The sequence below is a fragment of the Shewanella sp. KT0246 genome, assembly GCF_019654955.1.
GTDB lineage: Bacteria > Pseudomonadota > Gammaproteobacteria > Enterobacterales > Shewanellaceae > Shewanella > Shewanella goraebulensis.
The window spans coordinates 1-57,671 of record NZ_BPEV01000008.1 but is presented as its reverse complement, the minus strand read 5'-3'; the positions used below and the strand labels follow the sequence as shown (position 1 = coordinate 57,671).

Below are 57,671 nucleotides of genomic sequence, written 5' to 3'. Positions count from 1 at the left end.
CTTAAGCCCAACAGATCCTAATGGCGACATTTTATCGAGTGATTTTGACAAGATTTTCTCAGATGAAAACATTGCCAATGACAATCTAGATTTAGAACTTAAAGATGCTTCAACAGACACTGAAGATTACATTGCGGCAGAAATGATTGATGCTGGCTTTGTGAATCTTGATATCGACTTTGACGATGTATGGCGCTTTGTTGCTGGGGTGCGTTATGAAGATTTTCGCCGTGTAACCTTGCCGCTAACGCCAGATGGTGAAGTGTCTGATGAAGGTGGTCGTTATGATATGGAAGATTACGCTATTGCTGAAGATGGCTGGTTCCCGTCAATGTCGTTAACGTGGAAATCATCAGATCAAAGTCAATGGCGATTAGGAGCAAGTAAAACACTGGTTCGCCCTGACTTACGTGAAGTGGCGCCGGTACGTTTCCAAGACCCAATTACTGGTTTTGATTTCTTCGGTAATCCAGAGCTTGAAAGCTCAGATATATATAACCTAGATTTACGCTGGGAATACTACTCAGATGACGGTGCTAACTTAAGTGTCGGTGGCTTCTATAAAGATGTCGATGCACCGATTGAAGCGATTCAACGTATTTCGGAAGCAGGTCGCCAGCTTAAGTTTTATAACGCTGAATCAGGTGTGATTTACGGCGTCGAAACTGAGTTTTTACATGACCTTGGCTTTATTGGCAGTGAAGGCGGTTTTTGGGAAGACTTCTTTGTTGCGGGTAACTTAACCTTGAGTGACTCAGAAATTGAAATCGCTGGCAACGGTGAGATTGACCCAACTAACAATAAACGCCGTATGACAGGTCATTCAGAATGGGTAGCTAACATGCAGTTTAGCTATGACTCAGCCGATGAATCTCATAGTGCCACACTGGTATATAACGTCTTTGGTGAACGTATTGCTTATGGTGGACGTGGTGGTTTAGATGACGTTTACGAGCAACCATTCCACAGTTTAGATTTCACCTATAGCTTTTTACCAACAGAAAGCTTTGGCGTGAAGTTTAAAGTGAAGAATATCCTTGGTGAAACGACTGAATACGACCAACAAGATGTGGTGGTATACGCAAAAGAGCCAGGTACAGAATTCACTCTGCAGTTCGATTACCAATACTAAAAATAGTAGCAGGGTTGTCACTGTATTGCGGCTATATGATAACCCTTTGGTTTTCTTGAGTGTAACAAGGTACTGATTTTTAACATTATTACTTCATCCTTTTAATGCTAAAAGTTTAGGGCCTGTTAATCTTTCAAGGTTGTTTTTACAGCGGGTTGTTGGCTATTTATACAAGGCAGAGACTTTGTGGTGTAGTTATTCTACATAAAATGTCGATAACGTAGTAAAAATGGTCAACAAATGCTGCCCGAAGGGTTCGGCTAAAAACGTTTTACTCTTTGTTGGATGAAGAGTTGCTTAGGTGACTAGGCATCAATCCATCCGCCTCAATTAAAACGTTTTTAACTCGAACAAAATTCAACCAGCAAAGATCAACAAGCCCTAGTGTACAGTGATGTTTTAATTTGAGGTCTGGAACATTTCTCTTTAGACATCACACGCTTCTTTATTAATGAAACGTTATTTAAGACAGGCGTTTTAACAAAGAAGTTAGTCGTAAAAATAGCAAGATCAGTGTTCTATTTAGCGATATTACTTCATCCTTTTATTGCTAAAAAATAACACTAGGCCACTTTCTTCTGGAACAAGAAAGTGGCCGTTTTGTTTCTGGGATTTAGTCGTTTTTTTAATGAATACAGAGTCTTTAAACAAAGACTAGGCCAGCTAAATTAAAGCGTTTGGAACAAGAAAGTGGCCGTTTATGTTTTAGCTATTAATTGGTAAAACTACCAATAATAGCGTCAGCGGTTGCTTAAAAATAATAACCGAAATTCACATTAATTCGTTTATCCCAGTCATTACCGAATTCTGGTAAGCCTATATGGTCATTATTAGCTGTTGCGAAAGTCATGTTTTTACCAAGAATGAAGTCAACCATAGTGTAGGTGGCTCCAGCTGATATGGCACAACCCGTCACATTTTGCATACTGTTGTCGTAGCTATCGTCAGCAACATCTGGGGTCATTAAACCAAAGTCGTTGTAACATTTAACACTACCAAAATCAGTGGCAAATGTTTTAGCGATGTTTGCACTGTACGCTTGGCCTTTTGAGGCTATTTCGTACTGCCAGCTAACCACTGCAATACCAATTTTATTGTCGTCTGCAGAATCTGCTGCATCGTACTCATATTGCATCGCTTGTAGCTGGAGGTTCCATCCTTTGTAAGTGCTGTCTAAATGCAGTGCTACAGCATAACGGTCGCCCATATTGCCTGTATCACTGTTATAGATCTGACCGTACTGGGCTGAACCACCAAATGTTGTCGAGCCACCTTCATACTCAGCTGTATAGGTTTGTCTGAAGTTAAAGCCGTTGGTTTCTTCGTTGTGGTATTCAGTACCATTGATTTCGCCACTGTATAATGCCGCTGAGTAACGTTTGTTTTCAGTAGCGCTATAAACCGGATTTTTGTAGAACGCGATATCAGTATTCCAGCCATTATTATCATAAGAAGCTTTAATACCCACATCGTGGCTATCTTCAAAACCTAGGTAATAAGGAAGACCGAACCAAAAGCTGTTTGAAATGAAACCAGGATTACCAAATGGCACTTTATTGATACCAAGTTGAAGCTGCCATTCAGGATTAATATCGTAGAAGCCATAACCGTATTTTATGTAGTTGCTATCTGAGGTAAAACGGTAATCTGAAGCAATCCCCCAATCACCTACTTTTCCGTCAAATGTGATTGAAGCTATATCAAAATCAAATTCACCTAATTTATCTTTATTAGACTCATCGTAGTCTCTGTATGCGTAATTAACGCGCACAGCGCCTCCGATATTTATGCCATCTTCTTGTTCTTCAGCCATTACACTCACTGAAGGTATTGCAATTGCTGTAGCCACCATCGACAACATAAACTTGGCGGTTTTTTTCATCATTTTTCCCTTTCTATTTGTAGATTTTATATTTTTAAGCGCTTTACTGAATTTATCGGCACCCATTACGCTGACAGCCCCTAAATAACTTTTTTCTGGTGGAATTCATAATCGTTGAGCGTGTTAACTTTGATTAATCAGCCAATTAAATCAGTTGTTAATCTAGAGGTTGATGCAGGCAAGTGCTTTACAATAATGTGGTGAGTATTTAGCTTTCATCGTTGAATAAGACAACCTAGAAGAGCAAATCATTGCCTTGATAACGGGTTTTTGATGACTAATTAGGCAGCTAATTTACTAAGAATAATGTAGGTAAGTAGATAGGCGTATTTTGATGCTAGCCTATCGACAAATATTCAAGTGTGCTGCGGAATTAACCTTCCTTCTGAAATCTAATGTTCTATTTGAATTAAATAGATATAGACTAGTTGTGCGCTATTTTGCATTTTGGTTTAGTGCCATAATTTTGATTAACTTTGGATTGGGTCAAGGTTAAAAGGCGACTGCTAAGTATTGACTAATATTGAAGGCACATCAGAAGTGCGCGAGAGTAAAGGTTTTATTGGTTGAGATACAGGTTGTTTTGCCAGTAATGAGATCTGGGAAACGATAATTTGTTATTTGGGTGACAAAAGAAACTCTTGAACATCAAAAGCGACGTTCAAGAGAAACATATATTCGTCATGATATATTTGTATTATCCGTTTCAAATAAGCTAGCGATTTTCGTATTATCTGTTGTATTTTATTTCAGATATTTAGGCCTTGCTTATCACCTAACTTGTTAATTTTATTGGACTTGACTTGTAGAGTATTTAAGTTTGACTTCATCGATAAGTGCTTGCCATTGCGGGTATTTAGCAAAGCTTTGTTGTAAGTCGCCCCAAGGCGATAACGTATCTTCTAGTACTTCTCCAGAAACATCGATACCTTGGGTTGCTAGGTATAAATAATAAAAGGCTGAAGCTCGGTAATTAGCTGCGCAGTGCACTAGGATTGATTTATCATTGTGCTGCTCCATAACGGCAAAAAATTGTTCAACATCTTCAATTTTAGGTTGTTGCCAGTTCACTTCAATATTTTCATATTGCATTCCTGCATCAGATACCAATTTAGGTTCTTCAGTTAAGAAATTGGGATTATCGGTTGGGATCAAATTGATCACCACTTCAACTCCAGCTTGTTGTAAAGTCTGAAACTCAGCGCTGGTAGGCAAGCCTGCTGTAATCACTTGGCTGTTATTAATTTTGATCGCTTTAATGTCATTTAAATGCGCAGGGTTGATTTCAGCTGCAGCAGGGTTAATCGCTCCCACAGATAAAGCTGTCATCATCACTGTCATTGATAGTATTCCTTTAGCGCGCTGTTTTATCTGTTGAGAGGTTTTTAATATTGAGTTCATTTTAATATTCATGAAAAGTCCTATTCCTTTAGGATGTTGTTAATAGCCGCTAATTCTTGCTCGCTAAAATCGAGTTTATCAAGGGCATTTACTGAGTCGATAATTTGGGCTGAGCGGCTAGCACCGATCAAGCAGGTAGTGACCGCATCATTATTTAATGTCCATGCAATAGCCATTTGCGCTAAAGACTGCCCACGCTGCTTGGCAATGTTATTTAGGGCTTGAACTTTAGCGAGTCTTGCTGGGGTAATATCTTTACTTGCAAGGTAGATTTGATGTTGCTGCGCAGCCCGAGAATCATCGGGGATGCCATTAAGATATTTGTCGGTTAATACCCCTTGAGCTAGAGGTGAAAACACAATAGACCCAACCCCTTCGGCGTTAAGCACATCAGTGAGCCCATCTTCAATCCAACGATCAAACATATTGTAGCGAGGCTGGTGGATTAGTAATGGTGTGCCTAACTGACGCAAAATAGCGATAGCTTGTTGAGTCTGCTTTGGTTGGTAGTTTGAAATCCCTACATACAAGGCGCGCCCCGAACGGACAATATAATCCAGCGCCTGCATGGTTTCTTCAAGTGGGGTGTCTGGATCCATACAGTGATGATAAAAAATATCGAAATATTCGAGCCCTGTGCGTTTAAGGCTTTGATCGCAACTTGCGACTAAATATTTACGAGAACCTCCCATACCATATGGCCCTGGCCACATGTCATAACCTGCCTTACTGGAAATAATTAACTCATCACGGTATGGCGTAAAATCTTGCTGATAGATAGAGCCAAAAGTAGATTCTGCAGCGCCATAATGAGGACCATAATTGTTGGCTAAATCAAAATGAGTGATGCCACTATCAAAAGCTGTTTGCAGCATGCTACGCGCATTGGAACGAGGATCATCTGCGCCAAAGTTTTGCCATAAACCTAATGATAATTGGGGCAAACGAATACCGCTGCGGCCACAACGTTCATAAGCCATATTTTTATATCTTTTAGGGTTGGCAACATAATGAGAAGTGGGTTCGTGAGTAATCATTTATCATCCTAAAAATGAAGAGTATAAATATGAGTTAGTGCTAATTGGTTGGTATTAACTTAAGGGCATACATATGCATTAGCAATAAAAGTCACCGAGGTGGCAAAGGCTTTAGGTTTGTATAAAAAAATCGTATTAGCGCCTAAGCTGCTGGCCTCGTTGCGCAACTGGTTAATCGCACCTTGGGTTAGGTCTTTATTGGAGATAAACAAGTAATCATACCAATGACCTTGCGAGCCAATAAGGGTGCCTTTTAGCTCGCAAACATCCATATCACCTTGCTCTGACCATAGTACTTCAATCTCTTGTGTTTGCGGTGCGGCTAAGGTGATACAACCACTTAAGCTCGTAATGATTGCTAACACCAAGCTGAATGTTAAAAGTCTCTGTTTACTCTGCTGCATAATTTCCTTATTTAAACTTAATCAGGTCATTTTTAACTAGTTCAATGGCTGTTCAGCTTGCGCTGTCTATACTTGTATTAGTTATAGCGAAGATGGTGTTTGATTCAGCAAGCTAAATATGACAAAGATATGCTATTCATTAGTGCTGTGGCTAATACAATCGCTATGATTTAATACAGCTTAACGTATGTTCAGTCGTAATTGAGAATAAATTAAGAATGGTGCCAAAGACATAATAAGGAAATATCCATGAGCACGATAGATTTTGGTCATGAGACAGTGATTAAATCCACTTTTGCAACAGCGCAAAATGGGGCTTTTAGTGGTGATGGCAAATTATCATTAACAGAAAGTCGCTTATGCTTTGAAGCCTCAAATAAGATTTTTGAAATGGGCCCATATGAAATTGCCCTTAATGAAATTGAAAAGGTCGAAAAGTGCTGGGGAACTGGTGGTGGGGTATTACCTGTAACAGCAGATGCGATTAAAGTTGAGCTGAGTAATCATAAAAGCTATAAGTTTATGGTTGCTGACTCAGAAGCTTGGATTGAGTTACTGACACATTCATAGTTAATTCTCACGAGAAACAAACGAGCTATAACTGAATACAAAAAAGCTGAATCAAATGATTCAGCTTTTTAGTACTAGCGAGTAAAATCGTTAAAAAAAGCTAACGTTTTAATCAATAGAAGAGTCGCTTAGGCGAACACGTCTTGTAATGCAGGCACAACTTGTTTCTTACGGCTTAATACGCCATCTAACCACACTCGACCATCAACTGTTGCTTTACCGTATGCTTGTTCAGTTAAGTCAGCATTGTCTGAAACTACTAGCATTTCAGAACCTTCTTTCATGATATCGGTAAGCAGTAATAATACGCTGTGACGATTACCTTCCGCTTTAAGTGCGGCAATATCAGCTTCCAAATCCGCTTTAATATCATCAAACACAGATAGGTCGATAACTTCTAGCTGGCCAATGCCTACAAGGTTACCGTTCATGTTGAAGTCTTTAAAATCACGCATCACAAGATCACGAGCTGGAGTGCCCTCAACTGCTGATTTTACTTTGAACATTTCCATGCCCACTTCTTTAAAGTCTTCAATACCAGCAATTTCAGCTAACGCTTCAACACAACGGATATCAGCAGTAGTGCAAGTAGGTGACTTAAAGATAACAGTGTCACTTAAGATTGCACACATCATGATACCTGCGATGTTTGCTGGAATTTCTACTTGGTAGAAATCGTACATCATTTTAATCACAGTGTTCGAGCAACCCACTGGGCGGATCCAACACTCAAGCGGTGTTGAAGTGGTTAAGTCACCTAGTTTGTGGTGATCAACAATACCAACAATTGTCGCTTCAGCAATATCATCAGGCGCTTGCGTTAGCTCTGAATGATCGACGATGTAAACTTCTTCACCAGCGTAGCTTTCTTTGAATTCTGGGGCTTCAAAACCGAATCTATCTAGGATGTAGGCTGTTTCAGGTGAAAGTTCACCTAAACGCGCTGCGATAGCAGGCTCATCGATTTGATTTTTTAAGTAAGCTAGTGCGATTGCACCGCAGATTGAATCTGAATCTGGGATCTTGTGACCCACTACATACATTGCCATTTGAAACGCTCCTATAAATTTGCAGCGATTTTAACAAGAAATAAGCAAGTGACCAATAACTAAAAAGCACCATGCATGAAGCTTTTTACTTATAGGCTGTTGAATCTGACTATTTGGCAAGGTTATTAGCTGTGAAATTCTTCTATTGAAATGGACATCGATGTTATGGCACATAGTTCACTCCCGAATTTTATTTAAAGAAGATAAAGGGAAGGTAAAATATAACTAAACAACTTGAGCTATATTCGCTCAGCAAATTACTTAGCTTTAGTCATCTTTAATTCAAACAATTATCTGAGCTGCTTAGACGTTTTAAGACAACCTGAATCAATCTAGTTTGGGTCATCTTGAAGTGTAATTTAAATCCGGTTCTCCTATGTTGTGAATCTAGTTTTATTAACTCAGCTCAACTCAATTCAGCTAAATAACAAATGCTGAGAATCACTTCTGAAAGGTGTACTTAATTTTCAGTGCAAAGCAAGTTTCACAGAAGGCTAAAACCCTGTACCGACATTGATATACCATGCGGTATCTTCGGGGCCTTTTGCTACATCAATTCCCATATGCAGGCCATATCGACGGGCGATGGTGTAACGAAAACCAGCGCCATAGGCGGTTTGCTCGTCGCTGTCCCACATATCACTATTACTGTCGCCAGCAAGGCCGCTACCCACAAACGACAGTACCATCCAGCGTGGAGTTATTCGCCACATAAGCTCAACTTCACCTGTTGAGACAGCTTCACCTTGATAGCGGTTTCGCGGGATGCCTCGCATTTCAATGTAGGGATAGGTAAAGACGGGCAGGCGAGTATCACTACTGATGGTTTGGTAGTTCAGTTTTACCCCAAGGGTGACGGATTGTGTCATTGGCCAGTAATTAATCCCAGTGGCCTTGATGGTTTGGTAATCATAGTCGCTGCCTATTGCAGTATTAAACCAGTCGTATTCGATGGTGTAGTCATAGCCTTTGGTGGGCATAAAAAAGTTGTTTAAGCTGTCGTATTGCAACACGGCGCCGAGGGATGAAACTGCGGGCGATGGGTCAAGTATGTCGGTGAGCCTGTCAACTAACTCAGGTGGCAGTAGTGATAGTTCTTTGTTGCTTGCTAAATCCACCTTGGCGTATTTTTGGGTGACACCTAAAAATAATGGGCTGTCGAATAATCTAAACTGCAGTTTTTGCATGAGACCATAGCCTTGCATATTCAAGTCTAAGGCTATGTCTTGAGCAAAGTCTGATTGGCTGTAAAAGTTCATATTCACATCACCGTAGCCGCCACCGATAAGGTAGCGAATATGATCTTGTTGCCATGTTTCTCTATGGCCTAAAAATCCGAACTTTGAGCCATTATCAGTCGCGCCAATGCCTGCTGCTGAAATACCTGGGGTTAGCAATTGGGCGCCGCCATCAACCGAGTCTTTGGCTACTTGCTGACGCTTGGCAGTTTGCTCAGGACTTTCATGCAGGAAAATGCCCATAAGTAAGAGCCCTGTGCCAACTGAGGGTTCAGTAATGATGCTAGGTACAGGAAGAAAACCATAAGCATTTTCAGCAAGGTATTCGCCAGCATCAAAATAGCCGTCAATGGGGTCAATAAAACTGGTGCTGGCCAATGCGGTATGTCCAAGTAACAGCGAGCTTGTAATAGCAAGGCGAAACGTCGATTTCATCGTAGTGATTTCCCTATAACGCAACGATAGTCATAACAGTGTTATGGTTCAAGTATTTGGATAATTAGTCTGGTTGATAGCTGATACGATAAATGGCATCGGCCGCATCATCTGACACCAATAATGCACCATCAGGCATTGTAAGCACGGCAACAGGTCGCCCCCAACTTTGTTCGCCTTGCAGCCAGCCGGTGGCAAACGGCAGGTAATCTTTAACTTTGTTACCATCAAGCACCACCTGCATTACACGGTAACCTACTTTACTGCTGCGGTTCCAAGAGCCGTGCTGGGCGATAAAAATACTGCCTTGATATTTTGCTGGAAACTGATTACCAAGATAAAACTCCATACCCAATGCGGCAACGTGAGCGCCAAGGTTAAGCTCAGGCGGTGTATTGAGTTTGGCTTTTTCTGCATCATAAAATTCAGGGTCTTTAATATCAGCGTTATGAACGTAAGGGAAACCAAAATGCTGACCTTCTTGGTTAACACGGTTTAACTCGTCGTCAGGTAAGTCATCACCCATCATGTCGCGGCCATTATCAGTAAACCATAGCTCCCCCGTCTTGGGGTGAAAATCAAACCCGACACTGTTGCGCACGCCTTGGGCAATTGTAGTGGTTTGTTTGGTTTCTATATCGAGGGCTAAAATTGACGAGTAGGGCAGCGGATCATCACACACATTACAAGGTGCGCCGATAGGGATATAAAGCTTACCGTCGGGGCCGAATTTGATGTTCTTCCAGCCGTGATGGGCTTTATTTGGCAATTTATCGTAAACAAGTTCTGGCTTTGGGATAGTGGGTAAACTGGTTTCGATATCGTTATAGCGCCAAATTTTATCGACTTCGGCGACATATAAGTCACCATCATGGAAGGCTAGTCCTGATGGTAAGAATAAGTCTTTAGCAAGGGTGATTTGCTGGTCGGCTCGGTTATCTTTATTGCTATCAATAAGTGCATAAACATTACCAGCGCGGCGACTGCCCACAAATAAGGTGCCATTGTCGCCTAAAGCCATTTGGCGGGCGTTTTTAACATTATCGGCATAGAGTTCAATGCTAAAGCCATCAGGCAATTGAATTTTTTCTAACGGTAGGGCGTAGGCTGTAACTGACATGCTCAGGTTAAGCCCTAAGCCGCATATTAGTGATTTAACCAAAACGGATATATTGTTCATGTTATTCATCCCTGTACTGAAAAAGCCAACTCAATCTATTTAATCCAATCCAAGCTATTTAAGCCAAACTATTCAATTCAATCATAGTGGCGTTATTATCAAGACTATGCTTATAAAATGATTGAAAAACAAACTCCATATTAGCGGATCTCGTTAGATAAGGAAGTGAAATAAGGGGGCTTTTTTGTCTCTGTAAAACTCAGCGTTTAAGGATTGCATCTATTAAGAAAACCGCTTTTCAGGCACAATAGCGCCCAATTATCCGCAATCGACTTTTTAGGAACCCTAAATGACGCAAATCACTATTACTACGCCTGACGATTGGCACTTACATTTCCGTGATGGAGACATGTTAGAAGAAACGGTTCCGGCGACTGCTCGCTTATTTAAACGTGCGATTGTGATGCCAAATCTAGTGCCACCAGTAACCGATGCGACAATGGTTTCTGCTTACCGTGAGCGTATTTTAGCGGCGCGTCCTGCTGGCAGTTCATTTGAACCTCTAATGACGTTATTTTTAACCAATAACACCACAGCCCAAGACATCATTGATGCCAAAGCTGCGGGTGTTGTTGCTGCTAAGTTGTACCCTGCGGGTGCAACCACCAACTCTGATGCAGCAGTGAAAGCATTAGATGCGTTATTCCCAATTTTCGAAGTGATGGCTGAGCAAGGTATGTTATTGCTGGTTCATGGTGAAGTGACCGAGTCGCACATTGATATCTTCGATCGCGAAAAGGTATTTATCGATCGCTACATGGCGCGCATTGTTGCGGCGATGCCAAACCTTAAAGTGGTATTCGAGCACATCACCACTAAAGATGCGGCTGAGTTTGTGGCTGATGCACCAAACAACATTGCAGCAACGATTACACCGCAGCATTTATTGTTAAACCGTAACGACCTATTAGTTGGCGGCGTGCGCCCACATAACTTCTGCTTACCAGTGCTTAAGCGCAATATTCACCAGCAAGCATTGCAAGCTGCAGTGGCAACTGGCTCAAGCAAGTTCTTCTTAGGTACCGACTCTGCGCCACACGAAAAGCACCGCAAAGAATCAGCGTGTGGTTGTGCAGGTTGTTACAGCGCATGGAGTGCACTAGAGCTATACGCTCAAGTGTTTGATGACTTAGGTGCACTAGATCAATTAGAAGGCTTTGCCAGCTTACACGGAGCTGATTTTTATGGCCTGCAGCGTAACACAGGCACAGTGACATTAGTGAAAGAAGAGTGGACTGTGCCAGAGCAAATCATCTTGCCAAACGGAAATCCAATCGTGCCATTCTTTGCGGGCGAAACGGTTAACTGGAAAGTTAAAACGGCTTAAGATCTGTTGCTTATTCAATAAAAGCCAGCAGAGATGCTGGCTTTTTTGTGACTGTATTTCAATGTTATGAATTAACGATTATTTACTGTCCGACCGCAATACCAGCTCGACGCGACGATTTTGTGTTTTACCAGCATCATTCATGTTGCTAGCTACTGGGGCATATTCGCCAAGACCCGTTGATTCAACTTGAGTTGGCTTAATATTAAAGTCATTTATGAGTGCACTTCTAACCGCTTTGGCGCGTTTTTCTGACAGCACCTTATTATAACTTTGCCCGCCTTGATCGTCTGTGTGCCCTACAACATAGAATTGTTGCTTTGGATGGCTTTTAAGATACTCAGCAACTACTTTTACTACATCCATTGCCTCAGGCATCAGTTTATCGCTGTCGAATTCAAACAATAAACCGTCAAGCGCGACATGGCCAGTTTGGGCAATTTTGTCAGTCAATCCATCTAAATCAATAGTTAAGCGGTTAGTGTTTAAGGCGTTTTCTTCAATGATCCTTAATTCACTCGAAAGGCCATTAATGTAACCAATCACGTATGTCATCGCATATACATTACCTGTTGGTTTTTGCAGTAAATAGAAACGATAGAATTGGCTCTCTGTGGAGCCATTGGTGGCGAGAGCATTGAAGTTTCTTTGGAATTTAGTGTGGGTTCCACATTCTTTTGCAATACAGCTAAAAGTCTCGATAAAGCCAAGTTTTTTCAGTGCTGCTTGATAGTTTGCATCGACTTCGTATTCTGAATAGCTGCGGGGTAACTTATAAGCAATATCGGTAATCTTTCCTTCAACAACTTCAGTGGTGAAGTTTTTACCCGTTTTGCTCGATACAACTCTGGATTGGCCAAATTGGAATGTTTTATATTCTTGAATATAAGCGCCAGGAATGCGCGTTAGCATGGGATGGTCACTAGCGCCTCTTTCATCCTTGTTACTGTTATCTTTTACGGTAATCTCACTGACTTCAGCTTGTAGATAGTCTTTATTAATAGCAATAATATCTAGCGGTTCCTCAATCACTTCAATTGTATCGAGTTGAATATTAGTCGCTTTTTTCCAGCTGGAAATATAAATCGAGGTGAATAATTCACGGTTATCAAGAGTGATTTTTGCAGTAACAAGGGCTGGGTTGTCGTTTCCGTTGTTATCAATAGGCTTTAAGAAATTTTTTAGATTTGAGCTTTTGCCACACTCATTATCACGGCAGTTGAAAATGATTTCTCCGCCTAATGAGTTTATTTGATTAAGATAATTATTGATTAAATTGTGTGATGTGAACTTGGGATCTAAGCGATAATTAACTCTTGTCAATCTGCCTTTGATTTCTGTTGTGTGAATTGATTTATCAACTTGATTAATGAGCTGATAAGGCGAGTAATTTCTTATCACTGAGTTGCTTTTTCTTACTTCAACAGGTGACTCAAATAGTGGAGGTTTAGTTGCTGCAAATAAGCTTGAACTCAGTATTAAAAGTCCTATGCAAAAAAGCGATAATATACGGAATAGCTTCATTAACATTTTCCTATTTAACAGGTGTTAATTGAGATACCTACTTTAATGTAGTTGCATCATCAGGGGAGGTAGGTGAGAGTTGTATTTAATAACAATCAAAATATGGAAAGGGTTAAGCAATTGCTTAACCCTTGTTCGCTAAATTTACTGTTTGTAATATTTACTACTAATTAAGCCTTTTACAACGGATTGTAACTTGTTCAATGGAATCGCCACAGGTGACCTTTGAGCTGTTTCCGCCGTTTGTGCTAGAGAGCTTGGGGAAGTTACCCATTCATTGATTTCGGTAAAAACTAAAGCTCCATCAACATCTTTTTCAACTTTTGCCACGTGCCACCATTCACTTATTCCATCAGTCGGTGGGGTAAATAAGTGTTGCTGGTTGTCAAAGATAAATTCAACTCTTGTCATGACAGGATTTATATCAGGTGCGCCAGAATAATTATGAACATAATAATCATATCTGCCTTCAATTGGAAAATCAGGGATTGAAATGACTTCAGGGCCGAAACTACTTGTATCATCTACATCTAAGTAAATAACAGTTTCGCCGATAGTGACACTTGGGTCAGCAAAGTAAACGTGTTCTTGGTCACCATTGACATCAGTGATATATAAATGTGAGTCCAAATCAGAAGGGGTTTCGCCCCAGTTTAGCGTTACTTTTGTAAGTGCTTCAGATAAGACCAAACAAGTCGACAATGAGTAGTCTGTATTACCAGTATTAATGATTGATGTACGACTTTGAAAGCCTATTGTTGCGCCAAGTAAAATCGTGGAGTTGATTCTTACAGGTAAGCTAAAAGTACCGTCCTCAATCGAGAAGCTAACTGAACGTCCCAGATAATCGCGGCCATCAGCAATAATTCGTGCATTATTAATTAAATTACCTTCTCCATCTTCAACACAACCGTTAACTAACACGGTTTCGTAAATTTTGTCTGCATTCCAAGTGGTAAAGTGACTTACATTTCCCACATAAAACATTTTTCCGTTATCAGTGATTAAATCTGCTTCTCCTTCTTCAATCCAAAGTCCAGTGACTTCATCAAAATAATAGAGTGGAATGTTTGCAGGTAAATTACTTCCTACTGCAGGAATTTGAATCTCGGCGGTTTTCCCTTCAGCAAGTTGTAACGGGTTGCCTAGTTCATCTTCAAAGCTAACAGTGATTGCACCAAATGACTCAATAGGTACAAGCTCGCCATTTTCGTCAGTGGTGAGCATATCTCCTGGCATCATCTCGATATCAATCGCAGGATTGATAATGGTTAATTCTGCGACGACAGCTGTTGCAGCTAAATCTCCATTTGAGTCAACAAGGCTGTTTTCTGGAAGGTTAACAAGTAGAGTATCTTCAACACTTAATTCATGAGCTTGTGTCGCATCAAAGCTTACGGTTTGATGAACTGGTTGTAATAATAAATTTTGATGTTGAGTTAATTCCTCATTGGAAATACTCATTGCAGCTTCAGCATACCCTGTTGCATCAGCAGTAAGGGTTAAGCGATCTGTTATTTCAATATCTTGAACTTGCCCAGTAAATATTCCATCGTCAGTTGAAGTCATTGTTTGAATGATTTCAGAACCATTCGAAATATTAATTTGGCTTCCTAAAATGGCTTCACCATTAAAGTAATTAATAGTTTGACCATTGATGGTGATAAAAAATTGCTCTTCAAGAGTAAAATCAACCATCACTGGTTCCGCAGCGTCTTCTTCTCCATCCGATACCTTGATTGAAATATCCGTTTTGGTTGTTTCTTCAACAGAAGATGAATAAGTAATTAACCCAGATGCAGAAATAGTTAAACTTGCAGGACCTTCAACTAACTCAAAATTAATATCATTTTCAATATCTAGATCATCAACATCAGAAACAAGCAATTGATAAGTAAAAGTAGAGCCTGACTCAACGGTTTGTTCTGCTACAGGAGTAACGGTTGGTGCATCATTAATTGGCGTCACAATGACTTCAAAACTTTGCCCTGATGCGACTGCGCTATCTTCGCCGCCATCTGTCACTATTACAGACATCAGCCCAGAAGTTAACATTCCTTCTATAGGTATCCAGGTGATAAGCCCAGTGTCAGAAATACTCATACCTTCAGGAGCATTGGTTAGTGAAAAGCTCAAATCAGTACCATTGTTGGCATCATCAGGATCTGTAACTGCAACTTGATAGCTATATTCAATATCTTCTGTAGCTGTTATCAGGGCACTTGAGGAAATTAAAGGGGCAATATTTTTCAGTGCTTCTTTTTCTGAATCAGAAGAACCACCGCAACCGACTAATGCTAATGATAGCGCAGCAGCAATTAATGACGGGCGCCATTGTTGACTAAAATCCATTTTAAAACTCCATATCCGTATGTTTGCCGCCTTGCTAGCGGCATTTTATTCACTATCTATTCGACTGTTAATTTATTAATTTAAACCAACAGGTTGCTATATAACCTTAATATGTAAATACAGGATTCTGGGCTAAATCAGTAATGATGACAATTATTACAAAGGATGTTTTTTGGTTTGAGGTAATACTTATAGGCGTTATCTTTGTATGTTATTTGCTCGTTTAGAAGGTGCGCATTGGAATCTAAGAGCGTAAGCCATTAATGTAATGCCGTACCACTTGGCTTTAGGGTTATCAATCATGTTGTGCTACGGCCTTTATCGGTTGTTTATAGTGTTGCAAACATAAGATGAATCTATCAAAAACCGAAAACTAAAATGGATTTTAGAATGAAATATATAAAACGCACTTTATTGTTGGCTGCACTAACAGCAACAAGTTTTGCATCCCTAGCAGGGAACCAAGCCGCCATAGCCTCGTTTGATGCTAAAACATTACCGATAACGGAACGTAGCCAAGTTATAACCGATAAACAGCTGGCGCTTATGGAAGAGTTTAATCGAATGACAGAGGCGCAGACCAGCGCCATTGGTATGTTTAAAAGCGGCAAAGTGCAAGAGTTACAACAACTCGGTGAGCAAACATTGGTTGAGGCCAATAAATTTGTTGATGAATATCAGATTTTTTTAAGCCAACTTCCTGAAACATCAACCTGTTATGTCCCTGAAAATGTCACCGAATATCAACGCATGATAGCTGAGATTACAGAGGCAAATTCAGGTTTAAGTACATTAGCATCATCCGTTGGCGATAATGATGAAATGGGCGCGACTATGGCGATGTTAAACGTGCAAATGCATGCCGGCCGAATCAGCTCGTTAGTGCAAATGTTTCAGATGGTTAAAATGTGCTATATGACAGATGCTATGGGGATGACTAAAGCAGATGTGGAGCGCAGAAGGGCGCAGCAAAACAACTAATAAACCTCAGTTTCTCGATATGGATAATTGGATTTTTAAAGATAAAACTAAAGGAATAGTAATGAAAATAAGATGTGTGTTTTTGAGTTTGATGTTAAGTCTAGGCTTGAGTTTTCCAGCAAGTGCGTTAGAGCGCTTTGCAGGAATTGAAGACGGCTCTGATGAAAATTTAAAAGCAGTCTGCAAAAACTATATGCTCAATAGTTATCTGAAAAATGATCCGGATCTATTTTTTCACTTACTACCTAAATCAATGAAAAAACGTGAAGAAAGGCTTGAAAAAAAGTGGTATGAAAATCATTTGAGCCGCTTTGGTAGTGAGCCGTTAACAGAATATGACCTTTTTGAGTTGGATGACTCGGTCATAAAGTCTTCACATAAAGGGCATTCGATAAAGCGTTTCAAAGTCAAATTTAAGGCCGGCACTATGGAGCGCTATCGCAGAAGTGCTTGCTCTTTTAAGCAAAGTGATGACCAACGATGGTATTTTAGTCAAAAACCTTAACTGATGTAATAAAAAGCCCTGTTAATTCTTAATGGGGCTTTGTTTTTAAATGGCTAAAAAATATTAAAGGGATGTAATGAGTTATAAAATTTGTAAGCAGACTGACGACCGTATTGTGCTACAAGATACTGGTGGCTTTATCGATTTCATTTTTGGAATAGTATTGGTCGTGTTAGGTTCAGGGGTTATATATTTAGGTTGGTTTGGTTATCAAGATACTGGCGAGCTACTCATGCCACTTATTATTGCCCTTGTTGGTTGTTGTTTTTTCTTCCCCGTATTTAAAGTTAACCGATTAATTATTGATGCTGTAAATAAAGAAATCATTAAAACCAAGTCTTGGTTTGGTATTACCACCAATAAAGAAGTTATAACTAACCGCAGTTTATCTTTACTGGAAATGTCAGGTTTCACCAGCGGTGAGGTAGAGGCGTTTTTTGATAGTAATGAGCGGGCTAATCATCACTACAGTCTTAAATTCTACAGCTACCCTGAATGGAATCTTTCGATGAGAAGTTTTCCAGCTATGCTCGATATAGCGCTGTTTATTGAGCAGCATTTTGATACTGATTTAGCTTTGGTCGTTCAGCATAAAAGGCATAAGTTTACTGCCAAAGGGCTATTGAAAAATCATCAAATAACACCATTACCTAATGACTCAACCGTTAAAGAAGTTGGCTTTCAAGAAATAAGAGTTGCCTCTACACGAGGTGGAATCATTAGACAGTGGGCTGTGCCTGTTAGCCTTAGTATGTGGGCCATTATGACTAGCGGCTTTTTATTATATTTATCTGCGTTAGAAGGTTTTACATATATCCCTGTTGCATTGCAGTACTTATTAGCTTTCATTTTTTCATTCGGCATTAGCTTCCTTATTATTAAAAATTATGTACCAAATCACTTGAAGATTGACCATGGTAATTTGATTGTTAAAACAAGCCTATTTGGTGCGAGGAAATACCCATTATCTGAAGTGATAGGTGTGGTTAATGTGGCTAAAATAACTTATTTGATAACACGCAAAGGCTCAGAGCAACTCGCTTATAAAATACCGACTAAATACAGTTATGCGATTCATAGTTGGTTATTGTCATTTTTAAACAAGTAGCAAACTGAAAAGTCGGCAATATCATTATTGTGCTAGCTCTTTCATATATCGCTTGGGTGATTTCGACAGTGCTTTTTTGAACATGGTGATAAAAGCACTTACTGATTCGTAACCGAGCTTTTCTGATATATGTTGCACTGATTTGGTGTTGAGGAAATGCCTTCAGTGCGACAATTTATAAGTAAATTTGTGCACCACATTCTATCGCTAATCCCCACTTCCTTTTTTACCAAACCCGCTAATGTAGGTTTACTCACTGCATATTGTTTTGGTCATTGCCCCTGCGTTGGTGGGATATGCATTTTCGTTATTAGGTAATTGTACGACCGCATTATGGCTTTATGGAGTGGGATGTATCATCGCTGCTATGTTCGGCTTAGGCTGTGGCCGTAACACGACACTTCAAACTAGGACGACATTACTAACTAGCTTAAAGCATGGCTAATTTAGCTAGTGTTATTTTTTTAATTGAATTATGTTTGTTATGGGTAATCAATCGTGTTGTAAGGGAAAACAATATGGCTTTTAAGCTAAACAAGAATAATGGTTCTACGTCTTTTATTAAGGTGACGACGCCTCTGTTAGTGACTGTAGTGTTATCTTTTTTGTCATACAGCGCAGCGGCAGTCAATATTGAATCTAAGACTGGTGCAGCACCTGAATCTTCACAAAAGTCATTACCTACTGTCAGCCAAGGGACATTACAACGTCTTGATGAAAAATACATTGAATTTACCCTTATAAAACCACGCCCTATTGATGTGTGGTTACCTGAAGATTACCCCGCTAACGCACCTTATGCCGTGGTGTATATGCATGACGGCAAGGTGCTGTTTGATGCATCTAAGTCATGGAACGGTACGGCATGGGAAGTGGATGAAACTGCAGCAACTTTGAATAAAATTGAGGACATAAAACCATTTATTGTGGTGGGCATTCATAATGCCGAGCAGTCTCGTCATAGTGAGTATTTTCCGCAAAAGCCGTTTGAGTCTTTAAGTGAAGATAAGCAAACCAGTTTGTATCAAACCCAGCGCAATGAAACTGAAAAGCTATTAGCGCAGGCGGTGTATTCTGATAAGTATGCTGAGTTTATCGTTACTGAGCTAAAACCCTATATCGATACTCACTTCAAGGTCGCAACAGATAAGCAAAATACCTTTATTATGGGCTCAAGTATGGGAGGGTTAATCTCTTGGTATACGGCGTTAGAGTATCCACAAGTCTTTGGTGGTGCTGCGTGTTTATCGACCCATTGGCCAGGATCATTTGCTCAAGACAATAACCCGATCCCACAGGTGTTTAATCAATATTTAGCTAAGCAGATTGCCACTAAGCCTCAAGTGAAATTGTATTTTGATTATGGCGATCAAACCCTTGATGCTATGTATCCGCCGCTTCAAGCTGATGTGGATAAACTGTTTGAGGCTGCTGAGTATGATAAAGAGCTATGGCAAAGCCACTTTTTTAAAGGTAAAGCCCATAACGAGAACGACTGGGCTGAAAGGTTAAGTATTCCAATGACATTTTTACTAACCAAATAATGCAGTAATAACTTGTTAAAAAACAGGGCGTCGGTATTGCTACTGACGCCCTGTTTATATCTGCTTTAAATCGTGACTAACGAGCTCGGTTAGGCTTGCGACCACCACTTGGTTTACCTTTGCTGCCTTTGCCTGCGCCTTTAGCTTGCTGACCTTTAGTTTGGCCTTTGCCGCCACCTTTGGCTTGGCCTTTATGCTTGGTGCTGCGGTTATGCTGCATAAAGTGCTCTGGGCCTTCAATTTTGCTGCGCTCTGAAGCGGTTTTCGGTTTAGGTTTAGGCTTTTTCTTTGGTGCTGCTTTTTTATCTTCAGATGAAGAATCTTTGATCATGTCAAACAACACATCTAATTCTTGTTTATCTAAGTCACGCCACTCACCAATGGGTAGACCTTTAAGGCTGACATTCATAATCTGTTGACGTTCAAGCTTAGTGACCTCAAAGTTGAAGTATTCACACATACGGCGAATTTGACGGTTAAGTCCTTGGACTAAAACGATTTTAAATGCATAAGGCGAGACTTGTTCAACCTTACATTTTTTAGTTACCACACCTAATATCGGTACGCCTGCGCCCATGCCTTTAATGAAGTCATCGGTAATCGGTTTGTTCACTGTGACCACGTATTCTTTATCGTGGTTGTTGCCAGCGCGGAGGATTTTATTGACCAAATCACCATTATTAGTCAGAAATATCAAGCCTTGCGAGTCTTTATCTAAACGGCCAATAGGGAAAATACGAGTGGAGTGATTAACAAAATCGACGATGTTATCGCGCTCAGTGCCTTCGGTGGTACTGACAATACCAACGGGTTTGTTGAGGGCGATAAATACTAAGTCTTCTGCATCACGGGGCTCAATATCTTGGCCATTAACTTTCACTTTATCGCCAAAGGAAACTTGGTCACCCACTTGCGCACGTTTACCATTGATAAATACATTGCCTTGCTCAATAAAACGGTCGGCATCACGGCGTGAACAAATGCCACTTTCACTGATGTATTTATTAAGACGCATGGCTGAATCAGTCACTTTGGGTTTCCTTGAAAGCTAAAATTGTCGATATTCGATTAGCGCGTAGTTTACCATAAGGGACAGCACGCATTAATTGTTATTTTCTGTTTGAGATAGACACTAAACCGATTGTTTATATGCTTCTAGCAGCCATTGTTTAACTTCTGCATTAACGTCGCCGACTTCTTTTAGCTGTATTCGATGGCTACACATGGTGCCAAAGGGGCCAGAACCTTCAAGGCAGCCTTGGGGGGCGGTATCTTTAAGCTTTAAACCAAGATCAATTCGGCTTTTAGTGGCAGGTTTTATCAGGGCAAATTGCTTTTTGCGGATAATACTCACACTGGCTTTTTTGGGCGTAATAACCACATCATCACCAAAACCTTTAACGGTTGATGTGAGTAAGTCATAAATGGGTGTGAGCTGCTCTTTACCTTGATATTGCTGAGAAACTAAATCATCAGCGGATTCATCTTTTTGCTTTGATAAAGTGACAATGGTATTGGCAAAACCATGGGTGACACCGTGTTGCTCTTTAAGGTACTTAACCGATTGGCCGTGTTTTTCAATGTTTTGCTCAGATAATATGACTAACCATTGCGCCAGTGACTTACCTGTTTTTTCAGGCATATTATCAATCATTGTTTGAAGTGCTTTATCCATTTTGCTCTCCTCAAGCTAAACCCTATTGTTTATATACAAAGATAGCTTCAAGGGTAATCATATTGCCAGTAAAATTATTGATTAACTTTCTCGATATCGGTGTTTCATTGGTTTTGATTGTAAGGTGAGGAATTGAAATAAATCTAATTATTTTCATAACATGGTGCGTGTCGAGTACGCTCAGGTTGATATTCAGCTAATGAGTCATTTGCTCAATAAATAATATGTGATTATTGTTAGCCAGACACAAGATTTGAGAATCAAGAATCTACAAGAATAATCAATTAAAGGAGTTAACTGATTAATGAGTGCAACCCAAGAACTTAATCTAAGTTTACAGCCCATCACGTCTGCCGACTTACCGTTACTATTTGAGTTTCAAAATGATCCACTTGCCAATGATATGGCTGACTTTCCTGCGCGCAATAAAGCCGATTTTATCGCCCATTGGCAACAGAATATCTTGGCAAGTGATACTGCGATAGCTGAAGGCATTTGGCTTAAAGATGACGCAGGTACTTTGGAGTTAGTGGGCAGTATTGTCTGTTGGTCGATGACTGCTGAAAGCGCTGATGCACCACTTCAGATTGAACATTACCTAGGTTATTGGATTGGGCGAGCTAACTGGGGCAAGGGCATTGCGACTGATGCCGTGTCACAATTTATTACCCGCTGTCATAGACGGCCATTGTTGGCGAATGTAGTAGAGAACAACATAGGCTCAATAAAAGTGCTGAAAAATAATGGTTTTGTGAATATTAATCCTGAGCAATTTAGCTTACCCATTGAAGCCAATATGCAGTTGTTTTGCTTAAACTAAGCGCTTGATGATTAGCTGACGTATGCTTTTGTGTATATTGGCTGCGTGGTAAACTGTAGCGATATTATCATGGAGTATTTATGTCTGCCTCAGCGTTATCTTTTTCTTCTTTAGGTTTACACCCCACATTAACTCAGCGTTTAACTGTTCTAGGCTACGAGCAGCCTACTGACATTCAAGCTGCGGCTATACCGTTACTGTTAGCGGGTGAAGATGTCATGGCAGGGGCGCAGACAGGCACAGGCAAAACGGCTGCATTTGCCTTGCCGATTTTACAGGGAATATTGAATGCTAATGCCGTTTCGGATACAAGTTCAGCTCCAGACTCCGTTTTAGATAATCAAAAGCGAATTAAAGCGCTTATTTTAGTGCCCACTCGAGAGCTTGCTCAGCAAGTTCATCAGAGTGTCACTGATTATGCTAATGGTACTGATATAAAAGCAGTTGTGGTTTATGGCGGTGTGAGTATTAAAGCCCAAGTGAATGCGATACAAGCTGACTGTGATATTTTGATCGCAACCCCCGGCAGGTTACTGGATCATTTACGCAATCAAGTGATGTCACTAGCCTCATTGGAATACTTTGTATTAGATGAAGCCGATCGCATGTTAGATATGGGCTTTAAAGAAGAAATTGTTGAAGTATTAAAACGTCTGCCTAAACAGCGCCAAACTGCATTATTTTCTGCCACCTTAGATGATCAAATTTTTAGGTTCAGCCAGCGTTTATTACGTAGCCCCAAAATAGTCGAAACCGCTAAAAGAAACAGCACCGCAGCTAAAATTATTGAACGGGTTTATAACCTCGATAGTGAGCGTAAATCTGCTTTACTCAGCCATGTTATTAACAAAGAGTCTTGGTCTCAAGTTTTAGTGTTTAGCCGCACGAAACAAGGTGCAGATAAGATTTCAGAACAATTAAAGTCGAGCAATATCAACGCTGCTCCGTTTCATGCCGACTTATCTCAATTTGTGCGAGAGTCGACTTTAGCTGATTTTAAAACGGGTAAAGTAAGCGTGCTGGTGGCCACTGATGTGGCAGCACGTGGACTAGATATAGAACAACTTGATGCAGTCATTAACTTTGAGTTGCCATTTAAAGCAGAAGATTATGTTCACCGTATTGGGCGTACTGGTAGAGCAGGTAAAGAAGGCATTGCGGTGACCTTACTCAGCCCAGATGATGAAGGTTTGCTAGTGGCGGTAGAGCGAAAGCTAGATAGACGCTTACCGCAGCAATGGTATCCAGGTTTTGAACCAGACTTAACGAAAGAGCCTGTCGCTACCCCACGTAAAGCTAAAAAAGGCTCTCTAAAACAACAAGCACGTCAAAAGGCATTGGCTGAATCAGCTAAAAAGCGCAAGTAGCCCAGCCTTGATAGGGGAATAGTTTTATTTCCCTTTCACATCATCCTCTTCACATCATTTCCTTTCTGCTTACTTCCTTTTACCTTCGTTTTTAAATCGTTTAGAAGTGAGCTTATTACATTTGTATCGTTAATTCCGCCTTGTGTCATACAGTTGTTTTATTTTTGTCATCTCAGTTAAGTTCGTTTGTCATATTTAATTCTTACTCTGTTCGAAAAATACAACAACGTTTGCAACTTTTGATCGCAAGGATATTTTATGAGCAAGGCTACATTTGATCCAACTCGTTTTAATAAGAGCAATAACACGCCATTTAACGAAGTATTAGATAAACACCTTTCAAGACGTAACTTTGTCAAAAGTGGTCTTGGATTAAGTGCAATGACTGCTTTCAGTGGTTTTGGAATAGCGGGTTGTAGTTCTGATTCAGATTCTAATAACGACTCAACCCCTGTCGATGATACTCCTACCACGCCAGATACACCGAATGTGAGTCAGGCAACGCTAGGCTTTGAATCTATTGCTGGTTCTAAAACTGATGCGGTAACAGTTGCTGCTGGTTACTCTGCTTATGTACTTGCGCCTTGGGGCGAGCCTTTAAACGATAAAGCGAATGCGTTTAAAGAGGACGGTTCAAATACCGCTGAAGATCAAGCTAACTCAATGGGTATGCATCATGATGGCATGCACTTTTTCCCATTAACTGAAGCGGGTGATGACGGCTTATTATGTGTGAATCACGAATATATTGACCAAGCAGCATTGCACCCAATGGGCCCTACAGTAGATGCTGATGGCCATCGCACCGAGCTTGATGAAATTCGTAAAGAAATCAATGCCCATGGCATCTCTGTTGTACGTATCAAGCTAAACAATGGCATGTGGGAAACGGTTAAAAATGACGACCACAACCGCCGTTTTACTGGTGCGACAGTGATGGATATTGCTGGCCCGCTTGCGTACAGCTCATACCTTGAAACGTGTTACTCTCCAGATGGTAGCCAAGCCCGTGGCACACTGAATAACTGTGGTAACGGTTACACGCCTTGGGGCACTTACTTAACGTGTGAAGAAAACTGGCCAGGTTATTTTGTTAATCGTGGTGAGTTAACGCAAGAGCAGCAGCGTATTGGTCTATCAACTTCAGGCACTCGTTATGGCTGGGATCACCTTGCTGGTAATGATGATGAGCGTTTAGATGAATTTGCACGTTTTGATGTAACGCCTTCAGGATCAAGTGCGGCTAATGATTACCGTAATGAAGCAAATGGCCATGGTTATATTGTTGAAATCGACCCTTATAACCCCAATTCTCGTGCGGTAAAACGTACTGCACTTGGGCGTTTTCGCCATGAAGGTTGTACCTTTGGTAAGTTAGCTGTTGGTAAGCCAGTAGTGTTTTATTCCGGTCATGATTCTCGTTTTGAATACCTTTACAAGTATGAATCTACTGCGCTGTGGGATGAAGCGGATGCTAACTCAACTAACCGCATCATCACTGGTGATAAGTACATGAACGACGGCACTTTATATGTCGCCAAGTTCAGTGAAGATGGTGTGGGTGAGTGGTTGCCACTGACACTAGACAGTGTCACCACTGATGGCAATACCTTAGCTGACAGCTTTGACTCGATTGCTGCAATTATTCTAAATACGGCAGGCGCGGCAGATTTAGTTGGTGCAACTCCGATGGATCGCCCTGAATGGGCAAGTGTTGATCCATTTACTGGCACGGTTTACTTAACACTGACCAATAACACTAAACGTGTTGATAGCACTAACCCTGCTAACCCACGTTTAAATAACAGCTTTGGCCATATTATTCGTTGGGACGAGGGCAGCAATGCTACTGAGTTCACTTGGGATATCTTTGTATTTGGTTCTCCAGCTGATGGCGATGAAGACACTAACCGTTCAGGCTTAACTGACCTTAACCAATTTGCTAGCCCAGATGGATTAGCTTTTGATAAGCGCGGTATTTTATGGGTGCAAACTGATAATGGTGCTGATGAAGTTGAGGAATACACTAACGATCAAATGCTTGCGATCGTGCCTTCGCCAATGACGGACGACAATGGTCAGCAGCAAGTGGTTAGTGCTGATAACCAAGCTGAGTTAAAGCGCTTCTTTGTTGGCCCTAATGGTTGTGAAGTCACTGGTTTTGCAATTACGCCAGATTACACCACGGTATTTGCTAATATCCAGCATCCAGCTAATTGGCCATATTCTGCTGTTGCGACTGAAGAAACGCCAGCAGGTACAACGGTCCGTGCCCGCGCTGCTACTGTGGTTATACGTAAAGATGACGGCGCTGAAGTGGGTGTGTAATCGCCTGGCATTGAACTGAGATTGAACTGAGATTGAACTGATATGCTTGGACATACATTGTTGAGCTGATATTCATCAGTGCGTTTTATCAATGAGGTTCAGCAGTGAGGTTTATTACAAACCCTGATAGAGTCATTTATCAGGGTTTGTTTTTTTAACGCTATCATTTGTTTTCTAATGGTATCAATAGGTGCTTTATGTTCAACGGAATCCATCATGTGGCGATCATTTGTAATGACTATTCAGTATCAAAACGGTTTTATACCGAAGTATTGGGCTTTAAGGTGATTGCAGAGAATTACCGTGAAGCAAGAGACTCTTATAAGCTTGATTTACAGTTACCTGATGGTAGCCAAATTGAACTGTTTTCTATTCCTAACTCGCCTAAACGACCCAGTTACCCTGAAGCGCAGGGCTTACGCCACCTTGCTTTCAAGGTTGATGATATTGACGCAACGGTGGCTTATTTAGGGCGGCATAATATTAAGGTTGAGCCCGTAAGAGTGGATGAATACACGGGTAAAAAGTTTACTTTTTTTAGCGATCCTGACGATCTGCCATTAGAAGTCTATGAGACTGACAGTTAATTTAATTTGCTTAACTTAATTTGCTCAAAAACAGCTGTAATTGCGCCACTTGTTTCTCGGTTAATTGCTTTGTGGTGCCCTCACTACAACTTTGACTTGTTACCGATGCATCCTGATAGACCTCTTTTCCAGCCGTTGTTAATTTGACTAAGCTGACTCTGGCATCTCTGCTGTTCTTTTCTTTATCGATTAAATGGATCTTCTCCATTGGCATTAACAAGCGAGTGATCCCTGAAGCGGTGAGGTTAGTGGCTTCGGCCAGTTCAACACGGCTCATCACTTGATTAGGTGATTGTGCCAATTTCTCGAGTACTTGAAACTCAGTAAAGCTAATGCCGTGGACGCTTAAGGCACGATCTATTTTTTTGTTAAAGCGGCCAAAGGCACTTGAAAGTGCCATTAATGCTGATAGTGATTCTGACATGGTAGTCACTCTTGAATTAATAGTTGCATAATGCTTGATTAATCAAGTATCGATCAACCTATATAAAACTTCAACCTGTTTGTTTAACCGCCTTTTAAATCTGCTAAAAACATAAATGACTAATATATGCCAATTGAAAATGTAAATCTAAATGATAACGATTTACATTAATGTTGATTTTTTGTTAGTATCCGCCTGAATTTCATAATTTTGTTAACAAAGGACAGTTCAGAAGATGAAACCAGTACAGCAAAAAAACTTATCACTCGGCGCTCAAGCCGTTGCTGCAGCCTTAGTATTTGGCTCCCCTGCAGTATTTGCAGATGCTGCATCAGCCGAAGTCACAGCTGCTAAAACAGAGGTGAATGAAACTTGTAATACCGAAATTAGCGGAGTTGAATGTGATAAAAATCAATCTGCTGAAGCCATCGAACGTATTAAAGTTCATGGGGTGAAAAACTCGATTTACTTATCTGAGTCTTCTGGCGATCTTCGCCGTGTGGCAGATTTGGTTGATACACCTCAAGTGATCACAGTGCTAACACAAGACCAAATACAAGAGTCTGGTAAAACAGATTTAAAAGATATTTTGTCAGCCCAAGCGGGTATTACTTTAGGTACGGGTGAAAATGGTAATGCCTTTGGCGATCGTTACATTATCCGTGGTCATGAAGCTCGCAGTGATGTATTTGTTGATGGTCTTCGTGACCCAGGTATGACAACCCGTGAAAGTTTTGCCACCGAAGTGGTAGAAATTACCAAAGGCCCAAGCTCGACATTTGCTGGTCGTGGTTCTTCTGGCGGTGCGATTAACAGCGTGACTAAAAAGGCGTCAACGTCTTATAACTTAGGCCGAGTCGATTTAGGTTTAGGCACTGATGAGCATCGTCGTCTCACGGTCGATTATAACCATGCTATTTCAGATACCGTTGGTGTGAGATTTAACGGCTTATTATCTGATGAAGATAAGCCCGGTCGTGAAGGGATAAGCCGTGAGCGAAATGGCGTGCAGTTATCGGCAGTGTTTGAACCAACAAGTGATTTATCTTTTGTTGCTGACGGTTATTATTTAGATGCTAAAGATGTTGCCGATTTAGGCAGTTACTTTGATCAAAACACACGTGAGCCAATTTCAGATATTCCTGTTTATGCTCAAGAGTCTGACTTTTTAGACTCAGAAGTGATGACATTTACCCTAAGAACTGAATACGATATTAGCGACAACCTGACGTTTTATAACGCGACTCGCGTGGGTAAAACTGAAAACGGCTACATCACTACGGGTGTTCGTGGTACTACACGCAGCGAGACGGATCTTGAAGCACCTGGCGCTGACACATTAACGCTCAGTACTCACCAAGGTAATCAAGAAGTCGATTATTTAAGTACCCAGTTCAATCTGTTTTGGAATACCAATATTTTAGGTATGGAAAACAAATTTGTGTTTGGACTGGAATACACAGACCAGCAAGTTGATAACGGTGTATACGATATTGTAAACGGCAATGAAACCAACTGTATAACGGCTGGCCGTCGTGGTGATGCGGGTGCTTATTGTATTTTAGATGGCGAAGGAAATACGGTTGATAATATCGACAAACTCATGGGGCGTACTTACAGCAAAGGCATTAATGATGCTGAGTACCAAATTGAGACTATTTCAGCTTACTTTATGGATACCGTTGCGCTTACCGACGAGTTAGAGCTCTTCTTTGGTGTAAGACAAGACAGCTTTGATTACCAGAATGATACTTCGAGTACTCGTAATGGCGACATTTTATATGAATACGACGACACCATGTATAACGGCCATATCGGCTTAGTTTACAGCATTACTGATGACGGTAATATTTATGCTAATTACAGCACTGCAACCAATATTAATGGTGGCGAATCTGACTTAGGTGCGAGTTGTGGTTACGGCGGCGTGTGTGGTGATGTCGATCAAGCGCGAGCGGCAGATCCTGAATTAGTTGAAAACATTGAACTGGGTACTAAGTGGATGATGTTTGAAGACAAGGTTATGTTTTCTGCATCAGTATTCCAAATCACTAAAAGTGACGTAATGGAAAGTGTGGGTGATAGCTACTCAACGCTAGGGACACTAAATACGGGTAAAAACCGCGTTCAAGGTGTTGAATTCGGCATGGTAGGTAATATTACTGAAGAATTCAGCGTGCAGTTTTCAGCGGCTATTATGGACTCAGAAGTATTAGAGTCATTCACTGAAGAAAACGTTGGCCTAGCACTGAGTAACTTTGCTGACGAAAGTGCCTACTTGCAACTGCGTTATCAACTTAATGAAGCATTTGTGATTGGTGCTGGTTACACCTACCAAAGCGAAATGTATGGCGGACAACCTGATACAGCTGCAGGCTACGATACCGAAAATGGTCGCTACAGCATTGTGGTGCCAAACTATCAAGTGGTTGATTTGTTTGCTAACTACAATGCCACTGAGTCACTGACCTTCCGCTTAAATGTGGGTAACGTGTTAGATGAAGAATACTTCACTGCGGCATATCGTTCTGGGTCATTTATGTATTTAGGTGATGCTAGAAATGCTAAGTTATCAGCGACCTATGAATTTTAAGCCAGTGCTTAATTGAAACAAAAGTGAATTGAGTAAGTTATGATTGTCATTGAACAAATACTGTCAAAAGAAGAAGTGACTTTGTACCGTAAGCAACTGGCAGATGTAAACTGGAATGATGGCCGAAATACGGCCATGGGGATGGCAGCTGCGGTTAAGCAAAACAGTCAAGCTGTAGCAAGTGATCCTGCTGTGCAGCAGTTAGCTAATCAGTTGCTCACTAAAATCGGTGAAACCCCGAAAGTGGTGTCAGCAGCTTTGCCTCATCAAATCTTTCCACCCTGCTTTAATCGTTATGCTAAGTCAGAAGAATATGGCTTTCATGTCGATGCTGCGGTGATGCGAGTACCAAATACGCAAGTGGTACTTCGCAGTGATGTTTCGATGACAGTATTTCTCTCTGAGCCTGACGAATACGATGGTGGCGAGCTAATCATTGCTACTGAGTTTGGCGAACAATCTATAAAGTTACCTGCAGGTTATGCGGTAGTGTACCCATCAAGCAGTTTGCATAAAGTGACAGCAGTGACGCGTGGTGAACGTGTTGCCGCAATCACTTGGATGCAAAGCATGGTGGCAGAGTCTTCGCTGCGGCAAAACCTGTATCAACTGGACCAATCCATTCAAGCGTTAATTGCTAAAGGCAACACTGAGCGAACCGAGCTGGATAAATTGCACAATGTTTATCACAACTTAATACGCCAATTTGCGCAGTTGTAGACGGTACTTGTAGCTTAAATCAAGTTCTGTTTAAGTCACTTATATACCAACTTAAAGCCCTAAAATGTATTTTTTAGGGCTTTTTTCTTTTTTGCATTGCATCAAAATAAAGTGAAACCTGCTGCAGTTTAGTAATTGAGTTTGCGTTAATGGCTGCAGATATCTCTGATAAATGTCTGGATTATTGATATAAATAGTTTGCTGCGACAGAATTTGACGCAGCTTGACGATATGCTATTAACTCAAGATATGGAGATGGTTAATGCAAACGAATATTCAGCGTCAGTTAGCAATGCTTGAACAAATTCCCAGACATCCACGAAAGATCACTGCAAATGTGCTGACTAAGCGACTACAAGACAGGGATTTTGATGTCGGTTTACGTACTGTGCAGCGTGAGCTGAAATCAATGAGTGATATGGGGCTTTTTGGCCTAGAACTTGATGACCGATGTAAACCCTTTGGTTGGTCTATTTCTGCATGCTGGCGTGGTCTTAATTTAACCTTGATGGATCAGCACATGGCGTTAGCCTTTCACACCTTAAAACATAGTGCTGCACAGTTATTACCTCCACAAAGCGTTAAGCAACTAACCCCTTATTTTGAACGAGCAGATCAAGTTCTTGCAAGCGATCCTGATAACCCATGGTTGTATTGGGCTTGTCGAGTGGCGCAGCTACCTGAACCTTCACCATTAATTTACTCAGAGCAAGATTCAGCCGCATTTAAACTAGTGCAATATGCTTTGCTGCATAAGCGTCAGATTGCCTGTCAAATTCAAAAAGTGATTAAAGGCCAATGCTATTGGGTTGAATACAGCCCTATTAATCCAGAGGGAATAACCATTTCAGAAGGGGTGGCGCTTTTAGCGTTTACTGTTGGTAGCGTGCATACAAAACGTTATGTGCAGTCTATTGATTTGCTCAATGATATTCGTGTGCTTGATACTCCTGCTGTCACCAGAGATGATTTTGATATCAATTTAAGCGGTGCTGAAACTCAATCAAATATTATTGATATCGAGCTATTAGTATCGGCGTCAGCTAGCTTTATTTTACGTAAAGCTAAGTTAAGTGAAAATCAAACTATTCAATTACTTAAAGATGGGCGCTACCAAGTTAAAGCGACGGTGAATGACAGTAAAAGGCTGAGAGCTTTTTTGTGGGAGATGGCCGATAATATCGAAGTGGTAGCACCTGAAAAGTTAAGAGCACATTTTACTCGTCTGATTGCAAAAGTGAGCATGCAATATCAAAGTAGCAATATTGATTCAAACGACATTGATTTAATCGACATTGATTCAAACGCTACGTCAGAGGTTGTCGCTATCGCAGGATAAGTTACAGGGGTCTATTTAAGGAGAATGACCCATGTACGATTTAATTCCAAACACCAGTAAAGCGCCATGTATTACCGTATTTGGTGTCGGAGGTTGCGGCTGCAATACGATTAACCAACTCAGTGAGTCAGCATTAAATGACAATATCAAACTGATTGCAGTGAATACGGACGCCCAGTCGCTGGCGATTTCACAGTGTGACACCCAACTTCAAATTGGCACTGAAACCACCAAAGGGTTAGGCGCTGGTGCAGACCCAGAAAAAGGATTCGAGGCCGCCCAAGAGTCCGAGCAACAAATTAAAGAAATTATAGAATTAGCGGATGTAATTTTTATAACGGGTGGTATGGGCGGCGGCACAGGCACAGGAGCCATTCCATTTATTGCGTCGATTGCCGCGCAATTAAACAAACCGTTAGTGGCAGTAGTTACAACCCCTTTCGAGTTTGAAGGCCATCAAAGAAATCTACTAGCTCAAGTAGGCGTCGAAAAGTTAATGCAACAAGCAAGCTCTGTCATTGTGCTACCTAATGATAAGTTGATTAAAACGCTGGATAAGAAAATCACGCTTGTGAATGCATTTTTTGAAAGTAATCGTATTTTACAAGACGTACTGCAAGGGTTAACCACGACAATAAGCCAATCAGGCTTAATTAATATCGACCTCAATGATTTTGTTGCAGTAGTAAGTCACCAAGGCCGTGCGGCTATGGGAGTGGCAAGGCAAGCTGAAGGTCAAGATTTAACTCATACCATTAATAACGCTCTTAACAATCCTTTATTAGAAGAAGTGGATTTTAGTCGCGCTAAAGGTGCGATTGTCAGTGTCATGGCCACAGAGGATATAGAGTTAAGCCAATACAATGCGATAGGTGAGATATTGCAGCAACAATTAGATCCAAGCGCCATGGTGATTATCGGTTTAACTATATTGCCTGAGTTAGCGAGCGAACTTGAATTAATGATTATCGCAACAGGCATTGGTTCTGATGTTACTGCGACTGAAGAAATCAAACCGACTAAACAAGGTTGCTCAAGTGAAGAAGGTTCAACAAATACTGTAATCAAGAATTCAGATTCAAGTGTTAATACCCTAGTTAACCCAAACAATAGCGGAATTACTCCCAATGCTAACAATGATCGCTTTGATACTTCAGAGTTATTTTGCTTACAGGATTTTTTAATAGAGAAATCACAAAAGGAAGAACAAAAGCAAATTGCTGACTTAGATCTGGATTCTCCAACGTGTATTAGATGGGGAGCTAAGGTGATTGGCTGACCAAGTCTGAGCTACTACAGCTTATTTAACAAAGTCGCACAGTGTAGTGTATTGAAAAGTCTATAAATGGTAGCTGACAATATATCTTTAATATTAGTTAATTAGCGTAAAAGATAACAAGCTTGTATATTAGCGCCTCTCAAATTTACTGCGACATAAGCTAGAGCTTATAGGAGCGCATTTTAAGACTATTTTAATCTTGGTTAAGTAGTCTCATCCATCCTCAAAATTGAGGGGGTATTTATAGGAGCCAATAAGCCAGTATGCAAGCCTCAGCCGTTCTCAATACACTCAAAAAAGTTGATCAAAGTAAAACCTTCCAAGGTTTTGTTATCTTTGTGATTATCGTATCAGCCTTGTCGATCGGTGCGCATACTTACCAGCTACCACCGCTGCTTGAAAACAGCCTATATGTATTAGATATCGCAATTACGGCGTTTTTCTTGATTGAGCTAATTATTCGCTTTATGGCGAGCGATAATACCAAATCATTTTTCTCTAAAGGCTGGAATATCTTTGACACTATTATCGTCATTGGCAGCTTAGTACCGCTTGGTGGTTCAACCATTTTGCTGGCAAGATTACTGCGTATTTTCCGTGTACTCAGATTGGTCTCTATGGTGCCTGAGCTAAGAATGCTGATTAACGCATTGCTTAAAGCTATCCCAAGAATGGGCTATATCGCCTTGTTAATGTTCGTTATTTTCTATATCTACGGCGCTATTGGCAGCATGTTTTTTGCCAATGTGAATGACTTTTTGTGGGGTGATGTGTCGATTGCGATGCTGACCTTGTTCCGTATTTCGACGTTCGAATCCTGGACGTCCATCATGTACGAAACCATGGAAGTATACCCATTAAGCTGGCTGTATTATTTAAGCTTTATCTTCTTAACCACCTTTGTTTTCCTCAATATGATGGTTGGAGCCGTGCTTGATGTGATGGGTGAAGAAACCAAAATCATGCGAGAAGAGCAGGGTGAAAAAGAAGCTGAGTCTGGAGCTGAAAAAAGTGCCGAAGTGGCGACTGCAGATGATATTAAACAGCTTAATGCTAAGATAGACAGGTTGACTGAGTTGTTGGCTAAGAAAGCGTAATGAATATATAGATTTAAAAAGGCTTCCAATTGGAGGCCTTTTTTCTACTAACCTTAGAATTGCAATTATCAATACCAAGTACCCAATATTGATTTTATGTGAGATTCGTGCACAATGAACAGCAGTTGAAAGGGCACTTAATTAAAGAGTTAAAAGTAATGGCGAAGATTTCTAAAGAAGAGAAAGAAGCTAACTTTAAGAAGTATAACCAAATTATTTTGGATATCTTTTTTGAAAGTGGCTGGCATTGTGTGACGTATGACAACATTGCCAAAGTTGCAGGGGTGCGAAAAAGTACCTTACAAGGCTATTACGAATCGAATAAAGAGTTTGCCCATGCGCTAAAAGGGAAAGTATTCCCGATATTTGCTGAGCAATTAGATTTTAGTTCAAAAGAGACATTAACTGAGAGCTGGCATAAAGCGCTATCGGTTAAGCACTTTCGCTATATTTTGAATATGCTAGTGGCTAATTCAACTCTGCCAGAACCATCGGATATGACCGTAAATGGCATGACCAACTTAATCAAAATGGTCGATGGACATTTTCCTGGGGAAGGACGAGAGGTCGTAGAAACTTTACTTGGTAAAACAATACTGACTTTGCTTGATATTTAGAGTGGGTTTTCAGATACGGATTGTCATTTAAAGATAGTCATTTAAAGATAGCCATTTAAAAAGGTAGCCAGTTAAAAAAGCCAGTTAAAGAGAGTCAATAATATAGTGAGTTAATCAGCTGCCTACGGGCAGCTTTTTTATGTTTATAAGAAAATTTAACTACATTTTGTTTATTCGAATATGCTAATTTTTGTTTGTTTGCTAGTTTAGTCTTTAGTTGATGCTTTGTGGCAACAAGGATGTGGATTCTCACGATAACTTGCCACCTCTCTTTCATGGAAGCGCTATAACATGCCTGAATATGATATTACCGACGAGCGAGATCCCAAGTTAAAGCGCCAGTCTTTCTTGAAAGGCTTACTGGCTGTTATGCCGCTAACTATTGCAGTGATCCCTTGGGGGATTTTAGCGGGTTCACTTGCGTTAGAAATTGGCTTAACTGCGAGCCAAAGCCAAGCGATGTCGGCGATTATTTTTGCAGGTAGTGCGCAATTAGTGGCACTAGGTATGATTAAAGCGGGTGTGGGCTTAGGCAGTATTTTAATTACCACGCTATTAATTACCTCAAGGCATTTGCTCTACGCCATGGCAATGCGCTCTCAAATAAGCTCTTTGCCACTAAAATGGCGTCTCGGGTTAGGCTTTTTACTCACTGATGAATTATTCGCTATTTCTAATCACAGTCAGCACGCTGCTAAAGTCAATAATGACAGTGTCGAGCTGCAAAATAATCATAATAATCAGAGTAATAAGCCACTTGATGACACTTCCCATTCACCAAAACCGCCATTGTCATCATCAAAATCGCCATCATCGCCATCATCGCCATCATCGCCATCATCGCCATCATCGACATTAGCAAGACATAAGTTTGATCGCTGGTACGCCCTTGGTGGGGGGTTAACGTTTTATATTGGTTGGAATATTGCCACTCTTTTAGGGATTATCGCTGGTCAATCGATTGATAATCTTGATGAACTGGGATTAGATTTTGCCATTGCGGCCACGTTTATTGCGTTGGTTGTTCCGACAGTTAAAAAACCGTCGATACTTATTTGTGTGTTGGTGTCATTAACCTTAGCTGTGGTGTGTGCTGTTTTTGATATTCAAGCTGGGCTATTAATTGCGTCATTGTCGGGGATGTTTGCTGGGGTGACTTATGCCAAGCTCACCGGTGAACATAAACGCTCAGAGCCCGTTAAGTCAGCTGATTCAGTAGGAGAACAGTCATGATATGGATAATTATTTTATCGATGGCTGCGTTGGTCTTCATTAGCCGTTATTTACTGTTAGAGCCTAAACTGCCACTAAAACTCAGCGATAAAACCCTGACGTTTTTAAGCTACTCGGCGCCAGCAGTATTAACCGCTATTTTGGCGCCAATTGTCTTTGCTCCAGAAGGCCATTTAGATATTAGCTTTAATAATAGTTATTTAGTCTGCGGTGTTGTGGCGACCCTATTAGCGTACTTTACCCGCAATACCCTATTGACCACTGTGCTCAGCATAGGACTTTTTTTTATCATTTTTTAATACAGAACCGCTTGAACTTATTTCGTTTCATAAAGCGCGGCTAACTCCTAATGCACTTACTTTGTTTCAGATAGCGCCGCTAACATGTATACCAGCGGCGCATTCCAATTAATCGCCACTTCGTTACTGGCATAGCTACAGCCGTGATCAATATAAGACAAAGCAGCATGGGGTGATGGGTAAATACCGCCTTGTTTTTTACAGTCGCCCGCATCTTGCTGACCTGGTTGCGGCCCGCCTGCTAAAAAGCCTGGAATTGGTGCTTTAATGCCATCAGCCATAGAGGCTCGGTGATGAACATTCATAGGCGACATTAGCCCTACACCTGTCACAAAAGAAATCCCTAGAGGGTTGCGACCAAAAATGTAATCGACAATGGCCTCTGCGTGTTTGGTATACAAACTGTCTTGTTGCTCTGTGGTGGATAATAGCTGACTAACTCGAACTAAAGTCACGGCTTTATTAAGCATGTTGGAGTTACTGCCCCAAACAAAGTCTTGCTCACTAATCGCTAGGCCATAAGCTGAATCTTCGCCCACCTTTATCCAGCTATCAGTCAGCTGTAATAATTGTGACTGGGCTTGCTGCTTTAATTTTTTGGGTGACTTGTCAGTGGTTGCTATGGTGATCAAAGCTAAGGTTTCGACTTTATCCCATTCAGGAATTCGCAGTTTTTTGGGTAACTCAATTGCATTGAGGTACTCATCTTCGCCAGTTGCTGCAAATAACTCAGCTGCAGCCCATAACCATTCATCTTTTAAATCGTCTCCAGCTGTCGCGTAAGCACCTGTGTGAATATCAGCGGGTTGTTGATAATGAATGTCGGGGTTTTTAATCGCCCATTGCCATGCATATTTGGCCGCGCGAAGTAATTGCTGGCTGTAGCTGGTGTTGTCAAAGGAGGTTTCTGGCAAGTTCGCATCATACTGAGCCAATATTTGGCTAGCTTTAGCCATAGTTGCTGCAAAACCCAGAGTGGCTGCGGTAGATTTAGCGATGACATAACGGGGCTGGTCCATCATGTGCGGCATTTCATCTTCGCCGGTAAAGCGTTTGGTGGTGAGCTTGTGGTACAAACCACCATCTGCGGGGTCTTGCATGGTGAGCATCCAATCCATATTCCACAGGATTTCATCAAGGGTGTCGGGCAAGTTATTGCTTGATTCTGGAATATTAAGCTTGAGGCTTGATAGCGCATCAGCTTGCTCTGCCAGTGCGCTTAATAAGGTATAAACCGTGATATTAGAATTAACGATGTATTTATTATAATCGCCGGCATCGTACCAGCCTTTAGGGGACGAAATCACTGTACCTTCGGGTCTGGTTTTTGAAGCTGCAGATTGATGAACATAAACAATGGTATCTGGGTGCGCTGCCGGGCGGGCATATATGCCAGCATACTCTTGTTGGATAACCGCGCCACTGCGATTATAAAAGTAAGCTCGCATGGCCGTTTTTAATGGCTGATTATAGCGAGATTCAGAGATTGAAAAAGGATGGGAGATCCCAAGGGAATCAACTTTTAGCTGGTATTCACCTGCCTGAGTAAAATCATCAAATCGAGCGAGTTTTACGGTTTCTGCAGAGGGTGGCCACGCTTTAGGGGCGCTGAGCTTGCCTTGATAAACCGTTTTGCCTGATGTTTGCTCAATGAGGCTAAAACTCTCAGACGCTGTATTACTAATCACGGCAGTTTTTACTGCACTCACTCCAAATCCAAGTTGATTAAAACGAATATCCTGTCCATCGGCAACACTGCTATGACTGACCAGTGCAGTGATACTCATACATGCCAACAAGCTTGCTGAGCGTTTAAAAGGTGATATCCACTGCTTGGTCTTATTGCTGGTGAGGTTATTCATTTTCAGTCCTTGTTGAAAATCGGCTAAGCCATTATTACGGCTTTTTTATCAATAAAGAAACATGACCAGTTAGAATTGATTATGCAGCATAACTAACAATCCTAATGTCCAGTTATTAGGACAATACCGTAGTGAGCTGTTGGCAAGGGTTACTTAGTTCTAGCTAAGTCGTGCGAGAGTTATATCTGACTAATGGCTAAACATTAAAGCTTGTTATTGTGACCTGACAATCTATGTCGCAATGCTTTAGAATAAGCCACAAATCATTCTCAATAGAGCAATTGCATGCACGTACATATTCTTGGGATCTGTGGCACTTTTATGGGCGGCCTCGCATTATTAGCCCGTGCGATGGGACACAAAGTCACTGGCAGTGACGCCAATGTTTATCCTCCAATGAGCACTCAGCTTGAAGAGCAAGGTATTGAGCTCATTCAAGGCTTTGACCCAATTCAATTAGGTAAAGAAGGCGAAAGTCAGCCTGATATTGTAGTGATTGGCAATGCGATGAGCCGAGGTAATGCGTGCGTTGAGGCGGTACTTAATCGCGGCATTAAATACACTTCTGGCCCGCAGTTTTTATCAGAATATATTTTGCCTGAACGTTGGGTGCTTGCGGTTTCTGGGACTCATGGCAAAACATCGACCTCGAGCATGCTGGCGTGGGTATTAGAAGATTGCGGTTATGAACCAGGCTTTTTAATTGGTGGTGTTCCACAAAACTTTGGCGTTTCAGCACGCTTAGGTAATTCGCCCTTTTTTGTGGTTGAGGCTGATGAATATGACAGCGCCTTTTTCGATAAACGATCTAAGTTTGTCCATTACCGTCCACGCACTTTAGTCATTAATAACCTTGAGTTTGACCATGCCGATATTTTTGCTGATTTAGCCGCAATTCAAAAGCAATTTAATCATGTTATTCGCACCGTGCCGGGCGAAGGTAAAGTGATTTGGCCTGCTGAAAATAACGCAGTTAAAGAAGTGATTGAACTTGGGTGCTGGAGCGAGCAAGAGTTGTTCCACGCGACTAATAATAGTCAAAATAGCAGCCAAGAAGGTTGGTACGCGAACTCCATTGCGGCTGACGGCCATGAATTTGAAGTGATGTTTAATGGCGAGTCTCAAGGCATTTTAAACTGGGGTTTAATTGGCCAGCATAATATTGAAAATGCAGTTATGGCTATTGCTGCAGCGCGCCATGTGGGTGTGGCGCCAGCGCTTGCCATTGAAGCGTTAACCAAGTTTGCGCCACCTAAGCGCCGTTTAGAGCTGCTTGATACCGTCAATGGTATTGCGGTGTATGATGATTTTGCTCATCACCCAACAGCGATTGAAACGACCTTGCAGGGCTTACGAGCTAAAGTTGGCGAAGGTCAAGCTGCTACAGGAAAACTGATTGTGGTGCTCGAACCACGGTCTAACACCATGAAAAGTGGCGTACACAAAGACACCTTAGCCTCATCAATGGCATTGGCGGATTGTGCCTTTTTGTACCAAGCTGACAATATTGGTTGGGATATTAAAACCAATATGGCGAGTGCGAGCTTGCCGGTAATGGTATCAACAGACATTAATGAGATTATCGCTTTAGTTAGTGCTGAGGCTGGCGCTGGTGATACCATCGTCATTATGAGTAATGGCGGCTTTAACGGTATTCATCAAAAACTCATTAATGCTTTAAACTAGTGGGTAAGATTTTTTAACAATATTGTGCCTGTCGCAGTATGTTGAACGTATAACAAGTTAACTTAATCCGTTAGCTGTATTTAGAGAGTTTATGAGTAATACAACGCAGTACAACAAACGCGCTAAAGCGATCAGTCTTGCATGGACTGGCGCTTCAGGTGCACCTTATGGTTTAAAACTATTACAGTGCTTATTAGCTGCCGATTATCAGGTATTTTTAATGATATCGAGTGCAGCGCGAGTTGTACTGGCAACCGAAGAAGGTTTGCAGCTCAGTGCTAATTCAGAAAAAGCCCATGAGCAGCTATTAAATCATTTTGAAATGACTGATTCATCTGTCGGTGAATTGGTGGTTTTAGGTAAAGACGAGTGGTTCTCGCCACCGGCATCAGGCAGCGCAGCGCCAAAGCAAATGGTGATTTGCCCTTGTTCAACTGGCACTTTAGCTGCTGTGGCGACGGGAATGAGTAACAATTTGTTAGAAAGAGCGGCAGATGTAGTCATAAAAGAGCGTGGCCAACTAATCCTTGTACCAAGAGAAACTCCTTTTAGCGCCATACACTTAGAGCATATGTTGAGCCTGACACGTAACGGCGCGACCATCATGCCTGCAGCCCCAGGCTTTTATCACCATCCCCAATCGATAGAAGATCTGGTAAACTTCATGGTTTCCCGAATTCTAGATCATTTGGGTATTGAACATGGGCTAACAAATCGCTGGGGTTATGCTTCACAAAAGTCTCGCGACGACACCGCAATTTAAATTACGTTAAGTCCTAAAATCACGACAACTGAGAGTAATATGAAACACACAACCGAAGTGATGATTTCTGCAGAAGAAATCAACGAAAAACTGGATATATTAGCTGAAAGGATTAATGCCCATTACGCAGACAGCGAGCGTTTGTTAATGGTCGGCTTATTGAAAGGGTCTGTGGTTTTTATGGCTGACTTATGTCGCCGTATTAAGGGCCATGTTGAAATCGACTTTATGTCTGTTTCTAGCTATGGCAATGCAATGACAAGTACACGTGATGTGAAAATCTTAAAAGATGTTTCATCTGAGATCATTGATCGTGACGTATTGATCGTTGAAGATTTAATTGATTCAGGCAACACCTTAAATAAAGTACGCGAAATGCTATTACTGCGTGAGCCAAAAAGCTTAGCGCTGTGTACTTTATTAGATAAGCCTGAGCGCCGTGAAGTAGACGTACCTGTCGACTTTATCGGCTTTACCATTCCTGACGAGTTCATCGTAGGTTATGGTATCGACTATGCTGAGCAGTATCGTAACCTGCCTTACATCGCTAAAGTTGTGCCGTTAGATTAATGCCACCTTTGGTATGTAAACTCCCGCTATAGGCGGGAGTTTTTGTTTATTGAGTAGAGGGAATTCATCATGGGCGAAAGCGCCAATGCATTAGTTATCGAAAACCTTAAAAAGACCTATAAGGGTGGAGTTGAAGCGGTTAAAACCCTCAACCTCACTGTTAAGCAAGGTGACTTTTTTGCTTTGTTAGGCCCAAATGGTGCGGGTAAGTCCACCACCATTGGTGTGATCAGTTCGCTGGTGCAAAAGACACAAGGACAAGTGAAGGTTTTTGACTACGATATTGATAAACAGCTTGAACAAGCCAAGCTATGCATTGGTTTAGTACCGCAGGAGTTCAACTTTAATCAGTTTGAAACAGTGCAGCAAATTGTCGTCAATCAAGCTGGTTACTACGGCGTTAAACGCGATATCGCATTGCAACGCGCCGAGAAATACCTGTCGCAACTGGATTTATGGGAAAAGCGTCATGCCCAAGCGCGCCAGTTATCAGGCGGTATGAAACGTCGTTTAATGATAGCCCGTGCATTAATGCATGAGCCAAAACTGCTGATATTGGACGAACCAACCGCGGGTGTTGATATTGAACTTCGTCGTTCAATGTGGGATTTTTTAAAGCAAATTAATGCCCAAGGTGTCACGATTATTCTCACCACCCATTACCTTGAAGAAGCTGAAATGCTTTGCCGTAATATCGGTATTATTGACCAAGGCATGCTGGTGGAATGCACCACAATGAAGTCCTTACTTAGCAAGCTGAATATGGAAACCTTCATTTTAGATTTACGTCATGATATTGAAGCCGCCCCTGATCTTGGTAAATTTAAATGTCGTTTAACTGATTCGCACACCCTTGAGGTCGATGTTGTTAAAGATGACAACCTTAACGAGGTATTTATTCAGTTATCTGCCGATGGTATCGAAGTGACCTCAATGCGTAATAAAGCTAACCGTCTTGAAGAGTTGTTTGTTGAATTGGTCGAAAAAGCCAAGGAGGCAAAAAAATGAACCAGTTATATTTAATCGCTTTCAAAAGTATTCTGACCAAAGAGATTAATCGCTTTACCCGTATTTGGGTGCAAACTATCGTGCCGCCAGCGATTACCATGACATTATATTTCTTAATTTTTGGCAACCTTGTAGGGAGTCGCATTGGCCAAATGGGCGGCGTGAGCTACATGGAATTTATTGCGCCAGGTCTTATCATGATGTCGGTGATTACTAACTCATTCTCGAATGTGGGTTCGTCATTTTACAGTGCTAAATTTCAGCGAAACCTCGAAGAAATCATGGTCGCGCCTGTGCCACATTATGTGCTGATTGCAGGATACGTCGGCGGTGGTGTTGCCCGAGGTTTATTAGTGGGTTGTATCGTGACCTTAGTGGCCATGTTCTTTGTTGATATCAGTGTCCATCATTTAGGTTATGTGGTGCTAACGGCATTTTTAACCTCAGTCATGTTTGCGCTAGCCGGTCTTATTAACGCAGTATTTGCTAAAAGCTACGATGACATCAGTATCATCCCAACGTTTGTATTAACGCCACTCACCTATTTAGGAGGGGTGTTTTACTCGTTATCTCTATTGCCTGATTTCTGGCAAGGGGTGTCAGCGCTTAACCCTGTGGTTTATGTGATTAACGTATTCCGTTATGGCTTCCTTGGCTTTGCCGATATGAGCGTACCTTTATCAATCGGGATAATGATTAGCTTCTGTGCTGGACTATGGTTTGTGGCTTATTACTTAATTTCGCGTGGTATTGGCCTGCGTAGCTAGTTTTTACTGAGAGTGTAGCTAGCTTTCACTTAGGATGTAGCTAGCTTTTACTGAAGGCGTAGTTAATTGTCTATTTAAGTAATGGTTGTTAATAAAAAAGGACTCAATAGAGTCCTTTTTATTGAATGAGTTACTTAAAAACTCAGACTATCTATCCAGTCTATCGCGCTCAAGTAATCAAGTGTGGCTTGATCAAAAGGATTGTTATCAAGCCTTACGCTTTCCAGCAGCCTATTAGCATTTAAATTAATCGTTGTTAATTGGCAAATGCCTGCGTCGAAGGTTTTAAGCTGGGTATTTTGAGTTAAATCAATTGACTGTATTGCATTAAGACCAATCGTGAGTGTTTCTAAATTGATATTTTCTTGCAAATTGATATGGCTAAATTCATTCATATCTAAGTGCAATGTTCGTAAATTATGATTATCTGAAATATCTATAGTAGACAAATTATTGTCCATTACATTGAGGGATTCTAGTTGAGGAGTATTATAAATATTGAGGTAACTCATATTGTTAGATACGGCATCAATGGTTTTTAGGCTAACCAAGTTAGCTACGTCTAATTGTACTTCGGCATTATTCCAAAGTGATACTTCAGTGAGTGAATGATTTTCAGATAAATGTAAGCTACTTAAAGATAAGTTAAAGGTAAGCTTAATTTTCTCCAATGTACTGAATGAAGATAAATCAATATCTTTGGCGCCGCTTGAAGAGATGTCTAATTCTTTTAAGCTTGTAAATATTGCCATTTCTTCGATGCCTTTAGCATCTAAATCATCACCACTGCATGAGAAAGTCTGTATATCAGAGAGGTTTTCCCAGCCGTTTCTGTCTCTTAGTACATCAAAACAATTTTGAACCGTCGCAGATTCAAACCTTATTGAGTCCAGCTCATTTAACTCGTCAGAGTCATTACATGCCGCTAAAGCAAATATCATAAAAATTGAGCTTAAGCCTTTACCGAACCTCATAATACCAATCCTTGATCTAGCTGTTTATATTTATGTTTATTGATATAGGGAGATTTTGATAGTGTTTATTTTCTAAACTTTAATGATGAGATATTTGTTGGATACTTGTGCTGAGTTAAGTAGTGGTAAAGGATTAGAAATAATGAACAAATAGATGTATTCACTTAAAAAGTAACGGTTCAAGTTGTTTTGTGCTTTTTTGTTCGTGAAGTGACGTTACAAATTGAATCACATGTATCAGCTGTATTGTGAGCTTCGTGGTTGGAGGGAGAATTAATCTATTGTTCTAGTAAATCGAATGATAACTGCTGTTAATTGCAATATTTCTTCGACTATTTGGCTGCTAAAGTGACCTCATTAACAGTTTACAGAGATGCTAATTATGAAGGTATTAAGCAAATTTACTGCAAGACCAGCTATGGATGGTGATGGGGTTAATATCAAGCGAGTGGCTGACTTTATGAATACCCGTTTCGATCCTTATTTGATGATTGATGAGATAAAATCGAATGATCAACAAGATTTTATTGGTGGTTTCCCGCCGCATCCTCATCGCGGAATTGAAACCTTTACCTATATTCGTAAAGGCGGCTTTGAGCATCGTGACCAACTCGGCAATGTTAAAGCCATTCGAACAGGTGATGTGCAGTGGATGAGCACGGGCAGTGGTGTTATTCATTCTGAAATGCCACTAGCAGATGCCAATGAAGGACTGCATGGGTTTCAAATTTGGTTGAATATGCCAGCCAAGGACAAGATGCGCCCAGCTATATACCAAGACACCACTGAAAACCCAAATCCAACGGCAACAAATAGCCGTGGCGCTGCGCTTAAAGCATTGTCAGGAAACTGGCAATTTGCAGATTCGGATCTGGTCATACAGGCCAGTATTCAAGGCTTAGCGGGCCAAGGCGCCATTGCTGATGTCATGCTAAACGAAAACGGCAAAGCGGATATCGATTTGTCAGCGCACCAAAGCGTAAGCGCTTATATTTATCAAGGTGAACTTGAATATACTGATGCCAAAGGAGAGTTGGCTGTTGCAACGGAAGGTCACTTATTGGTGATAAAACCTGAGCAAAATACCCATATTAAAGCTGGCAACAAAGACACTGGGTTATTGCTATTAGCAGGCAGTCCGATAAATGAAAAAATTGTCCACATGGGGCCGTTTGTGATGAATACTCAAGCTGAAATTAATCAGGCTATTGATGATTATCAACAGGGGCGTTTTGGTGAGATTGCCTAATAGTTGTTTTATGCTAATTGCAGCACCATTATTCAAATAAATGTCAGCGACTAGCGGATAAAATTGCTACAATAGACATTCAAACATTTGGCCAAGGTATTTTATCCTTGGCCGAGTTGTTTCTACTATCCAACTTTGCTTTGATATCAGAGGATATTCACCTTGAGTCAGTCTACTGAACAGGCCGCTAATACGGCTTTCGCATCACTTAATCTTAAACCAGGTTTGTTTGATAACCTTAAAACATTGGGATACGAGTCTATGACTCAAATCCAAGCTGAAAGCTTACCAGCTATTCTGGCGGGTGATGATGTGATTGGCCAAGGAAAAACCGGTTCAGGTAAAACTGCTGCGTTCGGTTTAGGGCTGTTAAATAAGTTAGATGTGAAACGTTTTCGCATTCAAACTATGGTGCTATGTCCAACTCGTGAACTTGCCGATCAAGTTGCTAAAGACATTCGTACTCTAGCCCGTGGCATTCATAACATCAAAGTATTGACCTTGTGTGGCGGCGTTCCAATGGGCCCACAAATTGGCTCACTTGAGCATGGCGCACATATCATTGTGGGGACACCCGGTCGTATCGTTGATCATTTAGATCGCAACCGTTTAGATTTAAGCAACGTTAACATGTTGGTATTAGATGAAGCGGATCGCATGCTGGAAATGGGTTTCCAAGATCATATTGATCAAATCATTGCTGAAACACCACACGAGCGTCAAACGCTTTTGTTCAGTGCGACATTCCCTGAGCAAATTCAGCAGATTGTTGATCAAATCATGTATAAGCCGTTAATGGTTAAAGTAGAAGCTACTCATGATAACCACACCATCGAGCAGCATTTTTATCATACTGAAGATAATGATGCCCGCTTAGAAGCATTGCGTTTGTTGTTACTTGAAAAGCAGCCTGAAAGCGCCGTGGTATTTTGTAATACCAAACGTGAAACTCAAAAAGTAGCAGACACCTTAGCTGATCAAGGTTTTAGTGTGTTGGCTTTGCACGGTGATTTAGAGCAGCGCGATCGCGATCAAATGCTACTGCGTTTTGCTAACCGCAGTGCGCGCATTTTAGTGGCAACTGATGTCGCCTCTCGTGGTTTAGATATCGAAGACTTAGAAGCAGTATTTAACTACCACATTGCTTACGATACTGAAGTGCACATTCACCGTATTGGCCGTACAGGTCGTGCTGGCAGTAAAGGCGCAGCTTATACCTTCTTTAGTCATTCAGATGGTCACAGAATGGTAGAAATTGAAGAGCTTATTGGCAAAGAAATTGATGGTGAAACACTGCCTTCAATGAACGTGCTTAACAAGCAGCCGCAAGAAGCGGAAATGATCACTATTCAAATCGATGCCGGTAAAAAGCATAAAATTCGCCCTGGTGATATCGTGGGTGGTTTAACGGGTGAAAACGGCATTAATGGTGCTGATATTGGTAAAATTAAAGTCACCGATATTCGCTCATTTGTAGCCGTTAAACGTGATGCCTCGAAAAAAGCATTGAACAAAATTACCAAAGGCCGTTTGAAAGGTAAGACTTACCGCGCTTGGTTTTTGTAGTATTTGAAAAGTAACTGAAAGCGAGCTTAGTGCAGACTAAGCTCGCTTTTTTTTGAATATAAATGGCCGTTAAGCCACACTAAAAAATGAGTTAATTGAAGTGCGGTTATTCAGTGCTTTTTTATCAAACTCAACATCATCAGTAATATTGGCACTATGTAATATATTGCCCGAGTAAATGACTAAACGATTAGGTTTAGCGTCAACACTAAACACCTTTTCGAACAGCTCATCTGAATCATTAATATAACCCTTTCGATTGGTGGCAGTTTGTTTGACCTCATCAACCATCTTTAAAATGATGTCTTTGTCATCATGGGACAAGTTCAGCTTATCTGCGCCTTTATAGCGGTAAAAACTGGTGCCACCCAGATTGTTATCATTAAGGTAATGCACTGCAGCCATATCGTGGCAGGCTAAGGAATCAAAATGAGGCATAGTTTGATGTGCATTCAGTTGTAATGGCGTTAACGTGACCTTTGATAGCCAGCATTTAGCAATTTGATGTTGTTTAAACATTTCGCCTTTTGGTTGCATTGCGAGTAATTCAAATAACGATGACAAGGTTTGGTAATAGGGTTTGGGCATTTCATCACGTAAACCCGGAAATAAGGTTCCGTCGGCACCAGCCGGATTAAAATAAGCTTTGGTATTGCTATATTCTACCAGTGCATCAAAGTCATCAATAAAGTCGTCGATAATCCAGATTAAATGCTCACTATTGGGAATGTGCGTGACTTGAATATGTAATGCTTTATTCATTGCGCTTGCAGATATATTGGAATGCTCAATCATGGCAGTAATGTATTCCTTTAAATCAATGTCGTTTAGCACTATTTGTGGATAAATAGTAACGATCATAACGAGTGCTAATTATAAATCGTGACATTTATAAATGGTGACATTGATAAACTAATAGATGCAGAGTGTACGATGGATTATCGCATTTAGATCTATCTAATTGCGCTAACCTTCTAAGTACAGTTTCAAGCTCATTCTCATTAAGTGATGAATTGAATGCAGCTTATTGTTTATGTTGTGTTTTGAGTATAGGACTTTAGTCTTAAAGGCGGGTGTTAATGATATAATGGAATAAAAAATTATTGTGCGTTAGCCTCATCAACCTCTGACAACATATAAATCAAGGTGTCGCCATTGTCATCACTGGCGAGATATGACCAAGTGCTGACATTTTTACCTAGATTTCCCCCTTGGATTTGTTGACTCACTTGCATCCACGCATTGGGTGATAATTCCATTCCACGAATTTCACAGGTGGTTGTTTTGCAATTGATAGACTCTATGTCGACCCCTGATGAAGATTCACTGATATCGATGGCATCACGTAATGCTTGCTCACGGTTAACGGCCCAATCATGGTTGATTTCATCTTGGTGATGACGTTTAAATAGATCCACCATATCCCCTTGTTGGTTAGCCAGCATATTAGCAAAAGCTTGCGGTACCCACTGTTTAGCTTGCTCGGCAGTGATACTTGATGGCTCAGGGTGAAAAGGGGAATTATTGGTTTGTTCTATCGCCTCATCTATTTCGGTATAGGCAATTTCAACTTGCTGCTCTAACAAGCCCATTGAAGAGTTCATTGCATCAATTAGGCTGTTCTTTTCTGCAAGTTGTTGTTTGAGCTGTTGCACCTCTTTTTTCAGTTCCGCAACCAGTTGGGCTGACTCGTGTTTAAGTGCTGAAGGCTGTTGAGTAAACGCTGATGGCTCATGCTCTGCTAATGACAAGGATTGTTCTGTTTTTGCTTGTGTAATATCACTAATATCTATGGTTTTTCCTATTTGTAAGCCTACAAATAAGCTACCTAAAGCCAGCAATAAAACGAGAGTGAAAAACCCTAAATATTTCATAAATCTTCCATGATGACATTTTCATAATGATGATTTAATAATCATGAACGATGTCATTCAATCTGGCAACTTTTAGCGTTTCAGAATAACGTTTGAGGTAAGGGTTTAGGTAAATGACGAGTATAAAAAAAGCATGAAAGCGATAGGCTTTCATGCTTTTGAAACGACAGGTTACTCTATTTACACATTAGCTTTAACGCTGACAAATTAGACGAGTACTAATGCGGTAATGAGTGCGCTGTTATTAACGTCTTGCATTGGCATACGGGTCAACTTTTCCTGACGACGTTTGCGAGTTTGCGTTATCAGCGCGGCCTTGACGGCGTTGAGGCTTCTTAGCACCATTTGACTGCGCATTTTCTGCTTCTGCACGAGCTCGTGCGCGTTGACGCTGGCTTGGCTTATCTGAATTGCCTTTAGGCGCTGGACGTTGACCTTGTTTTTGGCCCTGATTTTGCCCTTGTTTTTGGCTATCAGTTTGGTTGGCATGCTTACGGCGATTCGGATTAGGCTTTTTATGATTAGCCGTGCGATGTCCGCCTTTTAAGTTTGCTTCAGGTAAGTCATGGCAAGCTTCATAGCCTTCAATCACTTTTCGTTCAACAGTGCGCTTAATCAGTCTTTCGATGTCATGCAGTAACTTAACTTCTTCATCACTAACCAAAGACACGGCTAAACCTGTTGCACCAGCGCGGCCGGTACGACCAATACGATGAACATAATCTTCAGGGACATTAGGTAAGTCAAAGTTAACCACAAATGGCAGTTGGTCAATATCAATGCCGCGGGCAGCAATATCAGTTGCTACCATCACTTGTGCTTTGCCTGCTTTGAAGTCAGCAAGAGCTTTAGTACGTGCACCTTGGCTTTTGTTACCGTGAATAGCAACAGCATTAATGCCGTCAGCATCTAAGTTTTTCGCTAAGCGGTTAGCGCCATGCTTGGTGCGAGAAAATACCAGTACTTGATGCCAGTTATTCTCTTTAATTAACTTAGTTAAGATGCGCGCTTTACGGCTTTTGTCTACGGCATAAACACTTTGCTCAACTGTGTTGGCAGTCGCATTACGCGGTGTCACTGAAATCTCAACGGGATTATTCACTAAGCCTTTTGCTAAATCACGGATTTCGTCTGAAAAGGTCGCTGAGAACATTAGGTTTTGGCGTTGTTTTGGCAGCATGGCCAATACTTTTTTAATGTCGCGGATAAAGCCCATATCTAACATGCGGTCGGCTTCATCAAGGATCAGTACTTCAAGTTGGCTAAAGCTTAAGGCTTTTTGTTGGCATAAATCTAATAAACGCCCAGGGGTCGCTACTAGAATATCAACACCATTTCTTAGGGTTGTAATTTGTGGGTTTATTGATACGCCGCCAAACACAACTGCAGATTTCAGCGGTAAGTTAGTGCCGTAAGTCGATACGCTTTCAGCCACTTGAGCTGCAAGTTCACGCGTAGGTGTCAGTACTAATGCACGGACTTGGCCACGCTTAGCGCGCGGACCTTTTGAGAGTAATTCTAATAGCGGCAGAGTAAAGCCTGCAGTTTTGCCAGTACCTGTCTGGGCAGCTGCCATTACGTCTTTGCCTTCTAGGACGGCAGGAATAGCTTGTTCTTGGATTGCTGATGGGGTGTCATACCCTTGTTTTTCAACAGCTTTTAAAATTGCTGCGCTTAAGCCTAGTGAGGCAAAACTCATAGAATGATCTCTTTGGGCAACGTATACGTTGCTATGACTGAATAGGGGGGCCATTAATGGCGGCCGTGAAGCTTACCTGAAACACTGCTAGAGCGCCATCTAATCGCTTAAATATTCCTCTTTAATCCAAGTCTGTAGCTGAGCAGGGCTAATATTGCAGTCCATTTATTTTATTGGCTTTTGAGGCAGAGTTAAAAGGTATCAAGCATTGCTAATTAGTTTTATTTCAGCTTTATATGCTCAAATGATGAATTAGTTTTAATCTTTTGTGCTAATGACGATTATTTTACATACAATGAAATACAAGCACTTAGCAGGGTAGTTGGCACCGTACTTAGCACAGCTTTAGTACAGTGAACCTGGCTGAACACTTAGTAAAGTGAGCTAGAGAAATTGCACTTAAAATAGTGTACTTGGAAGAGTGCTCTGACACGATCAAACAAAAGCACAGGGAGGGCAAGTGATGAATCGAAAGTCTGCAGCGCAGTTACATATCGAACATACTGTTGCTTGTTTGCGTGAGCATTCCAGCTCTGTGATTAAAAATGTGCTGCTAATGTCCAACATTCCAACCTTTAATGTCCAGCAAGCAATGCAATCCCTGCATCAGCATGGCCGCGTTGCATTACACTTTCATCCAGATCGAATCGATAGCCGTGGCTTATCAGTGGCCGCAGGGTTATTGAAAGATGGATGTTATAAAAGTCAGTTTGAAACTCATATTTCCAATGGGCAGCTATCGCCTGAATTAGGTGGACCAAGAGATCATTGGGAGAACCAGCTTTTTGGCAATAGCTATTCAGGTGTGAAGCTGCGCCCTAAGTACGGAGCGCTAGATATTGGTTTATGCCCGATGGGGCCCGCGCCTCGATTTGGTAGCTGTTATTTCTTGACTCATACTCAAGTGCTTTCACGTTGTACGTTCAGTTACATGGATTCATACCGCTTGCCCAAAGAAAAAGGCACCTTGAATTGCTTTGAAGTGGTTTTGGCTGCGTTATTGAGCGAATGCTTTGAGCGCCAATATGCATTAGGCGTTAAAGACATTAAGCCTGCAGGGATTGTTGAGCATGTGTCTTATCAGCTTTCAAAGGGAGTAAATGCTAGGTTTGAGCGTAGTGCGCTGTCTAATCTTGACCATTACATTGAAGCGCAAATTCATGGAAAAGTATCATTAGATAATGATATTGGCTATCTGGTAGCGGATCCTAGCTTTAAAGACACAGATATCGGAGAGGTGATGCAAACCTTGTGCAGTGAATACGATATTGAACTGCTATGGCACCAAGGCTATCAGCTTGAGGTTGCGAAGGTGCCAGATGATTTTCGCGGTGCCGCGATGCCAGATTTAGCCAAAGTCATCGCTCGAGATAATATCATTACAGCTGAGGTTATTGGCCGCGCAGCGCAAGTGTTGTCACAAAGCCCTGTGTCATGGAGTGAGCGAAGTAAGCAAGCTCAGCAAATTCAGCAGCTCAAGTTAATGTGGCATGTGTTAGTTAAGTTTGGGATTTAAGAAATCTGATAAAGTCGCTTAACCAAACCGATAAGTCGCGCCGCCTTGGCGTTTTGATTTATACATGGCAAAGTCTGCCGCTTTAATTAAGGTATCAAAGTCATCACCCGAGTCGGGAAAGGTCGCGATACCGACACTGCAATTGAGTAATATTTTCTGTTCATCAATAGTAAATTGTTTATCTAACGCACTAATTATCAGATCTGCCATGTGGGAGTTATCATTGTTATCTTCGATATCTTCAAGCAGTAATACAAACTCATCGCCGCCCATTCTCGCTAATGTATCAGATTCCCTAATAACCTCATTTAGCCTTGCTACGGTTTCAATAAGCACTTTGTCACCATTACAATGACCATAGGTATCATTGATCTTTTTAAAGTCATCTAAATCTAAGTAAAATAGGCTGAATTTAGTGCTAAGGCGCTTACAGCGTTCAATAGAGTGTTTCACTCTATCCATCAATAAGTGACGATTTGGGATTTGAGTTAGTTGGTCGTAGCAAGCTAAATTCAATAATTGCTGTGCATCTTCAATGCGTTTAGTGATATCACGATTAATGCCTAAAGCGCCGATAAATTGTTGGTTGTTATCAAATAGCGGTACACACATGGACTCAACCCAACCGATAGAGCCATCTTTATGCAAGAAGCGGATTTCCCCTGTCCACTTGCCGTGTTGTTCGACTGAGGATATGACTAAATCAGTGATGGAAGCGCTGTCTTCGGGGACGTGAAGCAGACTGACGGGCTGGCCGATAATGTCCTCTTTACTATAGCCGTATAGCTGTTGAGAACCACAGTTCCAGTCGATGACAATGCCTGCAGCATCTGTGACAACCACTGCATCAAATAAGTAGTTAAAAGCTTGTGCTCTAAGAGCTGAAAGATCAACGTCCATTTAATAATACCTTCTTCATCCTGTTAGAAAGTGATGCATTTAAATTAATCGTGATAGTCCTTTTAAGCGTATAAACTCAAATGAAGTAAGATTTAAGTTTGTTAGTTTAAGCAAGAGTCAGCCGTGATTCAGCCTTTAAATAATGAACAAAAATTTACCTTTCTTATACTGCTCTAGCAATGACTATCGCGTAGAATTATAGTTCATCATTAACACAGTGTTTATTAGCAATGTGTGAATCAGTTAACACTTCTCTATAAGCGGCTGTTATCTAACCTCTTAGCTTGCGATACTGCGGCAATTTTCCTCATTTAGTGCTGTCATCTTCAGGAATGTAATGGATAAAACCTTAGAAAAATCTCTCGGCCAGTGGCTTAAGCAACAAAAGTCTTCTTGTGGCATATTCTTGAAACTCACCATTTTTACCGGTGCACTAAACGGTGTCGCGATTGTGATGCAAGCTTATTTGTTGGCGCATATTTTACATGGCGTGATTATGCTTGAATCACCTATGGCCAGTTTTACTAGCCAGTTTATTGCATTAGTGACACTCATTATTGTTCGTGCAGTACTTGCCTACGCCCGTGAACGTTTAAGCTTTGAGGCAGGTAAACGACTTCGTAGTGATATTCGTGAAGCTGTATTAAATAAGCTTACCGACTTGGGCCCTGCGTTTATTAAAGGTAAGCCCGCCGGAGCTTGGGCGAGTATCGTGCTCGAACAGGTTGAAGATTTACACGACTTTTATGCCAAATATTTACCGCAAATGATGTTGGCCGGATTTATTCCGCTAATTATTTTAGTGTCGGTGTTCCCGCTTAACTGGGCCGCAGGGCTTATATTATTTGCCACTGCGCCGCTTATTCCTATGTTTATGATTTTGGTTGGCATGGGCGCTGCTGATGCTAATCGTAAAAACTTCAGCGCATTATCACGCTTAAGTGGCCATTTTATGGATCGTTTAAAAGGATTAAGCACGCTGAAGTTGTTCCACCGCGGCGAAACAGAAGTGAATAAAATTGAGACGGCTTCAGAGGACTTCAGACAAAGAACCATGTCGGTACTGCGAATGGCGTTTTTAAGCTCGGCAGTATTAGAGTTTTTTGCTGCGCTTTCGATTGCGGTATTGGCGGTGTATTTTGGCTTTAGCTATTTAGACCACCTTAACTTTGGTCACTATGGCGCAGGGATTACCCTATTTACTGGCCTGTTTATTCTGATATTAGCCCCTGAGTTTTTTCAGCCGCTACGAGATTTAGGCACTCATTATCATGCAAAAGCGCAAGCGATTGGTGCTGCTGAAGCGCTAGTTGAATTACTTGAACATCCAAATCCATTAAAACAGGTGGACGGTAATTTTAGTGAGCAAACAGCGCAGCATCATAATGTGTCATTAGATAATATTGCTATCTCAGCTGCTGATTTAGAAGTGCTGACCTTAGAAGGTACATCACTGTTAGGCCCCATTTCATTTGAGGTGGCAGCAGGGCAAAAGGTGGCGATTGTTGGCCCAAGCGGCGCGGGTAAAACAAGCTTACTTAATGCATTGTTAGGGTTTCTTCCTTATAAAGGCTCCCTTAAAGTTAACGGTGTTGAGTTAAGCGTATTGGATAAGCAGCAATGGCGAGCTCATCTAGCATGGCTTGGCCAAGACCCACAGTTATTCCATGGCAGCATCCGCGAAAATGTCTGCTTAGCCAACCCTGAATTAACCGACTCTCAACTAATGGCATTACTGGAAAAAGCCAGTATTGCTGAGTTTGTTCATCAGCACCCGCAGGGCCTAGATGCCGTGATTAACGACCAAGCGGCAGGGGTTTCTGTAGGCCAAGCGCAACGTATTGCCCTTGCGCGTGCGTTAGCACAACCAGCGAGTTTATTTCTACTTGATGAACCTACAGCAAGCCTTGATAGCCACAGTGAAAAACTGGTATCAGATTCTCTTAAACTAGCCATGTCGCAGCAAACCTGCGTGATGGTGACTCATCGACTTGATCAGTTACAAGGCATGGATAACATCTTAGTGGTTGAGCATGGTCAGATTGTGCAGCAAGGGGATTATGCTTTGCTGAGCGCTCAAGCGGGTTTATTTAAAAACATGCAACAACAGGATGATGACGGTTTATCACTGTATGTTGATGAGCCACAGTCAACCCAGACCGATGTGCAAACTAAAAGGGAGGATGTGTAATGAAGCTATTACTGCCTTTCATTAAGTTATTTAAGCGTCAGTGGTTAATGATGTCGGTTGGTTTATTGCTAACTTGCACCACGATCATTGCTGGTATTGGGTTATTGTCGCTGTCGGGTTGGTTTTTATCCGCCACCGCTATTGCAGGATTAACAGCAGCAACCGCGCTTGCGTTTAACTTTTTCACTCCTGCTGGTGGGGTGCGTTTTCTATCAATAGCCCGAACCGCCAGTCGATATGGTGAGCGATTAGCGACCCATGAAGCCACGTTTAAACTGCTAACTGAACTTCGCGTTTGGTCGTGGAAAAAGCTACTGCCATTAAGTGCTAGTAACCTAAAAGGCTTGCGACAAGGGGATATGCTTAATCGGTTAGTGGCCGATATCGACACCCTTGATCATCTTTATTTACGATTATTAGTGCCAATGGCCGCTTCATTACTGACGGTGGTTGCACTTTATGCCTTCTTATCTTGGTTTGATGCCTCGTTAGCCATTAGCTTATGTGCATTGTTAATCGCTGCTTGGGTTGTTTTACCTTTGGTGTTTTATCGTCTGGGTAGAGAGCCGGGCGAAGCTGTTGTTGATAGTAAACGAAGCTTTCGAGTGTTGATATTAGATGTGATTCAAGGGCAAGCCGAGCTAACTTTATTTTCGGCAAATGACCGTTATCGTCAAAAGCTACGTGAAGCTGAGTTATCGTTATTTACCAGCCAAACCGCAATGGCGCATATTACTGGCTTAAGCCAAGCACTATTAATTATGGTTAATGGCGCAGCGGTCGTCATGATGATGTATCTTGCTGGCCAAGGTGTGGGTGACAGCGTGCCGCCTGGTCCGTTAATGGCGATGATGGTATTTGCCACCATGGCCACCATTGAAATGATGATGCCAATCTCTGGTGCCTTCCAGCATTTATCAGGTTGTGTATTAGCGGCTAAACGTATTTCGGAAGTCACCGAGCAAACACCTGATGTGGTGTTTGGTGAGGTTAATAAGCTTGAACTGTGCGACATAAAGCTCAGTAATATTCACTTTGGTTATCAAGCTGATGCGAAAGTATTATCTGGCTTGAATTTAGATTTACCCCAAGGCAGTAAGGTTGCACTGTTAGGCGCAACAGGCTGTGGTAAGTCGAGTTTACTCAGCTTAATCACCCGCGAATGGCAACCGCAGCAAGGCCAAATTAGCCTGGGCGGACGTGATATTAGTGAGTTTGATGAAGCAACATTGCGTAGCTCAATGACTGTTGTTAGCCAACGAATTCATTTGTTTGCTGGCACAGTACGAGACAACCTAGCCATTGCACTGCCTTATGTTGAAGGTCAAAAAAGACGAGCCAATGATGAGCGTTTAACCGCAGTGCTTAAGCAAGTTGGTTTAGAGACGTTACTGAGTTCAAAAACCACCACAGATCGCGGTGAAGAAGTCGGCTTAGATAGTTGGATTGGTGAAGGTGGCCGCCAACTCTCTGGTGGCGAACAACGCCGTATTGGTGTGGCTAGAGCGTTACTGCGTGATGCGCCAATTTTATTACTAGATGAGCCAACAGAAGGGCTGGATAAGCGCACCGAACGCGAAATATTACGACTGTTATTTGCCTTAGCAAAAGGCAAAACCATGTTGATGATAAGCCACCGTTTAACCGCCATGGCTGAAATGGATTGTATTCATATGATCCAAAATGGACAAATAACCGATAGTGGTGACCATCAGCAATTAATGGCAAGCAGTGCTGATTACCAAAGCTTGTATAAGCATTTAGGTAAAGAAGCTTAATAGGGCTGTTGTCGTTTTGATATCGTTTGAAAAGTATTGGCAAACATTTTTGAAACGTTAATGACAACAAAAAAAACGCTAATCGACTTGGGTAACAACCAAGCGGTTAGCGTTTTTTTAGCTCAAGTTGAGTCGGGTATTGTTAGGCAGGTAATTAGGTAGGCAATAAAGTTTGCTTTGATCCTACTTATTCCTGATCCTACTTATTCCTGACCCTACTTATTCTAGATTAGTCGTAATAAACCCATCTACCGTGTTCTAACTGAAATGATTCTATCTCATTAACACTTATGACGTTCAGAATTTCATTTTTAAGACGTATGGTGATTTCGGCTCTAATGTGACACGCAATACCGATTGGGTTATCACTGTATTGTTGACAGCTTGAAATAGATAAATCATCAATATCAACACTTGTCTCTACACCCCAAATATGTTGAGTGTAACTTTCTTTAATTGCTTGCTTTACATCTTTTTCAGCCATGTTTTTACTAAGAAATAACACGTTAAATAAATAAGCAAACAGCGTAATCACAAAACAGAAAAATAGAGCGAAAATGGTTAGGTTTTTAGCCGATATGTTCTTAATCTTCTCTTTAGCTTGATCTTTATCACTATTTTTAAGTTCTGTTACAAATAGGGTGATTTCAATTCTTGTTGCTTTTAACCAAGCTTCTACAGTTGTGAATGTTGCACGGTTTACAAGTGTTGCGTCATCCTTTAAGAATAATACACTCCAAAACTTGGTATTTTCTTGGTATCTAAAGCCAATAATAACCAGCACATAGCCAACAACCCCAGCTAAGTAGACGAACATTCCATATTCCAAAGTAATCATTGATGAAGTTAATGAACCTAAAAATGAACCAGAGTCAGTTTGAGAGAATCTAAAAAACTCTGGTACGTACTCTATTACCAGGTTAAATAATTCTTTCACGGTTTCAAAATTAGTGACTAAGAAAAATATAGGAACTCCAATAGCCAAAAATCTAACTAGTTTAATCGGCGCCCCCAATAAAACTAATAACACCAATGGGAATATAATCGCATAATCAAAAAATGATCCATCTTTACTGAAAGGGATTAATGGTTCACCAAAGGTTGAAATAAAAGGTAAATACCCTGAAAAAATAAGACAAAGTAATAATGATACCAATAAAACATTTAATGCTTGTACTGTTGGTAATGCATGTTTAAATGATTTTTTAGAAGGGATGTAAA

The 57,671-nt window shown here is 41.2% G+C and carries 49 protein-coding genes (1 of these 49 running past the window's edge); 29 read left to right on the top strand and 20 right to left on the bottom strand.

Annotated elements, in window-relative coordinates:
* Positions 1-1,132, top strand: the 3' end of a protein-coding gene (locus tag K5Q58_RS05545) for a TonB-dependent receptor domain-containing protein (protein WP_220752972.1). Its footprint begins 1,541 nt before the window's first position; only the last 1,132 of its 2,673 coding nucleotides appear in the window; the start codon falls outside the window, past its left edge; its stop codon occupies positions 1,130-1,132.
* Between the two features lie 751 nt (positions 1,133-1,883).
* Here K5Q58_RS05545 and K5Q58_RS05540 read toward each other — a convergent pair.
* The 4 genes from K5Q58_RS05540 to K5Q58_RS05525 all read right to left on the bottom strand — a co-directional run bounded on the left by K5Q58_RS05540 (position 1,884) and on the right by K5Q58_RS05525 (position 5,856).
* The gene (locus K5Q58_RS05540; protein ID WP_220752971.1) at positions 1,884-3,017 is read right to left on the bottom strand and encodes a hypothetical protein; all 1,134 of its coding nucleotides are present in this window, start codon (positions 3,015-3,017) and stop codon (positions 1,884-1,886) included.
* A 786-nt stretch (positions 3,018-3,803) separates the two neighbouring features.
* Positions 3,804-4,427, bottom strand: coding sequence for a protein tyrosine phosphatase family protein (locus tag K5Q58_RS05535; protein WP_259651246.1), 624 nt, complete (start codon positions 4,425-4,427; stop codon positions 3,804-3,806).
* Positions 4,428-4,435: 8 nt separating this feature from the next.
* Positions 4,436-5,452 carry an L-glyceraldehyde 3-phosphate reductase gene (gene mgrA / locus K5Q58_RS05530; RefSeq protein ID WP_220752970.1) on the bottom strand — a complete coding sequence of 339 codons (1,017 nt, stop codon included), beginning with the start codon at positions 5,450-5,452 and terminating at the stop codon, positions 4,436-4,438.
* A 59-nt stretch (positions 5,453-5,511) separates the two neighbouring features.
* Complete coding sequence (locus K5Q58_RS05525; protein ID WP_220752969.1) at positions 5,512-5,856, bottom strand: DUF4156 domain-containing protein; 345 nt, start codon at positions 5,854-5,856, stop codon at positions 5,512-5,514.
* A 249-nt stretch (positions 5,857-6,105) separates the two neighbouring features.
* Here K5Q58_RS05525 and K5Q58_RS05520 point away from each other — a divergent pair, with 249 nt between their 5' ends.
* Positions 6,106-6,426 (top strand): GRAM domain-containing protein, encoded by a 321-nt coding sequence (locus K5Q58_RS05520; RefSeq protein ID WP_220752968.1) that lies wholly within the window; start codon positions 6,106-6,108, stop codon positions 6,424-6,426.
* A gap of 128 nt (positions 6,427-6,554) precedes the next feature.
* Here K5Q58_RS05520 and K5Q58_RS05515 read toward each other — a convergent pair whose 3' ends face one another.
* From K5Q58_RS05515 to K5Q58_RS05505, 3 genes are all read right to left on the bottom strand, one after another.
* The gene (locus tag K5Q58_RS05515; RefSeq protein ID WP_220752967.1) at positions 6,555-7,475 is read right to left on the bottom strand and encodes a manganese-dependent inorganic pyrophosphatase; all 921 of its coding nucleotides are present in this window, start codon (positions 7,473-7,475) and stop codon (positions 6,555-6,557) included.
* Positions 7,476-7,969: 494 nt separating this feature from the next.
* Positions 7,970-9,148, bottom strand: coding sequence for a BamA/TamA family outer membrane protein (locus K5Q58_RS05510; RefSeq protein ID WP_119967967.1), 1,179 nt, complete (start codon positions 9,146-9,148; stop codon positions 7,970-7,972).
* Positions 9,149-9,212: 64 nt separating this feature from the next.
* On the bottom strand, positions 9,213-10,328 hold the full coding sequence (locus K5Q58_RS05505) for a sorbosone dehydrogenase family protein (protein WP_220752966.1): 1,116 nt from the start codon (positions 10,326-10,328) through the stop codon (positions 9,213-9,215).
* Positions 10,329-10,617: 289 nt separating this feature from the next.
* On the opposite strand from K5Q58_RS05505, the gene pyrC reads away from it, so the two are divergent.
* A complete protein-coding gene (pyrC, locus tag K5Q58_RS05500; RefSeq protein WP_220752965.1) occupies positions 10,618-11,655 on the top strand; it encodes a dihydroorotase in 1,038 nt (345 codons plus the stop codon).
* A 78-nt stretch (positions 11,656-11,733) separates the two neighbouring features.
* Here pyrC and K5Q58_RS05495 read toward each other — a convergent pair whose 3' ends face one another.
* Together K5Q58_RS05495 and K5Q58_RS05490 are read right to left on the bottom strand one after the other, a co-directional pair.
* Positions 11,734-13,179 (bottom strand): OmpA family protein, encoded by a 1,446-nt coding sequence (locus K5Q58_RS05495; protein ID WP_220752964.1) that lies wholly within the window; start codon positions 13,177-13,179, stop codon positions 11,734-11,736.
* A gap of 144 nt (positions 13,180-13,323) precedes the next feature.
* A complete protein-coding gene (locus K5Q58_RS05490) occupies positions 13,324-15,531 on the bottom strand; it encodes a YfaP family protein (protein WP_220752963.1) in 2,208 nt (735 codons plus the stop codon).
* Between the two features lie 390 nt (positions 15,532-15,921).
* Between K5Q58_RS05490 and K5Q58_RS05485 the strand changes: the two genes are divergently transcribed.
* The 3 genes from K5Q58_RS05485 to K5Q58_RS05475 all read left to right on the top strand — a co-directional run bounded on the left by K5Q58_RS05485 (position 15,922) and on the right by K5Q58_RS05475 (position 18,125).
* Complete coding sequence (locus K5Q58_RS05485) at positions 15,922-16,512, top strand: hypothetical protein (RefSeq protein ID WP_220752962.1); 591 nt, start codon at positions 15,922-15,924, stop codon at positions 16,510-16,512.
* On the top strand, positions 16,478-17,017 hold the full coding sequence (locus K5Q58_RS05480) for a hypothetical protein (RefSeq protein WP_220752961.1): 540 nt from the start codon (positions 16,478-16,480) through the stop codon (positions 17,015-17,017). Before K5Q58_RS05485 ends, K5Q58_RS05480 begins: the two co-directional genes overlap by 35 nt.
* 76 nt (positions 17,018-17,093) lie before the next feature.
* On the top strand, positions 17,094-18,125 hold the full coding sequence (locus K5Q58_RS05475) for a hypothetical protein (protein ID WP_220752960.1): 1,032 nt from the start codon (positions 17,094-17,096) through the stop codon (positions 18,123-18,125).
* A gap of 24 nt (positions 18,126-18,149) precedes the next feature.
* Here K5Q58_RS05475 and K5Q58_RS21315 read toward each other — a convergent pair whose 3' ends face one another.
* The gene (locus K5Q58_RS21315; RefSeq protein WP_374758481.1) at positions 18,150-18,263 is read right to left on the bottom strand and encodes a hypothetical protein; all 114 of its coding nucleotides are present in this window, start codon (positions 18,261-18,263) and stop codon (positions 18,150-18,152) included.
* Between the two features lie 380 nt (positions 18,264-18,643).
* On the opposite strand from K5Q58_RS21315, the gene K5Q58_RS05470 reads away from it, so the two are divergent.
* The gene (locus K5Q58_RS05470; RefSeq protein WP_220752959.1) at positions 18,644-19,669 is read left to right on the top strand and encodes an alpha/beta hydrolase; all 1,026 of its coding nucleotides are present in this window, start codon (positions 18,644-18,646) and stop codon (positions 19,667-19,669) included.
* A 76-nt stretch (positions 19,670-19,745) separates the two neighbouring features.
* Here K5Q58_RS05470 and rluF read toward each other — a convergent pair whose 3' ends face one another.
* A complete protein-coding gene (gene rluF / locus K5Q58_RS05465) occupies positions 19,746-20,699 on the bottom strand; it encodes a 23S rRNA pseudouridine(2604) synthase RluF (protein WP_259651245.1) in 954 nt (317 codons plus the stop codon).
* 102 nt (positions 20,700-20,801) lie between these two features.
* Positions 20,802-21,344, bottom strand: a complete 543-nt coding sequence (locus tag K5Q58_RS05460) for a DUF4287 domain-containing protein (RefSeq protein ID WP_220752958.1) — start codon at positions 21,342-21,344, stop codon at positions 20,802-20,804.
* 304 nt (positions 21,345-21,648) lie between these two features.
* Here K5Q58_RS05460 and K5Q58_RS05455 point away from each other — a divergent pair, with 304 nt between their 5' ends.
* The 4 genes from K5Q58_RS05455 to K5Q58_RS05440 all read left to right on the top strand — a co-directional run bounded on the left by K5Q58_RS05455 (position 21,649) and on the right by K5Q58_RS05440 (position 26,446).
* The gene (locus K5Q58_RS05455; protein ID WP_220752957.1) at positions 21,649-22,164 is read left to right on the top strand and encodes a GNAT family N-acetyltransferase; all 516 of its coding nucleotides are present in this window, start codon (positions 21,649-21,651) and stop codon (positions 22,162-22,164) included.
* Between the two features lie 80 nt (positions 22,165-22,244).
* Positions 22,245-23,531, top strand: coding sequence for a DEAD/DEAH box helicase (locus tag K5Q58_RS05450; protein ID WP_220752956.1), 1,287 nt, complete (start codon positions 22,245-22,247; stop codon positions 23,529-23,531).
* A 258-nt stretch (positions 23,532-23,789) separates the two neighbouring features.
* On the top strand, positions 23,790-25,859 hold the full coding sequence (locus K5Q58_RS05445; protein WP_220752955.1) for a PhoX family phosphatase: 2,070 nt from the start codon (positions 23,790-23,792) through the stop codon (positions 25,857-25,859).
* A 197-nt stretch (positions 25,860-26,056) separates the two neighbouring features.
* Positions 26,057-26,446 carry a VOC family protein gene (locus K5Q58_RS05440; protein ID WP_220752954.1) on the top strand — a complete coding sequence of 130 codons (390 nt, stop codon included), beginning with the start codon at positions 26,057-26,059 and terminating at the stop codon, positions 26,444-26,446.
* Between the two features lie 10 nt (positions 26,447-26,456).
* Here the strand turns inward: K5Q58_RS05440 and K5Q58_RS05435 are convergent, their stop codons facing one another.
* Positions 26,457-26,870, bottom strand: coding sequence for a MarR family winged helix-turn-helix transcriptional regulator (locus K5Q58_RS05435; RefSeq protein WP_220752953.1), 414 nt, complete (start codon positions 26,868-26,870; stop codon positions 26,457-26,459).
* A gap of 235 nt (positions 26,871-27,105) precedes the next feature.
* Here K5Q58_RS05435 and K5Q58_RS05430 point away from each other — a divergent pair, with 235 nt between their 5' ends.
* From K5Q58_RS05430 to K5Q58_RS05390, 8 genes are all read left to right on the top strand, one after another.
* Positions 27,106-29,463, top strand: coding sequence for a TonB-dependent siderophore receptor (locus K5Q58_RS05430; protein ID WP_220752952.1), 2,358 nt, complete (start codon positions 27,106-27,108; stop codon positions 29,461-29,463).
* Positions 29,464-29,502: 39 nt separating this feature from the next.
* Positions 29,503-30,183, top strand: a complete 681-nt coding sequence (locus K5Q58_RS05425; RefSeq protein ID WP_220752951.1) for a Fe2+-dependent dioxygenase — start codon at positions 29,503-29,505, stop codon at positions 30,181-30,183.
* A gap of 262 nt (positions 30,184-30,445) precedes the next feature.
* On the top strand, positions 30,446-31,522 hold the full coding sequence (locus tag K5Q58_RS05420; protein WP_220752950.1) for a YafY family protein: 1,077 nt from the start codon (positions 30,446-30,448) through the stop codon (positions 31,520-31,522).
* A gap of 31 nt (positions 31,523-31,553) precedes the next feature.
* The gene (ftsZ, locus tag K5Q58_RS05415; RefSeq protein WP_220752949.1) at positions 31,554-32,801 is read left to right on the top strand and encodes a cell division protein FtsZ; all 1,248 of its coding nucleotides are present in this window, start codon (positions 31,554-31,556) and stop codon (positions 32,799-32,801) included.
* Between the two features lie 263 nt (positions 32,802-33,064).
* Positions 33,065-33,898, top strand: a complete 834-nt coding sequence (locus K5Q58_RS05410) for an ion transporter (protein WP_220752948.1) — start codon at positions 33,065-33,067, stop codon at positions 33,896-33,898.
* A 158-nt stretch (positions 33,899-34,056) separates the two neighbouring features.
* A complete protein-coding gene (locus K5Q58_RS05405; RefSeq protein ID WP_220752947.1) occupies positions 34,057-34,515 on the top strand; it encodes a TetR/AcrR family transcriptional regulator in 459 nt (152 codons plus the stop codon).
* A 291-nt stretch (positions 34,516-34,806) separates the two neighbouring features.
* Positions 34,807-35,748 carry an AzlC family ABC transporter permease gene (locus tag K5Q58_RS21090; RefSeq protein ID WP_259651244.1) on the top strand — a complete coding sequence of 314 codons (942 nt, stop codon included), beginning with the start codon at positions 34,807-34,809 and terminating at the stop codon, positions 35,746-35,748.
* A complete protein-coding gene (locus K5Q58_RS05390; protein WP_220752946.1) occupies positions 35,745-36,047 on the top strand; it encodes an AzlD domain-containing protein in 303 nt (100 codons plus the stop codon). Before K5Q58_RS21090 ends, K5Q58_RS05390 begins: the two co-directional genes overlap by 4 nt.
* 56 nt (positions 36,048-36,103) lie before the next feature.
* Here the strand turns inward: K5Q58_RS05390 and K5Q58_RS05385 are convergent, their stop codons facing one another.
* Positions 36,104-37,909 carry a glycoside hydrolase family 9 protein gene (locus tag K5Q58_RS05385; RefSeq protein ID WP_220752945.1) on the bottom strand — a complete coding sequence of 602 codons (1,806 nt, stop codon included), beginning with the start codon at positions 37,907-37,909 and terminating at the stop codon, positions 36,104-36,106.
* Positions 37,910-38,194: 285 nt separating this feature from the next.
* On the opposite strand from K5Q58_RS05385, the gene mpl reads away from it, so the two are divergent.
* The 5 genes from mpl (at position 38,195) to K5Q58_RS05360 (ending at position 42,703) form a co-directional block, all read left to right on the top strand.
* On the top strand, positions 38,195-39,595 hold the full coding sequence (gene mpl, locus K5Q58_RS05380; protein ID WP_220752944.1) for a UDP-N-acetylmuramate:L-alanyl-gamma-D-glutamyl-meso-diaminopimelate ligase: 1,401 nt from the start codon (positions 38,195-38,197) through the stop codon (positions 39,593-39,595).
* Positions 39,596-39,686: 91 nt separating this feature from the next.
* Entirely contained in the window at positions 39,687-40,358 is a 672-nt protein-coding gene (locus K5Q58_RS05375) for a flavin prenyltransferase UbiX (protein WP_220752943.1), read from the top strand.
* Positions 40,359-40,397: 39 nt separating this feature from the next.
* Positions 40,398-40,928, top strand: a complete 531-nt coding sequence (gene hpt, locus K5Q58_RS05370; protein ID WP_102526467.1) for a hypoxanthine phosphoribosyltransferase — start codon at positions 40,398-40,400, stop codon at positions 40,926-40,928.
* A gap of 69 nt (positions 40,929-40,997) precedes the next feature.
* Positions 40,998-41,936 (top strand): ABC transporter ATP-binding protein, encoded by a 939-nt coding sequence (locus K5Q58_RS05365; protein WP_220752942.1) that lies wholly within the window; start codon positions 40,998-41,000, stop codon positions 41,934-41,936.
* On the top strand, positions 41,933-42,703 hold the full coding sequence (locus tag K5Q58_RS05360; RefSeq protein ID WP_220752941.1) for an ABC transporter permease: 771 nt from the start codon (positions 41,933-41,935) through the stop codon (positions 42,701-42,703). Before K5Q58_RS05365 ends, K5Q58_RS05360 begins: the two co-directional genes overlap by 4 nt.
* Before the next feature lie 134 nt (positions 42,704-42,837).
* Here the strand turns inward: K5Q58_RS05360 and K5Q58_RS05355 are convergent, their stop codons facing one another.
* On the bottom strand, positions 42,838-43,677 hold the full coding sequence (locus tag K5Q58_RS05355; protein ID WP_220752940.1) for a hypothetical protein: 840 nt from the start codon (positions 43,675-43,677) through the stop codon (positions 42,838-42,840).
* Between the two features lie 382 nt (positions 43,678-44,059).
* Here K5Q58_RS05355 and K5Q58_RS05350 point away from each other — a divergent pair, with 382 nt between their 5' ends.
* Both K5Q58_RS05350 and dbpA read left to right on the top strand, forming a co-directional pair.
* On the top strand, positions 44,060-44,926 hold the full coding sequence (locus K5Q58_RS05350; RefSeq protein ID WP_220752939.1) for a pirin family protein: 867 nt from the start codon (positions 44,060-44,062) through the stop codon (positions 44,924-44,926).
* 162 nt (positions 44,927-45,088) lie between these two features.
* Positions 45,089-46,492 carry an ATP-dependent RNA helicase DbpA gene (gene dbpA, locus K5Q58_RS05345; RefSeq protein ID WP_220752938.1) on the top strand — a complete coding sequence of 468 codons (1,404 nt, stop codon included), beginning with the start codon at positions 45,089-45,091 and terminating at the stop codon, positions 46,490-46,492.
* Positions 46,493-46,561: 69 nt separating this feature from the next.
* On the opposite strand, the gene K5Q58_RS05340 is transcribed toward dbpA, so the two are convergent.
* The 3 genes from K5Q58_RS05340 to K5Q58_RS05330 form a co-directional block, all read right to left on the bottom strand.
* Positions 46,562-47,353 carry a DUF6445 family protein gene (locus tag K5Q58_RS05340; RefSeq protein ID WP_220752937.1) on the bottom strand — a complete coding sequence of 264 codons (792 nt, stop codon included), beginning with the start codon at positions 47,351-47,353 and terminating at the stop codon, positions 46,562-46,564.
* 239 nt (positions 47,354-47,592) lie between these two features.
* Positions 47,593-48,366: a hypothetical protein gene (locus tag K5Q58_RS05335; protein ID WP_220752936.1), complete on the bottom strand. Its 774-nt coding sequence runs from the start codon at positions 48,364-48,366 to the stop codon at positions 47,593-47,595.
* A 244-nt stretch (positions 48,367-48,610) separates the two neighbouring features.
* Positions 48,611-50,065: a DEAD/DEAH box helicase gene (locus K5Q58_RS05330; RefSeq protein ID WP_220752935.1), complete on the bottom strand. Its 1,455-nt coding sequence runs from the start codon at positions 50,063-50,065 to the stop codon at positions 48,611-48,613.
* A 463-nt stretch (positions 50,066-50,528) separates the two neighbouring features.
* Here K5Q58_RS05330 and K5Q58_RS05325 point away from each other — a divergent pair, with 463 nt between their 5' ends.
* A complete protein-coding gene (locus K5Q58_RS05325) occupies positions 50,529-51,581 on the top strand; it encodes a DUF3626 domain-containing protein (RefSeq protein ID WP_220753025.1) in 1,053 nt (350 codons plus the stop codon).
* An 18-nt stretch (positions 51,582-51,599) separates the two neighbouring features.
* Here the strand turns inward: K5Q58_RS05325 and K5Q58_RS05320 are convergent, their stop codons facing one another.
* Positions 51,600-52,481 carry a sensor domain-containing diguanylate cyclase gene (locus tag K5Q58_RS05320; protein ID WP_220752934.1) on the bottom strand — a complete coding sequence of 294 codons (882 nt, stop codon included), beginning with the start codon at positions 52,479-52,481 and terminating at the stop codon, positions 51,600-51,602.
* 337 nt (positions 52,482-52,818) lie between these two features.
* On the opposite strand from K5Q58_RS05320, the gene cydD reads away from it, so the two are divergent.
* Positions 52,819-54,672, top strand: coding sequence for a cysteine/glutathione ABC transporter permease/ATP-binding protein CydD (gene cydD, locus K5Q58_RS05315; protein ID WP_220752933.1), 1,854 nt, complete (start codon positions 52,819-52,821; stop codon positions 54,670-54,672).
* On the top strand, positions 54,672-56,450 hold the full coding sequence (gene cydC, locus K5Q58_RS05310; protein ID WP_220752932.1) for a cysteine/glutathione ABC transporter ATP-binding protein/permease CydC: 1,779 nt from the start codon (positions 54,672-54,674) through the stop codon (positions 56,448-56,450). The genes cydD and cydC overlap by 1 nt, the downstream gene beginning before the upstream one ends.
* A gap of 229 nt (positions 56,451-56,679) precedes the next feature.
* Here the strand turns inward: cydC and K5Q58_RS05305 are convergent.
* A partial coding sequence (locus K5Q58_RS05305) for a hypothetical protein (RefSeq protein WP_220752931.1) occupies positions 56,680-57,671 on the bottom strand: 992 nt, incomplete at its 5' end.

What these genes read in the sequence shown, in the direction of transcription:
- K5Q58_RS05540 (WP_220752971.1), bottom strand. Translation starts at nt 3,017, where the DNA reads ATGATGAAAAAAACCGCCAAGTTTATGTTGTCGATGGTGGCTACAGCA.
- K5Q58_RS05535 (WP_259651246.1), bottom strand. Translation starts at nt 4,427, where the DNA reads ATGAATATTAAAATGAACTCAATATTAAAAACCTCTCAACAGATAAAA.
- mgrA (WP_220752970.1), bottom strand. Translation starts at nt 5,452, where the DNA reads ATGATTACTCACGAACCCACTTCTCATTATGTTGCCAACCCTAAAAGA.
- K5Q58_RS05525 (WP_220752969.1), bottom strand. Translation starts at nt 5,856, where the DNA reads ATGCAGCAGAGTAAACAGAGACTTTTAACATTCAGCTTGGTGTTAGCA.
- K5Q58_RS05520 (WP_220752968.1), top strand. Translation starts at nt 6,106, where the DNA reads ATGAGCACGATAGATTTTGGTCATGAGACAGTGATTAAATCCACTTTT.
- K5Q58_RS05515 (WP_220752967.1), bottom strand. Translation starts at nt 7,475, where the DNA reads ATGGCAATGTATGTAGTGGGTCACAAGATCCCAGATTCAGATTCAATC.
- K5Q58_RS05510 (WP_119967967.1), bottom strand. Translation starts at nt 9,148, where the DNA reads ATGAAATCGACGTTTCGCCTTGCTATTACAAGCTCGCTGTTACTTGGA.
- K5Q58_RS05505 (WP_220752966.1), bottom strand. Translation starts at nt 10,328, where the DNA reads ATGAACAATATATCCGTTTTGGTTAAATCACTAATATGCGGCTTAGGG.
- pyrC (WP_220752965.1), top strand. Translation starts at nt 10,618, where the DNA reads ATGACGCAAATCACTATTACTACGCCTGACGATTGGCACTTACATTTC.
- K5Q58_RS05495 (WP_220752964.1), bottom strand. Translation starts at nt 13,179, where the DNA reads ATGAAGCTATTCCGTATATTATCGCTTTTTTGCATAGGACTTTTAATA.
- K5Q58_RS05490 (WP_220752963.1), bottom strand. Translation starts at nt 15,531, where the DNA reads ATGGATTTTAGTCAACAATGGCGCCCGTCATTAATTGCTGCTGCGCTA.
- K5Q58_RS05485 (WP_220752962.1), top strand. Translation starts at nt 15,922, where the DNA reads ATGAAATATATAAAACGCACTTTATTGTTGGCTGCACTAACAGCAACA.
- K5Q58_RS05480 (WP_220752961.1), top strand. Translation starts at nt 16,478, where the DNA reads ATGTGGAGCGCAGAAGGGCGCAGCAAAACAACTAATAAACCTCAGTTT.
- K5Q58_RS05475 (WP_220752960.1), top strand. Translation starts at nt 17,094, where the DNA reads ATGAGTTATAAAATTTGTAAGCAGACTGACGACCGTATTGTGCTACAA.
- K5Q58_RS05470 (WP_220752959.1), top strand. Translation starts at nt 18,644, where the DNA reads ATGGCTTTTAAGCTAAACAAGAATAATGGTTCTACGTCTTTTATTAAG.
- K5Q58_RS05460 (WP_220752958.1), bottom strand. Translation starts at nt 21,344, where the DNA reads ATGGATAAAGCACTTCAAACAATGATTGATAATATGCCTGAAAAAACA.
- K5Q58_RS05455 (WP_220752957.1), top strand. Translation starts at nt 21,649, where the DNA reads ATGAGTGCAACCCAAGAACTTAATCTAAGTTTACAGCCCATCACGTCT.
- K5Q58_RS05450 (WP_220752956.1), top strand. Translation starts at nt 22,245, where the DNA reads ATGTCTGCCTCAGCGTTATCTTTTTCTTCTTTAGGTTTACACCCCACA.
- K5Q58_RS05445 (WP_220752955.1), top strand. Translation starts at nt 23,790, where the DNA reads ATGAGCAAGGCTACATTTGATCCAACTCGTTTTAATAAGAGCAATAAC.
- K5Q58_RS05440 (WP_220752954.1), top strand. Translation starts at nt 26,057, where the DNA reads ATGTTCAACGGAATCCATCATGTGGCGATCATTTGTAATGACTATTCA.
- K5Q58_RS05435 (WP_220752953.1), bottom strand. Translation starts at nt 26,870, where the DNA reads ATGTCAGAATCACTATCAGCATTAATGGCACTTTCAAGTGCCTTTGGC.
- K5Q58_RS05430 (WP_220752952.1), top strand. Translation starts at nt 27,106, where the DNA reads ATGAAACCAGTACAGCAAAAAAACTTATCACTCGGCGCTCAAGCCGTT.
- K5Q58_RS05425 (WP_220752951.1), top strand. Translation starts at nt 29,503, where the DNA reads ATGATTGTCATTGAACAAATACTGTCAAAAGAAGAAGTGACTTTGTAC.
- K5Q58_RS05420 (WP_220752950.1), top strand. Translation starts at nt 30,446, where the DNA reads ATGCAAACGAATATTCAGCGTCAGTTAGCAATGCTTGAACAAATTCCC.
- ftsZ (WP_220752949.1), top strand. Translation starts at nt 31,554, where the DNA reads ATGTACGATTTAATTCCAAACACCAGTAAAGCGCCATGTATTACCGTA.
- K5Q58_RS05410 (WP_220752948.1), top strand. Translation starts at nt 33,065, where the DNA reads ATGCAAGCCTCAGCCGTTCTCAATACACTCAAAAAAGTTGATCAAAGT.
- K5Q58_RS05405 (WP_220752947.1), top strand. Translation starts at nt 34,057, where the DNA reads ATGGCGAAGATTTCTAAAGAAGAGAAAGAAGCTAACTTTAAGAAGTAT.
- K5Q58_RS21090 (WP_259651244.1), top strand. Translation starts at nt 34,807, where the DNA reads ATGCCTGAATATGATATTACCGACGAGCGAGATCCCAAGTTAAAGCGC.
- K5Q58_RS05390 (WP_220752946.1), top strand. Translation starts at nt 35,745, where the DNA reads ATGATATGGATAATTATTTTATCGATGGCTGCGTTGGTCTTCATTAGC.
- K5Q58_RS05385 (WP_220752945.1), bottom strand. Translation starts at nt 37,909, where the DNA reads ATGAATAACCTCACCAGCAATAAGACCAAGCAGTGGATATCACCTTTT.
- mpl (WP_220752944.1), top strand. Translation starts at nt 38,195, where the DNA reads ATGCACGTACATATTCTTGGGATCTGTGGCACTTTTATGGGCGGCCTC.
- K5Q58_RS05375 (WP_220752943.1), top strand. Translation starts at nt 39,687, where the DNA reads ATGAGTAATACAACGCAGTACAACAAACGCGCTAAAGCGATCAGTCTT.
- hpt (WP_102526467.1), top strand. Translation starts at nt 40,398, where the DNA reads ATGAAACACACAACCGAAGTGATGATTTCTGCAGAAGAAATCAACGAA.
- K5Q58_RS05365 (WP_220752942.1), top strand. Translation starts at nt 40,998, where the DNA reads ATGGGCGAAAGCGCCAATGCATTAGTTATCGAAAACCTTAAAAAGACC.
- K5Q58_RS05360 (WP_220752941.1), top strand. Translation starts at nt 41,933, where the DNA reads ATGAACCAGTTATATTTAATCGCTTTCAAAAGTATTCTGACCAAAGAG.
- K5Q58_RS05355 (WP_220752940.1), bottom strand. Translation starts at nt 43,677, where the DNA reads ATGAGGTTCGGTAAAGGCTTAAGCTCAATTTTTATGATATTTGCTTTA.
- K5Q58_RS05350 (WP_220752939.1), top strand. Translation starts at nt 44,060, where the DNA reads ATGAAGGTATTAAGCAAATTTACTGCAAGACCAGCTATGGATGGTGAT.
- K5Q58_RS05340 (WP_220752937.1), bottom strand. Translation starts at nt 47,353, where the DNA reads ATGATCGTTACTATTTATCCACAAATAGTGCTAAACGACATTGATTTA.
- K5Q58_RS05335 (WP_220752936.1), bottom strand. Translation starts at nt 48,366, where the DNA reads ATGAAATATTTAGGGTTTTTCACTCTCGTTTTATTGCTGGCTTTAGGT.
- K5Q58_RS05330 (WP_220752935.1), bottom strand. Translation starts at nt 50,065, where the DNA reads ATGAGTTTTGCCTCACTAGGCTTAAGCGCAGCAATTTTAAAAGCTGTT.
- K5Q58_RS05325 (WP_220753025.1), top strand. Translation starts at nt 50,529, where the DNA reads ATGAATCGAAAGTCTGCAGCGCAGTTACATATCGAACATACTGTTGCT.
- K5Q58_RS05320 (WP_220752934.1), bottom strand. Translation starts at nt 52,481, where the DNA reads ATGGACGTTGATCTTTCAGCTCTTAGAGCACAAGCTTTTAACTACTTA.
- cydD (WP_220752933.1), top strand. Translation starts at nt 52,819, where the DNA reads ATGGATAAAACCTTAGAAAAATCTCTCGGCCAGTGGCTTAAGCAACAA.
- cydC (WP_220752932.1), top strand. Translation starts at nt 54,672, where the DNA reads ATGAAGCTATTACTGCCTTTCATTAAGTTATTTAAGCGTCAGTGGTTA.